This window comes from Pseudomonas sp. 22082 (assembly GCF_052046055.1).
GTDB classification, from domain to species: Bacteria; Pseudomonadota; Gammaproteobacteria; order Pseudomonadales; family Pseudomonadaceae; genus Aquipseudomonas; species Aquipseudomonas pharyngis.
The window spans coordinates 1-56179 of the sequence record NZ_JBQEQB010000029.1 but is presented as its reverse complement, the minus strand read 5'-3'; the positions used below and the strand labels follow the sequence as shown (position 1 = coordinate 56179).

Genomic DNA, 56179 nt, shown 5'->3' with positions numbered 1-56179 from the left:
CCTCGACAAGGACATCGCCGGGCGTATCCGTTTCTCGCGCAAGGGCGAAAAAAGCGGTTTCCTGCGCGACTACAGCAAGATGAAGATCATGGACTTGTCCGAAGTCCACGCCGGTGGCGCCGGTAACGCGCCGATTCTCGGCCAGTACCTGGCGAAGATCATCCTCAACAAGGACACCCAGCGTTTCTCCAGCCCTGACTGGAAAATGATCCACTCGTACCTGATCGACAGCTGCGGCATCAAGGCCAACCAGTCGCGCCTGTATTTCTCGATCTTCAGTGCCGGCGGTGGTACCGGTTCGGGCATGGCTTCGGAATTCGGCCTGGCCCAGCAGCACTCGTACATGAACAAGACGTTCGACACCAAGCCGATGGACGAGCATGACGGAAAGAGCGGTCACTCCTTCGTGTTCGAACCGATCTTCACCAGCGGCATCTGCGTGCTGCCGAACATTTCCGACCACCGCAGCGAAATGTCCGAGGCGCTGCACATCAACGCCGGCCGCCTGCTGTGCAAATACCTCTCGGAAGAATGGGATTTCTCGTACAACTTCGCCAACGAAGACAGCAGCGAAGCCAGCGTTATGGGCCGTATCCGCCCGTGGAACGCGATGATGCTGATCTCCAACGACATCATGCGTTACGCCGAAGAGAGCGATGACGGCAACATCCAGAACATTGATGTCAATGCGATGGAGAAGCACGCCAACCAATACATCTCGCAGCAGATCTTCAACATTCTGACGGCCCAGGCGGTCACGACCGACTACGACCAGAACTATTTCCGTCGCGCCGGCATCGACATCGGCGAGACCATTCGCCTGGACGCCAACGACCTGTTCATGAGTCTGGCCGGCCCGGTGGCGATTGCCTACGCCGAATCCGTGGTGCCGGAAACCCCGCCGCCGAGCAGCGACAAGTTCAAGGTGTTCGACAAAGAGCCGCAGCGCCTGAACATCGACGACCTGTTTTTCCGCTCGATCGACCTGCCGCACTTCAATAAAGTGACCCAGGCCATCGAAGGCATCAGCCTGCTGCCGATCGAGTCCAAGCGTTATCGCGCCTCGCTTGAGCAATACAAGAACTCCGGCTACGACGCGGCTGCGCTGCACGACCTGCACTTCTTCAAGAACTGCTCGTCGGTGGTCTCGATCGTTTCGCTGCCGAAAGACTACAAGCTGTCGTACATGGACCTGAACCGGTTGAAGACTCACCTCAACAGCCTGTTCCCCAACACCACGCTCAAGCGCTACGCGCTGGTGATCGGCGCCTCGGCCAACCTGTCGCTGACCACCCTGATCGCCAAGAGCCCGTGCCTGTCGGACGACTTCCTGACGCTGATCGTGGCATTCATCAAGCGTTGCTTTGCCAAGACGCCGTACCGTTTCGACGAGACCCTGGACAACTCGATCCTCGATTTCATCATTCAGGAAGAGTTCGACGAGGACCGCATCGACGACCTGCTCAACGAATTCGAGAACCCGGCGAAGATCCTCGATACCAACTGGTACGCGATCAAGCCGATGTACGAGAAGAAGTACCGCGAGTTGATCAACGACAAAGAGAAGTTTGTCTCGATCAATGACATTCGCCTGTCGCGCGATTGCGTGAAGAAGTCGATCAAGTACCTGCGCGAGATCTACCGTCACCGGATCGGCAAGACCAAGGTTATTTCCCTCAATAACCATACGGGCAAGACTTACTCGGTCTGACATCAGACCGAGGCGCCGCCATCGCGAGCAGGCTCGCTNCCTGCTCGCGATGGGGCGCTCAAATTCCCCGATTTATTCAGCCTTTCCAACATCCCGAAACAATTAAGCAGCCGTCAGGCTGCTCATTGAACTGTGCCCGTTACGTTTACGTCACCGTTATGCCACCCCCGCCTGTGGCATTTCTCTACGGCAATCGGCCATCACGCTACTCCGCTACACACTTTTTGCCGGTCAGCGCCCGCACCAATAGGGTGCAACCCGTCAGGTCGCTGCCCTTTCCTGGATCAGGATCCACGGCCGGACTACCACCGCCCACATCTCGGGATCACGCTCGAAAATATCCAGCGCCCGCGTTTCAGACAGCTTGGCGACCTTGTCTTCGGCCAGCCAGGCAGCGACTTTCTCGCCCTGATCCGATGCCACGGCCTCAGCGACCGCGATCAAATCCAGGCTGGCGTCGACCCACAATAGGGCACCCTGGGCATAGAAGCGCTCCAACTCTTTCCAGGTAATAGATGCGGTTTCACCAAGCAGCTTGGCATAGAGGGTGCTAGGTTCTTGATTCATGGGACGGTCCGGAAAAGAAATCGGCGCGAATGATAACGTCGGTGGTCCGGCAGAAAAACCCGGTTGCAAAAGGCCGTACCGAACGAAAAGAGCAGGAACGCCAAGGAATGCTGATGATTGGGGCATAAGCCCTCTGAACGTCCCGCCGCAATTCTGTCTTTTTCTTTCATTAAAGCGACACCCTCAGGTTTTGCCCCCTGGCGCCAGCTTCCCAGGCCAACAACCGGCGCTCTACACTGTACCGGTACAGTTGCCGGGGGCTTTTCCGGAGGGTATCGCCCAGATATCTGTCCCGGTTCTGCTGCTACGGCGTCAGGACTCTAAAAAATACAACAGTAAGAGTGGAGCACTATGACTAAGGCTACTAAGCAGATTTCCAAACTGTTTGCCGCTATGGTTCTGGCCGGGGTTGCCAGCCATTCGTTCGCAGCTGACACCATCAAGATCGGTATCGCCGGCCCTAAAACCGGTCCAGTAGCCCAGTACGGCGACATGCAGTTCAGTGGCGCGAAAATGGCCATCGAACAGATCAACGCCAAGGGCGGCGTCGACGGCAAGAAGCTCGAAGCCGTTGAATACGATGACGCCTGCGATCCCAAACAAGCGGTAGCGGTCGCGAACAAGGTCGTCAACGACGGCGTCAAGTTCGTGGTCGGTCACCTGTGCTCCAGCTCCACCCAGCCTGCTTCGGACATCTACGAAGACGAAGGCGTGATCATGATCACCCCGGCTGCCACCAGCCCGGACATCACCAACCGTGGTTACAAAATGGTCTTCCGCACCATCGGTCTGGACAGCGCCCAGGGCCCTGCCGCCGGTAACTACATTGCCGATCACGTGAAGCCGAAAATCGTCGGCGTGCTGCACGACAAGCAGCAGTACGGTGAAGGCATCGCCACCGCCGTCAAATCCACCCTCGAGAAGAAAGGCACCAAGGTTGCCGTGTTCGAAGGCGTCAACGCCGGCGACAAGGACTTCTCCGCGATCATCGCCAAGCTCAAGCAAGCCAACGTCGACTTCGTCTACTACGGCGGCTACCACCCGGAGCTGGGCCTGATCCTGCGTCAAGCCCAGGAAAAAGGCCTGAAAGCCAGGTTCATGGGTCCGGAAGGCGTGGGTAACGACTCGATCACCCAGATCGCCAAGGACGCGTCCGAAGGCCTGCTGGTGACCCTGCCGAAGTCCTTCGACCAGGATCCGGCCAACGTGGCCCTGGCCGATGCATTCAAGGCCAAGAAAGAAGACCCGAGCGGTCCGTTCGTGTTCCCGTCCTACTCGGCCGTTGAAGTGATTGCCGAAGGTATCAAGGCTGCCAAGTCCGAAGATGCTGCCAAGGTGGCTGAAGCCATCCACAAAGGCACCTTCAAGACACCTACCGGCGACCTGAGCTTCGACGACAAGGGCGACCTGAAGGACTTCAAATTCGTGGTTTACGAGTGGCACAACGGCAAACCTAAAACCGAAGTGTCGCCTCAGTAAGGCGCTGCCTGACTGACTGCCAATAAAGCCCACGGCGTGCCGTGGGCTTTGTTTTACGAATGTATTGGGCCGCGCTGGCGTGATCCGCCAGTCTCCCCACCTGAAAATCTCAAAACCGTCATCAGCGGTTCGCTGGCAAAACCCGGATTCGAAGTGGATATAGATCCACGGGACCGGGCGGGAAAATGACTCCACCAGTGAAATGCGTATCAGGTTTTTAGGAGCGCTGTAATGCCTGACATCTATCACTTCTTCCAACAGCTGGTTAACGGCTTGAACGTTGGCAGCATGTATGCCCTGATCGCCATCGGCTACACGATGGTCTACGGCATCATTGGAATGATCAACTTCGCCCACGGCGAGGTGTACATGATCGGTTCCTACGTGGCGTTCATCGCCATCGCCGGGCTGACCATGATGGGACTCGAAAGCGTCCCGCTGTTGATGACCGTGGCGTTCATCGCCAGCATCGTCGTCACCAGTTCCTACGGTTACAGCATCGAACGCATTGCCTACCGCCCGTTGCGCGGCAGCAACCGTCTGATCCCGCTGATTTCCGCGATCGGTATGTCGATCTTCCTGCAGAACACGGTTCTGCTGGCGCAAGACTCCAAGGACAAAGCAATCCCCAACCTGATTCCGGGCAACTTCGCCTTCGGCCCGGGTGGCGCACATGAAGTGCTGATTTCCTACATGCAAATCGTGGTGTTCGTGGTGACCCTGATCGCCATGCTCGGCCTCACGCTGTTCATCTCCCGCTCTCGCCTGGGCCGCGCGTGCCGCGCCTGTGCCGAAGATATCAAGATGGCCAACCTGCTGGGCATCAACACCAACAACATCATCGCCCTGACCTTCGTCATCGGTGCTGCGCTGGCGGCCGTCGCGGCCGTGCTGCTGAGCATGCAATACGGCGTGATCAACCCGAACGCCGGTTTCCTCGTCGGCCTCAAGGCCTTCACCGCAGCGGTACTGGGCGGGATCGGCAGCATCCCCGGCGCCATGCTCGGCGGGCTGGTGCTCGGGGTAGCGGAAGCCTTTGGCGCCGATATCTTCGGCGACCAGTACAAGGACGTCGTGGCTTTCGGCTTGTTGGTTCTGGTGCTGTTGTTCCGTCCGACCGGCATTCTGGGCCGTCCGGAGGTTGAGAAAGTATGACTAGGAATCTTAAACAGGCGCTGTTCAGCGCCTTGCTGGTCTGGGCCGTGGCCTATCCGGTACTGGGTCTGAAACTGACCATCGTCGGCATCAACCTGGAAGTGCACAACACCAGCCCGGCCATTCTGGCGACCATCGCCATCTGCTCGGTGCTGATGTTCCTGCGAGTGCTGTTCAACCAGCAGATCAGCAAGGCGTGGCGTTCGTCGCCGGGCATGCCGCTGATCCCGGCCAAGGCCAGCAACTTCCTGACCCTGCCTTCCACCCAGCGCTACTTCATCATCGCGCTGATCATCGGTGCGCTGGTGTGGCCGTTCTTCGGCTCCCGTGGCGCGGTGGACATCGCGACGCTGATCCTGATCTACGTGATGCTCGGCCTGGGCCTGAACATCGTGGTCGGTCTGGCCGGTCTGCTCGACCTGGGTTACGTCGGTTTCTACGCCGTCGGCGCCTACAGCTACGCGCTGCTGTCGCACTACTACGGCCTGAGCTTCTGGATCTGCCTGCCGATTGCCGGCCTGATGGCGGCGACGTTCGGCTTCCTGCTCGGCTTCCCGGTGTTGCGTCTGCGCGGCGACTACCTGGCGATCGTGACCCTCGGCTTCGGGGAAATCATCCGCCTGTTCCTGCGTAACCTGACCGACATCACCGGCGGCCCGAACGGCATCAGCAACATCGAGAAACCGACGTTCTTCGGCCTGACCTTCGAACGCAAGGCTGCGGAAGGCCTGCAAACCTTCCACGAGTATTTCGGCCTGCAATACAACTCGATCAACAAGGTGATCTTCCTCTACCTGGTCGCCCTGCTGCTGGCGCTGGCGGCGCTGTTCATCATCAACCGCCTGCTGCGCATGCCGATCGGCCGTGCGTGGGAAGCGCTGCGTGAAGATGAAATCGCCTGCCGTGCGCTGGGTCTCAACCCGACCGTGATCAAGCTGTCGGCGTTCACCCTGGGCGCGAGCTTCGCCGGTTTCGCCGGCAGCTTCTTCGCCGCCCGTCAGGGTCTGGTGACGCCGGAATCGTTCACCTTCATCGAGTCGGCGATCATCCTCGCCATCGTGGTGCTGGGTGGCATGGGCTCGCAGTTGGGCGTGATTCTCGCGGCCGTGGTGATGATCCTGCTGCCGGAAATGATGCGTGAGTTCAGTGAGTACCGCATGTTGATGTTCGGCGCCCTGATGGTGCTGATGATGATCTGGCGACCTCAAGGTCTGCTGCCCATGCAACGTCCTCACATGGAGCTGCGCAAATGAGCCGCGAGATCCTGAAAGTCGAAAATCTGAGCATGCGCTTCGGCGGCCTGCTGGCGGTCAACGGCGTGGCCCTGACCGTCAAAGAGAAACAGGTGGTGGCACTGATCGGGCCGAACGGCGCGGGCAAGACCACCGTGTTCAACTGCCTGACCGGTTTCTACCAGCCATCGGGCGGCAGCATCCTGCTGGACGGCGAGCCGATCCACGGCCTGCCGGGCCACAAGATCGCCCTCAAAGGCGTGGTACGGACCTTCCAGAACGTGCGCCTGTTCAAGGACATGACGGCGGTCGAGAACCTGTTGATCGCCCAGCACCGTCACCTGAACACCAACTTCCTGTCCGGCCTGTTCAAGACCCCGGCGTTTCGCAAGAGCGAGCGCGAAGCCATGGAATTCGCCGAATACTGGCTGGAAAAGGTCAACCTGAAAGAGTTCGCCAACCGCCCCGCCGGCACCCTGGCTTACGGTCAGCAACGTCGCCTGGAAATCGCCCGCTGCATGATGACCCGCCCGCGGATCCTCATGCTCGACGAACCGGCCGCCGGCCTGAACCCGAAGGAAACCGAAGACCTCAAGGCGCTGATCAGCGTGCTGCGTGAAGAGCACAACGTGACCGTGCTGCTGATCGAACACGACATGAAACTGGTCATGAGCATTTCCGACCACATCGTCGTGATCAACCAGGGCACGCCCCTGGCCGACGGCACGCCGGAGCAGATCCGTGACAATCCTGAAGTGATCAAAGCCTACCTGGGGGAAGCGTAAATGCTGCAGTTCGAAAACGTTTCCACCTTCTACGGCAAGATCCAGGCGCTGCACAGCGTCAACGTCGAAGTCCGCCAGGGCGAGATCGTGACCCTGATCGGCGCCAACGGTGCCGGCAAGTCCACCCTGCTGATGACGCTCTGCGGTTCGCCGCAGGCCCACAGCGGCAGCATCCGCTACATGGGTGAGGAACTGGTCGGCCAGGACTCGTCGCAGATCATGCGCAAGAGCATTGCCGTGGTGCCGGAAGGTCGTCGGGTGTTTGCCCGTCTGACCGTCGAAGAAAACCTGTCCATGGGCGGATTCTTCACCGACAAGGGCGACTATCAGGAACAGATGGACAAGGTTCTCGGACTTTTCCCACGCCTGAAAGAACGCTTCAACCAGCGCGGCGGCACCATGTCCGGCGGCGAACAGCAAATGCTCGCCATCGGCCGTGCGCTGATGAGCAAGCCGAAACTGCTGCTGCTCGACGAGCCGTCGCTGGGCCTGGCACCGATCATCATCCAGCAGATCTTCGACATCATCGAACAGCTGCGCAAGGACGGTGTGACGGTGTTCCTGGTCGAACAGAACGCCAACCAGGCGCTGAAAATCGCTGACCGTGCGTACGTTCTGGAGAACGGCCGGGTGGTGATGCAAGGCACCGGCGAAGCGCTGCTGACCGACCCGAAAGTGCGCGAGGCGTACCTCGGCGGTTGATGGATCGCGCGCGATAACGAACGGCCCTCCGGGGCCGTTTTTTTATGCCCTGAGAATGCCGGCACCTCTGCGGTACCGGCAGCTCAGTGCTGGACACTGCGACCGTCAATAGGGATTGCAATCCATCTTCAGGGCCGTGGCCTGATCGACGTATGGCCGGGCCGGCTCAAGGTTCCAGACCGGTTTGTCCCTCACGGCCTGGCCCTGATAGACATGCTGGAAATGACAAACCATCTGCCGACGCAGCGATCCGCCATTGACGCTGTACTCACGCCATTGCGCATCGTCCTTGTGCTTGTTGTACAGCTCGGCAAACATCCGGTCGGTCTGATCTTCCTTGATCGCCCGGCCGCAAGCGGTAGGCACGACCTGCAACGACCAGGTATTCGGCCCGAGCACAGGGTCGGGGCGCTGACTCCAGGAGCTCGATTCAATGTACTTTTCACAGAATTTCGGGGTCGGTTCGGGTGTGGCCGCTACGCAGGAAAAAGTCGCCTTGGCGGTCGGTGTTTTGGGGAAGTTGATCTTGATCACATTGCGCTCCTTGCCGGTCTTGGCCTTGTAGTCGCGCTGATTGGCCAAGGCATCATTCAAGCCGCGTTGATCGCTGTAGAAGAACGCCAGAATCGGCAATTCATCGGTTTTCGGATTACCCAGGCGCAACTCGGTCTGGGTCTGGAACTCACGAGAGTTGATCACTCGCCGCGCCTCCATGAAGTTGCGGAAGGCATCGACCCGTTCCTTGCTGCTCATGGGGTTGCGCATGTTGAAGCCACATTGCAACTGATCCTGCATCTTGTCGTTGTTGAATCTGGTGAAGTGGGCGACCCAGGCTTTGGCATTGGTTATCGGCGGAACCATAGCCTGGCACACCGCCTCGGTCTGGGCGGTGTTCTGGTTGTTGCCACACCCCCGGTCGTCTCGATAGTCGGTCCAGGCATCGTTGGGGAATGCGCAATAGACGTGCACCGGTGTCTCGGGATTACGCACCCGGTCCACTGGATTGATGATATAGCCGTTCTGAGTACTCATTCCCGGATCGGCGTAGCTGATGGTGTCGGCACGCATGTAGGAAGCAGCGAAAGTGCCCAGCTTCAGGGCGGTGGGACTGGGATTCCAGACATCCCATTGCTGCCCTTTCGCCGGATCGGCACGGTGAGTGCCGCGAATGATCAACCCTGAACAGTCCGACGCCGGGTCCGGCCCGCAACTGGCCACTGTGTTGTTGTACAACTCTTCAACCGTTTTCAGTGTCTCCGCGCACGATTCGGCATAGCTGCCAGTGCTCTGCAACAGCAACGCAAACATACATAACGGGACGAACCTGTTCAGACGTTTTCTCATGGCCTGTATCTCCTTGATACCGAGGGCACACTGAGCACACGCTGATCGGCGCGGCTCCCGTGACAATGGAACGCCGGTGGCACGTCGTTGGCTACTGTCAGAAATTACAGGTTGATGGGCATTTGCGACGAATGGTCGAGCGCGAGATGTGGGTGATGTTCTGGCGCACTGTCAATCCAAAAAAAATTGTCCGGGCTGTAACGCATCCCGAGGTCGTTTCTCTAGTGGGGCAAGCAAGCGCAATCGCTTGTTCAAACCCAAGTTCAAACCGGAGAAACATCATGACTGCTACCACCCGCACCCTGTCCGCCACCGCCCTGGTTCTGGCCCTCGGTTCCGCCCTGAGCATCGCTGCCGTCTCCACCGCCCACGCCGCTGACGACAACATGGAAAAATGCTTCGGCGTGGCCATGAAAGGCAAGAACGATTGCGCCGCAGGCGCAGGCACCACCTGTGCCGGCACCGCGAAAATGGATTATCAGGCCAACGCCTGGAAGCTGGTTCCGAAAGGCACCTGCGCCACCACCGAAAGCAAAACCTCGCCGACCGGTTTCGGTCAGCTCGAAGCGTTCAAAGCCAAGTCCTGATCCGGGAGCCGCCCGAGTGTCGATCATGATCACATCCCGCGACCATGCCTTGCGCCGCACTCGGGCAGCCCTCACCGGGCTCCCGTCCCGTGCCGGGCTGGGGCTCAAGAGCGAGCACTTCAGCGAAGTGCTCGATTCACGTCCGGACATCGGTTTCTTCGAAGTCCACGCCGAAAACTACATGGTGGCCGGCGGCCCGTTTCATCATTTTCTGGGATTGATTCGCGAGGCGTATCCGCTCTCGCTGCATGGCGTCGGGCTGTCCATCGGTGCCGAAGGCGCGCTGGATGTCCAGCACCTCAAACGCCTGGCGGCACTGATCGAGCGCTATCAACCCCACTCCTTTTCCGAACACCTGGCCTGGTCGAGCCATGGCCCGGTGTTCCTTAATGACCTGCTGCCCCTTGCTTACGACACGCCGACGCTGAACCGCGTCTGCGAACACATCGACCAGGTACAGAACACCCTCAAGCGTCCGATGCTGCTGGAGAACCCGGCGACCTATCTGGCGTTCCAGCGCTCGACCATCGACGAAGCCGATTTCATCCGTGGAGTCATCCGGCGCACTGGCTGCGGTCTGTTGCTGGACGTGAACAATGTCTACGTCTCGTGCATCAACCATCAGCGCGATCCCCTGACTTACCTCGATGCCCTGCCGCTGCATGCAGTGAGCGAAATTCATCTGGCGGGGTTCGCCGAAGATGCCGACAGCCTCGGTGATCGCTTGCTGATCGACGATCACGGCGCACCGATCGATCAAGCGGTCTGGTCGCTGTACCGGCTAGCGCTGGAACGTGTCGGCCCGGTGGCGACGCTGATCGAACGGGACAATCAGGTGCCGGCCTTCAAGGTGCTGTTGGCGGAAGCACAGCAGGCCGATGAGCTGTTGCTGTTCGCGGGAGGTCGGCCATGAGCACTCAAGCCGCATTCAGCGCAGCGTTGCTCGATATCGTTCTGCCCTGCCCCGACGGTTTGTGCAGTGCCAACGGCGCCGATCCAGCCAGCCGTTTCGCGGTGTACCGCAACAACGTGCAGGGTTCGCTGATCAACGCGTTGGCCGACAGCTATCCCGTGGTGAGGCAGTTGGTGGGTGACGAATTCTTTCGGGCCATGGCCGGAGTTTTTGTGCAAAGCCATCCGCCACACAGTCCGTTGATGAGCGACTACGGCCGTGAACTGGCGGACTTCATCAGTGAGTTCGAACCAGCCGCGTGCGTTCCCTATCTGGCCGATATCGCGAGGCTGGAACGCTTGCGCACGCAGGCCTACCACGCTGCCGATGTGTTACCCCTGAGTCAGGAGCGAATCGCCGCTGTATTCGCCGATGCCGATGCGCTCAACGAACTGCGCATCGGCCTGCACCCTTCGCTGCATCTGCTCGATTCAAACTTCGCCGTGGTGGACATCTGGGCCGCGCATCAGCACGACGCGACCCTGGCCGGGATCGATCTGCATCACGCTCAACACGCGCTGATCCTGCGCAACGGACTGGAAGTCGAGGTGTTCACCGTGGATCGCGGCGCCAGCCAGTTTATTCGCCAGCTCAAAGCTGGCCTGTCACTCACGCAAGCGCTGGAATCCGCCGAGGCCTTCGACCTCAGCCAGACCCTCGCCCTGCTCATCAGCCGCCACGTCATCACTCATTTCCACCCAAAGGTGTTGTCATGAACAGTCTCATTGCCCGCGCCATCGCGCTGCTGGAAAAAATCCCTCACAGCCGGATCGCCTTCATCGCGCGTTTTTCCATCGCGGCGGTGTTCTGGAAATCCGGGCAGACCAAGGTCGAAGGGCTGGCCGTCGACCTGATCGATGGCACCTTCGAGTTCGGCTGGCCACGTCTTGCCGACTCGACGATTCCGCTGTTCAAGAGCGAGTACCACGTGCCGCTGCTGTCGCCGGAAATCGCCGCGCACCTGGCAGCGTTCGCCGAACACTTTTTCCCGATCCTGATCCTCATCGGCTTCGCCACGCGCTTTTCGGCGCTGGCATTGCTGGGCATGACCCTGACCATTCAGCTGTTCGTGTATCCGGATGCGTACCCGACCCACGGCACCTGGATGGCGGTGTTGCTGTACCTGATGGCGACCGGGCCGGGCAAACTGTCGATCGATCACCTGATCGCCAGGCACTACAACCGGTCCAGCGCCTCGCCGCTGAGCTTGAACCAGCCGATCAGATAATCCGCCAGCACTTGGGTGCGTTTCGGTAATCCGCCCTGATACGGGTGCACCAGGTACATCGGCATGCGTCGAGTCTGAAAATCGCGCAGGAGCCAGCGCAATCGGCCGTCAGCCAATTCCGCCTGCAACAGGTAGGACGGCAGGCGAGCGATCCCGGCGCCGGCCAGTGCGGCTTTCTTCAACAGGTTGTAGTGATTGCTGGCGAACGGTCCCGACACCCGCACCCGCAGCAGTTCGTGCTGCTGGTGATACAGCCATTCCTCGCGACCGCTGTAATGACTGTTGAGCAGGCAACGGTGCTCGGCCAGCGCCTGCGGCGTCAGCGGTTCGCCAAAGCGCTCCAGATATTCAGGACTGGCGCAGGTCATTTCCTGCCAGGCCAGCAGCGGTCTGGCCACCAGTCGCTCGTCATTGGCGACTTCAGTGCGGATCGCCAGATCGAAGCCTTCGCGGGACAGGTCGCGGTAGCTGTTGTTCAGCTCCAGTTCGATCTGCACCTCGGGGTATTTCTGCGAGAAATCCAGCAACAGGCCGTCGAAGAAGGTTTCTCCCAGCGACACCGGAACCGTCATACGCACCGGACCGGCCATGTCGTCCTTCAATCGTGCCAACGCCTGACGCGCTCGCTCCACCTGGACGACAAGCGCCTGAGCCTGTGGCAACAATGCCGCACCGGCCGCCGTCAGGCTAAGACGACGCGTGGTGCGTTGCAGCAACACCACGGAAAACCGCGCCTCCAGCTGACTGATGCGCTTGGACAACTGTCCCTTGCTGCACCCCAATTGCTGCGCCGCCAGGGTAAAACTACCCGCCTCGATCAACACCGCGAACGCCGCCAGATCATCCATCTCGCTCATGGATTGTTTCCAATTGAAAACCAAAGGTTGCCCATTAGTGCGCTTATCCGCAGAAAAAACCACTCTAGACTGAAACCTCGTTCAATCACTTGAGGCAATCACGATGAAAATTCTGTTGATCGGCGCGGGCGGCACCATCGGTTCGGCCGTGGACAAAGAGCTGTCGCAGCGTCATGAAGTCATTCGTATCGGCCGCAGCAGCGGCGATTATCAGGTGGATATCAGCGACAGCGCATCGATTCGCAAGCTGTTCGAACAGACCGGCAAGTTCGACGCTCTAGTCTGCGCCGCCGGCAACGTGACCTTCGCCCCGCTGGGTGACATGACCGAAGACAGCTTCGCCCTCGGCCTCAAAGACAAGTTGATGGGCCAGGTCAATCTGCTGCTGATCGGCCGCGAATTCGCCAACGACGGCGCATCATTCACCTTCACCACCGGCGTGCTCAGCCACGATCCGATCCGCAGCGGCGCCTCGGCTGCACTGGTCAACGGCGCGCTGGACAGCTTCGTGAGGGCCGCCGCCATCGAAATGCCACGCGGTCTGCGCGTGAACTCGATCAGCCCGACCGTGCTGGTCGAAGCCATGGGCAGCTACGCCCCGTACTTCCGTGGCTACAAGCCGGTTCCTGCGGCGGATGTGGCATTGGCCTACGCCAAGAGTGTCGAAGGCTTGCAGACAGGTCAGACATTTCACGTGGGCTAAACCCTTGTGATGAACGGTCAGCCTGCGTAACGTGGCGGCACTTGTCTGGAGAGCCGAAGATGCGTGTTGCCCGTTCCCTGATCGTTGTTGCCCTGCTCCCGTTGTTTGCCGCGTGCCAGTTGTTCGATGGCGCGCGGGAAAGCGCCTCTCACGTCGGCCAGACGCGGATGCAGGGGCAACTGACCGCTGCCGACGGCAAACTGGTGTTCCAGGCCTGCAGCGAGCAGCGCCAATACGTAGTCAATGACATCGGCGGCACCAGCGTCCTGCAAGAGGCCGCCACCCTGGCCGATGAGCAAGGCAAGCTGTTCGCCGACGTGCGCGGGAAGATCGCCGGCGACCGCCTCGACCTGACTCAGCTTTATCGCGTCGAACGCTCCGGCACTGCCTGCGACGACCCCAACTTCAAACAGCTGATCCTGCGCGCCGCCGGCCATGGCCCGGAGTGGAACGTAAAAGTCAGCGGCAAGGGCCTGGTCATCGACCGCGAAGGCCAGCCACCGCTCGCCGTGCCTTACGTCGAAGAGCAGTTGGGCGACGGTCGTTTCAATCTCAGCAGCGAAGCCAACAACCAGCGCATCGAGCTGTGGGTGGCGCCGCAGCGCTGCGTCGACAGCAGCACCGGCAGCGTGCAGCACATGAGCGCCGAGTTGCGTATCGACGGCCAGGTACAGCGAGGTTGCGGGTATTTCGGCGGCTCGCGTAACGACTGATCGTTTTACCCTCACGGGATCCGGCCGATGCGGCTTATAATCGCCGCCTTCAAACGCCCTGGCGCAGTTGTGCGCCCCGCGAACCGGATCCTGTCATGTTACGAATCACCGAACTCAAGCTGCCGATCGACCATCCCGACGAAGACCTGCGCGCTGCCATCGTGCAACGCCTGGGCATTGCCAGCGATGACCTGCTCGATTTCACCTTGTTCAAGCGCAGCTACGATGCGCGCAAAAAGTCCTCCGAACTGTGCTTCATCTACACCATCGACCTCGAAGTGCGCGACGAGGCCAAAGTGCTGGGCAAGTTCGCCGACGACCGTAACGTCAACGTGGCGCCGGATGTCAGCTACAAATTCGTCGGCCAGGCGCCAAGCGATCTGAGCCAGCGCCCTATCGTAGTCGGTTTCGGTCCGTGCGGGATCTTCGCCGGCCTGCTGCTGGCGCAGATGGGCTTCAAGCCGATCATCCTCGAACGCGGCACCGAAGTGCGCCAGCGCACCAAGGACACCTGGGGCCTGTGGCGCAAAAGCGTGCTCAACCCCGAGTCCAACGTGCAGTTTGGAGAAGGCGGCGCGGGCACGTTCTCCGACGGCAAGCTGTACAGCCAGATCAAGGACCCGAAATTCCTCGGCCGTAAAGTCCTGCACGAGTTCGTCAAGGCCGGCGCGCCGGAAGAAATCCTCTACGTCAGCAAACCGCACATCGGTACGTTCCGTCTGACCGGCATGGTCGAGACCATGCGCGAGGAGATCCGCGCTCTGGGCGGTGAAGTACGCTTCCAGGAACGCGTCACCGACGTGCTGATCGAAGACGGCCAACTGGTCGGCGTCGAGCTGGCCAGCGGCGAAATCCTGCACTCCAGACACGTGGTCCTGGCCCTCGGCCACAGTGCCCGCGACACCTTCCGCATGCTCCACAGCCGTGGCGTGTTCATGGAGGCCAAGCCGTTCTCGGTGGGTTTCCGCATCGAGCACCCGCAATCGCTGATCGACCGTGCGCGCCTCGGCAAGTACGCCGGCCACCCCAAGTTGGGCGCCGCCGACTACAAACTGGTGCACCACGCCAAGAACGGCCGCTCGGTCTACAGCTTCTGCATGTGCCCGGGCGGCACCGTGGTGGCGGCGACTTCCGAGCCGAACCGCGTAGTCACCAACGGCATGAGCCAGTACTCGCGTAACGAGCGCAACGCCAACTCCGGCATCGTCGTCGGCATCACCCCGGAAGTCGACTATCCAGGCGGCCCGCTGGCCGGGATCGAGCTGCAGGAACGTCTGGAGTCCCACGCCTTCATCCTCGGCGGCAGCGACTACAAGGCGCCGGCGCAACTGGTCGGCGACTTCATCAACGACATTCCTTCGACCGAGCTGGGCGAAGTCGAACCCTCGTACAAACCGGGCGTGGCCCTGGGCGATCTGGCCCTGGCCCTGCCGGACTTCGCCATCGAAGCGATCCGCGAAGCACTGCCGGCGTTCGAGAAACAGATTCGCGGTTATTCGCTGCACGATGCGGTGCTGACCGGGATCGAGACCCGCACCTCGTCGCCGCTGCGCATTACGCGTAACGAGGCGCTGCAGAGCATGAACGTCAAAGGTCTGTTCCCGGCCGGTGAAGGCGCGGGTTATGCGGGCGGGATTCTGTCGGCGGGTGTGGACGGGATTCGCATCGCGGAAGCCGTGGCGCGTGACATTCTCGGTCTCGAGGCCTGACACCGGAAAATTGTGGGAGCGGGCTTGCTCCCACATCAGGTTCCGGGTGTATCAAATATTGGCGCGCAGAACCGAGGCCGGCAGCGCCTCACCCTTCTCGGCACTCGCCGCCACAGCCGCTATCAATCCCTCCAGCTCATAGCCCTGCGCCTTGAGCCACGCCTGATCGTAATAGGTGTCCGCGTAACGCTCGCCACCATCGCACAGGATCGCCACGATCGAGCCTGACTCCCCCGCTGCTTTCATCTGCTGGGCCGCCATCAGCGCGCCGATCAGGTTGGTGCCGCTCGACCCGCCCACATGGCGGCCCAGACGCTGCGCCAGGTAATGCATGGCCGCCAGAGACAAGGCATCCGGCACCTTGACCATCGCATCGATCACCTTCGGCAGGAACGACGCCTCCACCCGAGGCCGGCCGATGCCTTCGATCCGCGAACCGTGGTCCAGACGCAAACTCGCGTCGCCGGTCTGGTAAAAGTCGAAAAACACCGAACGCTCGGCATCCGCGCACAGCACACGGGTGCAGTGCTGGCGATAACGCACGTAACGCCCGAGGGTCGCGGTGGTGCCGCCGGTGCCGGGGCTGGAAATCAGCCAGGCCGGGCATGGGTGCTGTTCGTAGCGCATTTGCTGGAAGATCGATTCGGCGATGTTGTTGTTCGCCCGCCAGTCGGTGGCGCGTTCGGCGTAGGTGAACTGGTCGATGAAGTGCCCGTCGTGTTCGCGGGCCAGGCGTTCGGATTCGGCGTAGATTTGCGTCGGATCGTCCACCAGATGACTCTGGCCACCGTAGAACGCAATCTGCGCAATCTTCTCCTTGGAGGTGGTCGCCGGCATCACCGCAATAAATGGCAGGCCGAGCATCCGCGCGAAATACGCTTCGGAAATCGCCGTCGAACCGCTGGACGCCTCGATCACCGGTGCGCCGGGCTTGAGCCAGCCGTTACACAAGGCGTAGAGAAACAGCGAACGGGCCAGCCGGTGCTTGAGGCTGCCGGTCGGGTGGCTGGATTCATCCTTGAAATACAACTCGATGCCCGGAAACCCCGGCAGCGGCAAGGGGATCAGGTGGGTGTCGGCGCTGCGCTGGAAGTCCGCTTCGATAATCCGGATGGCTTCGCGGGCCCACTGTCGGTTGTCGCTCATGGATGTCGTTCTCGTTGAATCGGGCAGAAGTGCCTTTACAGGCTCAGCCCCCAAGCTTAGGAAAAAACCTACGGCACCGACAGATACAGCTGAACTTCAATCCCTTGGGCAACTGCTAGGCTCTCCTGCACGTGGGGGCCGATGCCTGTAACCATATATAACAAAAAAGAATATAACTTTTGTTTTAACAACTAACGGTACGGGTTAGGGTGTGCCACCTTTTGACTTTATCGATGGAGAGCGACCTTGCCTCTGCGTAGCACTTTCACGCGTTTCTTTCAGTTGGAAGCTGCCAGCGGTCTGTTACTGATCGCCGCGGCCATCCTGGCTCTGATCATCAACAACTCGCCGCTGTCGTGGTTGTACAACGGCCTGCTCGACACCCCGGTGGTGGCGCAGATCGGCGCATTGAAAATCGCCAAGCCTCTGCTGCTGTGGATCAACGACGGCCTGATGGCGCTGTTCTTCCTGCTGATCGGCCTGGAAGTGAAGCGCGAAGTCCTCGACGGTCAGTTGTCCAAGCCGTCGCAGATCGTCCTGCCCGGTGCGGCGGCGATCGGCGGCATGCTGGTGCCGGCACTGATCTACTGGTTCCTCAACCGCGACAACCCGGCCGCCCTCGATGGCTGGGCGATTCCGACCGCTACCGACATCGCCTTCGCCCTCGGCGTACTGGCCTTGCTCGGCAAGCGCGTGCCGGTGTCGCTGAAGCTGTTCCTGATGACCCTGGCGATCATCGATGACCTCGGTGCCATCGTGATCATTGCGATCTTCTACTCCGGTGAGTTGTCGACCCTGTCGCTGGGCCTGGCGGCGGCGTGCATCGCGGCGCTGGTGGCGATGAACCGGCTCGGGGTGGTCAAGCTCGGGCCGTACATGATCATTGGTTTGATTCTCTGGGTCTGCGTGCTCAAGAGCGGTGTCCACGCCACGCTGGCCGGCGTAACCCTGGCATTCTGCATCCCGCTGCGCACCAAAAACGCCGAGCCTTCGCCGCTATTGGCCCTCGAACACGCGCTGCACCCGTGGGTCGCCTACGGCATTCTGCCGCTGTTCGCCTTCGCCAACGCCGGCCTGTCGCTGACCGGCGTGACCGCCGAAAGCTTCACCCACCACGTCCCGATGGGCATCGCCGTCGGCCTGCTGCTGGGCAAGACTCTCGGCGTGTTCGGCCTGACCTGGCTCGCCGTAAAAATCGGCATCGCCGCCCTGCCCCACGGCGCCAACTGGGGCCAGGTGCTGGGCGTGGCGATCCTCTGCGGGATCGGCTTCACCATGAGCCTGTTTGTCGGCTCCCTCGCCTTCGTGCCGGGCGCCAGTGAATACGCCGGGATGGACCGAATGGGCATTCTCACCGGCTCGGTGTTTGCGGCATTGATCGGTTATGCGGTGACGTTGGCGGCGAGCAGAAAGAACACCGCGCTGCCTTCCTGAGACTCCGTGGATCGCTGTAGCGAACAATCCTCACGTCTTTAGAGACGCGTCCTACAGCCACGATTTTCCTGCTTCGTTAATGGCGCAACCCAACAAAAAACCCCGACCAGTCACCTGATCGGGGTTTTCTTTTGCCGCTCGTTTGCGCTTAGTGCGAAACGCGGCTGGTCCCGCCAACAGTCGAAATCCGTACCCGCTCACCCACGCGGAACACTTCATTCTCCTGCACTTGCTGCACATAGGCGCGCATGCTGCCGTCGTCTTCGCGCACGGTGATTTCAACACCTTGTGTGCGGGTCAGGCCTTCTTCAGTGGCCGAGCCGATCAGGCCACCAGCTACCGCACCGATAACGGCTGCAACGATGCTGCCTTTGCCGCCGCCGATCGCGCTGCCACCGACGCCGCCAACCACTGCACCGGCAGCGCCGCCGATCGGGGTCTTGGTGCCTTCGATTTTCACCGGACGCAGGGATTCGATGGTGCCCATGCGAATCGTCTGCACGCGACGCGCTTCGTCACGGGAGTAGGAGTCACCGGTCAGGCTCGACTGGCAGCCGGTCAGCAACATCGCCATCGTGGAAAAGGAAGCAACCAGCAGAACAGACTTACGCATAGCATCAACTCCAAAGGACAGGTATTCATTAAACTCCGCAGCTTGACGCCTGTCACGGCGTCGCCCGGATTAAGTTGCTTTCATTCAGGCCCGGTACAGGCGCCCGCGAACTCACCCAACAGTAGCGCCAAATTCCATTTCCTGCGCCGCCGACCCAAGGATTTCCATGGATTACTTCATCATTGTCGTCACCACCGCCGCCGGTCTGTACTTCCATTGGTGGCTGTATGTACGGATCAAACGCTGGATGGATCGCGATCTGGCATTGTCACTGGCCGGCAAGGATGAAGGCAAACGCGCGTTCATGCTCGAACGGCTGGAGCAGGCTCAGGCGCAGAAGATCAAGCGCCGGGACCTGCCGAAGTGGCTCGAAGCCGCTGCGCCAGGCTATCCCGCTCGGTAGACTGCTCAGGGTGCCAGACGTTCAAGAATCCAATCGGCGCCCTGCACACGGTAGTTGAGGCGATCGTGCAGACGGCTCGCGCGGCCCTGCCAGAACTCGATGCGCTCGGGGAGCAGGCGGTAACCGCCCCAGTGTTCCGGGCAGTGAGGCTGAGTGTCGGTGAAGCGTTGCTCGGTCGCCTTGAGCAAGTCTTCCAGTTCACCCCGGCCGTTGATCACCCGGCTCTGCGGTGAGGCCCAGGCGCCGAGTCGGCTGCCCAGCGGCCGCACCTGATAATACGCGTCGGACTCTTCAGGCGAGACCTTCAGCACCCGCCCTTCAATCCGCACCTGGCGCTCGAGGGTCGGCCAGAAGAACGTCATGGCAGCGAACGGGTTCGCCGCCAGATGCTGGCCCTTGGCGCTTTCGTAGTTGGTGAAGAAGGTGAAGCCCTGCTCGTCCAGTCCCTTGAGCAGCAGAATGCGGCAATGCGGACGGCCGTCCGCATCCACCGTGGCCAGGGTCATGGCGTTGGCTTCCACTGGCGCCTGTTCGGTTTTCACCGCTTCGGCAAACCACTGGTGAAACAACGCAAAGGGCTCCGCCGGGGCTTGCGCCTCGGTCAGGCCGTCCCGGGTGTAATCACGACGCATATCTGCCAGAGACTGAGTCACGGCGCATTCCTTTTCGTTAGCGGATCACTTTTTGGTGGTATCGGTCGCAGCGACTTTCTTGTCGGTTGCAGAGGCTTTGGCGGGTGCGGTCTTTTTCGCCGGAGCCTTGGCCGGGGCCTTCTTCGCTGGAGCCTTGGCAGCAGCTTTCTTGGCCGGAGCCTTTTTGGTGGCCGGTACAGCGGCTTTCTTCGCAGCTGGCGCCGGGGTCACCGGTTTGGCGGCAGGCTTGACGTCCTGGGCAGCGACCATGGTCACTGGCTTCGGTGCCGGCATGTTGTACTTGCTCAGCAGCGCGACCATGGTGTTCTGCGGGGTCACCAGCAGTTCGACACGACGGTTCAGGGCGCGACCTTCAACGCTGTCGTTGGCGGCACGCGGTGCTTCGGAACCCATGCCGCGCAGCATCAGGCGATCACGCTGCAGACCGCTGAGGCGGAAGATCGCCGCCACGGCCTGGGCGCGTTCCTGGCTCAGCTTGATGTTGGCCGGAGCGGCACCGGTCGTGTCACTGTGACCCAGCACCAGCACGGCGGTTTTCGGGTCGGCTTCAAGGATTTTCGCGACGCGAGTGAACGGGCCGAGAGTCACTGGCAGCAGCATGGCCGGGCGATCCGGGTTGAACGAGCCTTCCACCGGCGCGGTCACGACCAGCACGTTTTCACGGCGCTCGAGTTGCAGATTGCTGTCCTTGATCGCGGTGCGCAGGCGCGGTTCGTAGTCATCCAGCCAGGCTTGAGTGACTTTCGGATCGGGCATCGGCACGACTTTGGCCGTGTCCTGCTCCTTGCCGCCGAACGGCCACCACCATTTGCCGCCCTTGTCGGCTTCAGCCTTGGCGACTTCGACCGGTTTGGCCTCGGGTTTGGCTTCAGCTTTCACTTCAGGCTTGGCCGCCGAGTCGTCGGAGCCAAACGGCCAGTACCAGGGACTGCTGCTCTCGGCCTTGGCCACAGGCGCGGTGGCGGCCGGTTTCAACGGCGCAGGCGCCGGAGCCGGTTCCTTGGCTGCGACTTTGTCGGAAGAACCGAACGGCCACCAGCTGCCGCCATCGGCGTCGTTCTTCGGAGTCTGTGCACAACCGGTCATTGCGAAACACAGGGCCAGGGCGAGAGTTTGTTTGGACGACATTGGAAACCCACAAAAAGAATTAGTGAACAATCAGAGGACTTTCGCCCGGATAAACAGACGCTTTGAAACGAAATTCGCCATGAGGTTCCGGCCCTGGAACCTCGGACGACGCTTTACAGACAAGTGGCAAGTACCCGCGCCAGCTTCTGCGCGCGCGGATCCATCAGGACATACGGCCCAAGGGTATTTGTCACAAATCCGAAGGCCACATCGTGCTCCGGATCAGCAAAACCGATGGAACCACCCGCACCCGGATGCCCGAATGCACGCGGGCCGAGGCCGTAGGTGGCATTCGGCACGTCGGGTTGATCAAGCATGCAACCGAGACCGAAACGCGTGCGGGTCAGCAAGGTCTTGTCCTCGCCGAGGCTGTGTTCGCGGGTCAGTTCGTCAAGCATTTCGCTTTCCAGCAGGCTGCCGTCGAGCAGACCGGCGTAGAACCCGGCCAGACTGCGCGCATTGCCGTGGCCGTTGGCCGCCGGTTGCTGCATGCGGCGCCATTCCGGCTTGTTGGTGCTGGTGAGCACGGACGGCGGATTGGTGAAGGCCCGGGTGGTCATCGCCGTCGGCTCGCGCATGGTCACTTGCAGCAGGCGCTGGGCGGCGGCGTCGCCGGTGTTGCCCTTGCCACGGGCAATGTGCGCCACGCGATGGAATTCTTCGTCGGCCAGACCGACATGAAAATCCAGCCCCAGCGGTTTCGCGACCCGCGCTACGATCGATTCCCCCGGCCCACGACCGTCGGCGCGCCGCAGCAATTCGCCGATCAGCCAGCCGTAGGTGATCGCGGCATAACCGTGACCGGTGCCCGGCGTCCACCACGGTGCTTCGGCCGCGAGGGCGTCGACCATGGTCTGCCAGTCGTACAGTGCTTCCGGCGCGAGCAATTCGCGCAGGGCCGGCAGACCGGCCTGATGGCAAAGCAGTTGGCGCAGGGTGACGGATTCCTTGCCGGCGGCGGCGAATTCCGGCCAGTAACGGGCGACCGGCGCATCGAGCTGCAACTTGCCTTCGGCGACCAGTTGCAGCGCGGTGACGGCGGTGAAGGTCTTGGTGCAGGAGAACAGGTTGGCGATGGTGTCGCTGTGCCAGGCTTCGGCGCCGTCCTTGTCGGCGGTACCGGACCAGAGGTCGAGGACGGTTTCCCCGCCGACCCGGATGCACAACGCGGCGCCGCGTTCCTGGGGATCGTCGAACAGTGCAGCGAAGGCTTCGCGCACCGCTTCGAATTGAAGCTCGTAATGTCCCTGAATCTGCACCCGCAACTCCCCCGCGAAAACGCTCTACAAAGTGGCCCGCATTGTTCCAGCCCGTGAGGCTTTTGGGAACCGCTGCGGGCCGGGCGGTCTTCAGGTTTCGTAATGCTCAGTGACCGTTGCCGGAATGCCCGCCGGTGTGGCCTGCGCCCTGCCCCGGGCCTTTGCCGGCGTCAGCCTTGCGGCCGCCTTCGGCTTCGTGGCCGGCCTTGTCCGCTGCGGCAGCCGCCTTCTGCGCGTCTTTGCTCAACTGATCGACGGTGGCCAGGTTGCTCTTGCGCACGGCTTCGACAAAACCCTGGAACGGCAGATCGGTGACGCCAACCAGACCGAAGTGGCCGTTCTCACCATCGAGCAGGCGCCCGGTCACCGGTTGGTCCAGATACTGGAACCAGTGCACGCCGACAATCGACGGTTCGCTCAGCGCCTGTTTGAGGAAGTTGGCGTAGGCAGGGCCGCGATCGTCTTCCTTGCTCAACGGGGTCACGCCGCCCCAGAACGGGCCACGGTCGGTGGAGCCGAAGTTGAATTCGGTGATCAGCACCGGTTTGTCGAGGTTGCGCAGCGCGGCGAAGTCATAACCGTCCTGCGGTTGCAGGGTGTACATGTTGAAGCTCAGCACGTCGCAATACTGGGCGCAGGACGCCACGGCTTCCGGGGTGCTGGTGGCGAAACGGCCGCCGAGCAGCAACTGGTTCGGCGCGTGCCATTTCAGCGAGTCGGAAATGGTCTTGAAGTAGGTGTCGGCGAAGACCTTCTGGAAGTATTTGAAGTCGGCCTCGATTTCCGGATGCTCCGGGTTCGGCAGCGGCGCCTCGAAACCCGGGTCTTCCATCAATTCCCACGCCGGCAGATCAATCCCCCAGGCCTTCGACAGCCCCGCCTGATTGCGGTATTTGTCGCGCAACTGCTTGAGGAACGCGCGTTTGGCCGGAACGTCGGTGGTCATTTTCAAGGTGCCGTAGGCCAGCGCGTAACGGGATTTCGGATCATCGCCGGGGCCGGCCCAGGCCAGTTCGTTGTCGGCGAAGTAGCCGATCAGCCACGGATCATCGCGATGATCGCGGGCGGCAATCGCCACGGCGCGTTCGGTGGCCATGGCGAAACGTGGATCGAACGGGTCTGGCATGCCGCCCCACCAGTCGGTGCCGGTGCTGATGCTGGTGTAATCGCCGACGATCGACAGCGGCAAGGTGTAAGGCATGCGCTCGGCGTCGCCAAGGACAGGGGCGCTCCAGTTACCGACGGTGTTGAAGCCCCAGGCTTGCAGACGATCAAGCGTGTGGCTGGCCCACTTTTGTTCGTCGACCGTGTTTTTGCACGGTGTCGCGACACTTTGCCCGGTTGTCGCGGCCGACTCGGCAACCCCGGATTTCGGCTGTTCGGAGGCGGCTACCGGCGCACTGGCGTTGGTCGCCGCTTCTTCAGCGGCCCCGGCCTTGGCGGCTTCGGCCACTCCGGCCTTGTTGCCGCTGTCCGAAGTGCACGGCTCGCCATACAGGCGCTGAAGGTTGGCGCCGTAGAAGTCGTACCAACGCCCGAAGTTGTAGCCACGGCCCTGATCGGCGCCGTTGCCGCCACGGTTGTCGCCTTCGCCGAAATGGCTGGCCAGCGGCTCTCCCGGTTTTGGCAGGGATTCGAACATGTACTCGCGGCCGGCCACGTAGGTCTGGTTGACCTCCGGGCTGACGGTGTTCACGCCCAGGGAATAGAACGGATGGCCTTCTGGTGTCACCAGATACCAGCGGCCGTCACGCTTTTCGGTGCGGAAGAAACCGCTGGCCTTGAACGCCGGGCCTTTGCTCCAGCCGCCGAACTTGTCCAGCGAGGATTTTTCACGCTCGGCCAGCCAGGTGTTCAGTTGTTGCTGTTCTTTGGCGGCGGCGGATTTCAGTTGTTCGTCATTGGCGACTTTCTCCGGCCACTTGCCGCGAGTGGATTGGCCATAGGCATCCACCAGATTGCCGTAGGCGGATTTGATCACCTCGCCTTCGTCCTGCACGCCAAAGCGCTCGAGCAACAGACTTTGCGCGGCTTTCGGCTGGTCCATCGACAGGCTGACCGATACCACCTGGCTGCGATCCAGCTCACCGCTGCTGCTTGCCAGCAGGATGCGCTGCCCGTCGATCGTCATCGGCATCACCGGCCCGGCCTTCATCCCCTGGCTCAGTGGCGAGGTCGCGGTCAACGGCACCAGCAAGGTCTGCGCCGGGCCGGCCGACAGGTCGACGCGGCTGACCAGGGTCTTGCCGTCGTTGCTCTGGATTTGCACGTAGACGGTCACCGCCCAGTTCATCGCGCTCTGGATGCGCAGGCTCATCATGCCGGACTGCGACCAGTCCCAGGCACCGGTCTGCGGGGACAGACGCAAGGTCGGGCGGGCCGTCGGGTTGAACGTTACCCGGCGCAGCACTTCGCCTTCGGGAGTCTGCTCGGCGTTGGCCTGCGGCAGGTCGGCGTTTTCGGTCGCCACTTTCACCACATCGGCGGGGCGAACAAAGTTGAACAGGGTCTGCTGGCCGGCAGGTGCCGCGAATAAAGGCGCAGCGAAAACCAGGGCAAAAACGGCAGGCAACGAACGACGAATCATGAGAACGGAATTCTCCCTAACGACCCGCAAGGGCCAATGGAAAAGCAGTGACAGAGAGATAGACAGCGCGGCGGGCAAAACTGCCCACCGATGTCTCAGGATATTTCACGACGGAAAGGAGGCAACGCATTGAGGATCGCCTTGCCGTAGCGCTGGGTGACCAGCCGCCGATCCAGCAAGGTGATGGTGCCGCGGTCTTCTTCGGTACGCAGCAGTCGGCCGCAGGCCTGGACCAGCTTCAACGAGGCGTCGGGCACCGAGATTTCCATGAACGGATTACCGCCACGGGCTTCGATCCATTCCGACAGTGCGGCTTCGACCGGATCGTCCGGCACCGAGAACGGGATCTTGGCGATCACCACGTGTTCGCAGTAGGCCCCAGGCAAGTCCACGCCTTCGGCAAAACTGGCGAGGCCGAACAGCACGCTGGAATCGCCGCCATCGACCCGCGCCTTGTGCTTGTTCAGGGTTTCCTGTTTCGACAGGTTGCCTTGAATGAATACTTGCTTGCGCCAGTCACGGTCGAGGCCGTCGAACACGTCCTGCATCTGTTTGCGCGACGAGAACAGCACCAGACTGCCGCGCGAGCCTTCGACCAGTTCCGGCAGATCACGGATGATCGCGGCGGTGTGGGCGGCGGCATCGCGTGGGTCGGCCTTCAGGTCCGGCACCCGCAACACACCGGCATCGGCGTGATGGAACGGGCTCGGCACCACGGCGGTGACGGCTTTCTTCGGCAGGCCGGCGCGCATGCGGAAGCGGTCGAAAGTGCCAAGTGCGGTCAAGGTCGCCGAAGTCACCAGACAGCCGTAGGCCACGTTCCACAGGCTGCGGCGCAGGGTTTCGGCGGCGAGGATCGGGCTGGCGTTGACCTCGATGTCGAACAGCGAACCGCTTTCGGCCAGGGTCAGCCAGCGGGCCATCGGCGGATTGTCTTCCGGGTCTTCGGCGGTGAACGCGGTCCACAGCTCCCAGTTGCCGGAAGCACGGGACAACAGGCTACCGAACAGCGGATACCACTCTTCAGCCTGATTGCTGGCGATGCCGATGTTGACTTCGCCGTCCATGCCTTCCTTGAGCAGATCCGTCAGGCGGGTGAACAGGTCGTTGAGGCGGGCGAAGCCTTTTTTCAGCTCGATGCCCATCTCGCGCATGTGCTCGGGAATCACCCCGCCGATGAAGCGGTGACGCGGACGTTCGCGGCCTTCGACATCTTCACCGGGCTTGAAGTCGGCGATCTGTTCGCAGGCGGTGAACATGAACTGCTGCTGGGTCTTGATCTCCCGCGCCAGCTCCGGCACCTGCTCGATCAGCTTGCCGAGGTCGCCCGGCAACGGGTGCTGGGCCAGCAGCTTGGTGAGGTTTTTGGCGGTGGTTTCCAGCCAGTCGGCGGTGGAACGCAGGCGCGTGTAATGGGCAAAGTGGCCGATGGCCTTGTCCGGCAGGTGGTGGCCTTCGTCGAATACATAAATGGTGTCGCGCGGATCGGGCAACACGGCCCCGCCGCCCAGTGCGAGGTCGGCCAGCACCATATCGTGGTTGGTGACGATCACGTCGACCTTGCCCATGCCTTCGCGCGCCTTGTAGAAGGCGCACTGGCCGAAGTTCGGGCAATGACGGTTGGTGCACTGACTGTGATCGGTGGTCAGGCGCGCCCAGTCGGCGTCTTCCAGCGCGTTGGGCCAGCTGTCGCGGTCGCCGTCCCATTTATTGCCGGCGAGCTTCTCGATCATGCTGGTGAACAGCTTCTGGCTGGCCTCGTCGACCTCGATCTTGAAGCCTTCTTCCTCGAACAGCTGGGCGGTGGCGGTCTGTGCGTGGCCTTCCTGCAACAGCATGTCGAGCTTGGACAGGCACATGTAGCGGCCACGGCCCTTGGCCAGGGCGAAGCTGAAGTTCAGCCCGCTGTTGCGCATCAGGTCGGGCAAATCCTTGTAGACGATCTGCTCTTGCAGGGCGACGGTGGCGGTGGCGATCACCAGGCGCTTGCCAGCCAGTTTGGCGGTCGGGATCGCGGCCAGGCTGTAGGCGACGGTCTTGCCGGTACCGGTGCCGGCTTCCACCGCGACAATCGCGGGGTCGCCACTGCGCCGGCCTTCTTCGTCGGTGTCGATATCCCCGAGGACCTTGGCGACTTCAGCGATCATCAGGCGTTGGCCGTAACGCGGCTTGAGGCTCTTGGCCTCTAGAAAACGCGAGTAGGCGCCCTGGATCGTGGTTTTGAGTTCAGTGCTGATCATTGAGTGTCGGGCGCAAAAAACGCTGGATAAATTTTCAGTGGTTCGGATGGGGGGCTATCATACCCCGCGAATCAATCCTGCGCAGATCGGAGTACCCCAATGACACCTTTTAGCCTCGTTTACCCCATCCATGTACTGGCCGCGCTGGTGTGGGTCGGCGGTATGTTTTTCGCCTGGATGGTGCTGCGCCCTGCGGCGATGAAGGCCCTGGACGGTCCCGGGCGCCTGACGCTCTGGGTGGAAGTGTTTCAAGGTTTTTTTCGCTGGGTGTGGGGCGCGGTGATTCTGCTCCCGGTGACCGGGGTGGGCATGTTGCATCTGCAACACATCGCCTTCGACAACGCGCCGCGTTATGTGCAGGTGATGATGGGGTTGTATGTGGTGATGACCGCGCTGTTCATCCGGATTCAGGCCTTGATGCTGCCTGAATTGCGCACGGCGGTGCAGGCGAAGGACTGGCCGGCGGGCGCGGCGGTGCTGGGGCGGATTCGCAAGGTGGTGGGGTTCAACCTGCTGATCGGGGTGGTGCTGGTGGCCGTGGCTGCTGCGCGCCCCTCGTTCTGACTAGAGCACCGTTGATCGTTCCCACGTCGAGGCGTCGAACCGTCCGCGTGGGAATGCCTCAAGGGACGCTCCGCGTCCAGTGACGCAGAGCGTCACGAGCTGCATTCCCACGCAGAGCGTGGGAACGATCAAACAATCGATTACAGGCGCTGTACGGTCACAGCCCCCGCCGCACCCGCTGGCCCCGGCTGCCCGTCAGCCCCCGGCTTGCCGCTCTTGCCGCCGTCGGCGCGATACACCAGGCAGCCCTTGGACTTGCCACCCGCCCCCGGTTTGCCGCCAGGACCGGCCGGGCCACCGGCACCGCCGGCGACTTCGACCTTGATCAGCTCGGCCGGAAACTCGCGCGGTACTTCAAGTCGCACCAGCGCGCCCGGTGCACCCGGCTGACCATCGCTGCCGTTGCTGCCATCAAAACCGTGTCCCGCCTGACCCCAGGTGCAACCCGGCTCCTGACCGTTGGCGCCATCAAGCCCGACAAATCCCGGCGCACCGGTGCCACCACGGGCATCGACCACCAGTTTCGGCGCGTTCAACGCCTTGAACTGCAGATTCAGATTGCGCCCGGCGCGGGCAGCTTTTTCGTAGGTGCCCGGTGCGCCACGGGCGGTGATCTGGCTGCCTTCGGCGAGTTCGGCGCGGCTGACTTTCATCTCCAGCGCCTGTTCGCTCGGAACGATGGCGATACGCGCTTCGTGGCCCAGTTGCAGTTCACCGACACTCAGCTCGGTCACGTTCGAGGGAATCAGCAAGGTGCCGTAGTCGGCGACCACCAGTTTTTCCAACTGCAAAGTGCTGGCAGTGTTCGGCAGACGCATCAGCGAGTTGGTTTCGACGCTGACCACCTGGGCGCAGGCCAATGGACTGATGAATGCAGCGAGCAGGCAGAGTTTACGCATGGGAAGCCTCCGGAGCGGCCGGGGCCGGGATGGTTTGCAGGTGGAATACGCCGAACAGCAGGATGCGGCCACGATCCCGCCAGGGGTGCGGACGACCCTTCAGGCTGCGATTGCACAGCAGCACTTCGAGCACGTGGATCGCCAGCAGCAGAGCGCCGGCCAGATTGACCAGCAGGTGCAGCGGATGAACAAACGGCACCAGCTGATTGGCCAGCACCACGCAGCAGAACAGCAGGGTCAACAATCGCCCCAGCCCACAGAACACCTTCATACGCTCCCCCGTGTTGCGAATTATTCTTTGGGCGCACAGTAACGGCTTCTGCAGGGGATAAGCCAGAGGGAAAAATGAAAAAAACCGATCCACCGCCGGATGGCTGCCGGTTCGACGATGATCGTCGACCGACAGCTCTAGCCTGCGGACTACAGACACATGCTAGCGATTGATGTGCAGTTCCACCCGACGGTTCTGCGCACGCCCCTCGTCCGTGTTGTTATCGGCGACCGGTTCACTCTCGCCGCGCCCTTCACTGGTGAGTTTGTTCGGCGCCAGGCCCTGACTCAGCAAATACTCCGCCACGCTGCTGGCGCGACGTTCCGAAAGCGCCTGGTTGTAGGCATCCGAACCCTTGCTGTCGGTGTGGCCGATGACCTTGATGCTCACCACATCGGCATTGCGCAGTTTGTCCATCAACGTGTCGAGCTGGCTTTTTGCGGCCGGTTTCAAATCCGACTTGTCGAAGTCGAACAGCACGTTGCCGGCATCGTTGAGGGTGATGACTTCGGTTTGCGGGGCCGGTTCGGCCGGTTTCTCGGTGACCGGATATTGCGGCAGCGGACAGCCACGGTGGTCAACCGGCGTGTTGGCCGGGGTATCGGGGCAACGGTCGCGGCGATCGAACACGCCGTCGTCGTCTTCATCGCCATCCTGGGCGTAGCAGATCAATCCGCCGGTGAGGATCCCCAGCGCAGCGCCACCGCCGGCCCAACCGCTGCTTTCGAGCGCGCCGAGACCGCCGCCGACCAGTCCGCCAATAAGGCTGCAGATCGGCCAGGTACGTTGATTGAGGGGAGCGGTGCCATCGCTGTGGGTGGCGCAACCGGTCAACAGGCTGCCCAGCAGCAGAACCGGCAAGACGGACCTTGTAAGAACACTCATCGTTAAAGCTCCTGTGTCACCGGCCCATACCGGTTACACAGGAGTAAAGACCCGCATCCGCGACTGCACAAGCCGCGGACGCGAGGGGGCTAGCGTTTGATTTTGATTTCGGTACGACGGTTCAGCGCGCGACCGTCGGCAGTTTTGTTGTCTGCCACCGGCTGGCTTTCACCGGCACCGGTCACCGACACGAAGCTGCTTTGCGGTACGCCGCTTTCAACCAGGTACTTGACCACCGAGTGCGCGCGGCGATCCGACAGTTTCTGGTTGTAGGCATCGCTGCCGACGCTGTCGGTGTGACCGGTCACGGTCAGTTGTGCCGTGCTGGATTCCTGTTTCAGGCGCGAAGCGACCTTATCCAGGACCAGTTTGTCGGACGGGGTCAGCGTGGCCTTGTCGAACTGGAAGTGAACATCGCGGATGACAATGGTTTCTTCCTTGACCACCACAGCTTCTTCGACCACTGGTGCAGGGGCTGGTGGAGGGCAGCCGTCGGCATCGACCTGTACGCCTTTAGGCGTGCCCGGGCACTTGTCGCGACTGTCCGGCACACCATCGCCGTCTTCATCGCCGTCACCGTGAACCCAGCAATAGGCCGCTGCCGTACCGCCGACAAGTAACGCGCCATACCCCGCCCATGCGGAGCTTTCGGTCGCACCGAGCCCCGCACCGACGACACCACCGACTGCCGCACAGGTCGGCCAGTCGGTTTTCTGCAAACCTGCGCAACCAGTCAACACACTGGTTAGCAGAACCAAGGGTAATGCTGTCCGAACTATGCTCATCTAGTTTTCTCCTGAGGGATCGGCTTAGAACCGATTCAGGGAGTAAAGACCGGAGTTTTAATCTCCGCCAGCAATAGGCCATTGCTGTTTGTGCGCCTGTTCACGGGACTTCGACGAATTTGCCGCAAACCCTCAGGACAGAGATCTAGGCCTTGGCGCCCGGGCAGGCTAGTCTTGGCGCTCTGATTGAGGAGCTTCGATGAACGTCGCCATTTCTTCCCGCACGCCGCAGCAGGCATTGGCCGCCCTGCTCGACCGCTACGCCCCGGCACGTCTGCTGCTGATCGGCGCCAGCGAGTTCCCGGCGCTGGCTGCCTTCAAGGAAGCGCACCCGGACACCTGCGTCGCGCACGCCGCGCCCGGTGCGTTACCGGCGGAACTTGCGGCGCGGCGTTTCGACCTGGCGCTGGTGGTCGATTGCCTGGAACATTTGCCCAAGCGCGACGGCCTGAATCTGTTGGGCGGGATCCGCAACCTCAACGCCAGCCGCATCGCGGTGCTGGCGGATCTGCCGGCCAGCGGCTGGCAGGAAACCGACTTTTATTCCCTGGCCCTGCAAGCCAGCGAACGCTTCGCCCGCGACGAACAGGTGCTGACCCTGTTCACCTACGATCTGCTTGACTACAAACAAGTCCCCGACTGGCTCAACTCACGGTTCTGGGCCAATCCGGAAAACTTCGGGAAATACTGGTGGTAATGCAATGAGTACAGCCATTTGCCCTTGCGGCAGCGGCAACCTGCTGGATGCCTGCTGCGGTCACTATCACGCCGGCCACCCGGCCCCGTGCGCCGAAGCCCTGATGCGCTCGCGCTACAGCGCCTACGTGCTGGGCCTGATCGATTATCTGGTGGCCACCACCCTGCCCGCCCAGCAAGCGGGGCTGGATCGCCAGTCGATCAGCAACTGGAGCGCCCAGAGCACCTGGCTCGGTCTGGACGTGGAAAGTTCGGAAGTGCTCGGCGGCCAGCCGGAGCACGCGTTCGTCACCTTCACCGCGCGCTGGCATGACGGTCAGGGCGAACACAGCCACCGCGAGCGCTCGTCGTTCGTGCAGAACAGCGGGCGCTGGTACTTCATCGACCCGACCGTGCAACTGAAGCTGGGCCGCAACGACGCCTGCCCGTGCGCCAGTGGCCAGAAGTTCAAGAAATGCTGTGCGGGGTATTTCGGCAGCTGAGGCTAGACTGGGCAGCAAAGGGAGTTAAACCATGCTCGGTCATTGGCGCACATTCCAGGCTTTCTCACTGCTCGTGTTTCTGGGGCTCGGCGGCTGCGCGTCATGGTTTACCGACGACGCCCGCGACCCCGCCGTGCACCTGGTGAAAGTCGAAGTGGTGCGCGCCAAGTTGCTGGAACAGAAATTCATCCTGCACTTTCGCATCGACAACCCCAATGACAGCGACCTGACCGTGCGCGGCCTGGAATACCGCATACACCTGGCCGACATGCTGCTGGCCGAAGGCGAGCACGAACACTGGATCACGGTGAACCCCAAAAGCAGCGCGTTTTACAAGGTGCCGATCCGTACCAACCTATGGCCAAAGGTGAAAGAGGTGGTGAAAATGCTGAAAAACCCGAACCAGCAGATTCCCTATCGACTGGAGGGCGAGATGGAAACCGGTTTATTCATCGCTCACTACGTGCACCTGGCGCGCAATGGCGTGATAATCCCCGCCGATTTGATTACGGAGTGACCCCGATGACCCAGCAACCTCATGTCCATGGCCCTGACTGCAACCACGATCATGACCATCACCACCATGATCACGACCATGGCCATGTCCACGGCCCGAACTGCGGCCACGCCCACCAGGAACCGGTGCGCAACGCCCTGAAAGACGTTGGCCGCAACGACCCTTGCCCCTGCGGCAACGGCAAGAAATTCAAGAAGTGCCACGGCGCTTGATGTTTCAGGCAATTATCTTCTTCGCCTGAGATACCGACTTCGCGAGCAAGCCCGCTCCCACATTTGANGGTCGAATGGGGGAGCGGGCTTGCTCGCGAAGGGGCCGGCCCATTCACCGGAAGCTTTTCAGCCTGCCGCCAGAATGTGCCCGGTGCTGACCACCGTCGCATACTCCCCGTGCAGATTCCCCAGCGACATCGCATGCACCTCTTGCGCCGAACGCAAAGTGCCGAAATAGTCGGCCTTGTCGAAGGTAAAGCACGCATCCTCCGCCACCCACGCGTCAACCCCCAGATTGCCCGCCGTGCGCGCCGTGGATTCCACCGAGTTGTTCGTCGCCACGCCGACAATGATCAACTGCTCGACCCCCGCCTCACGCAACTTCGCCTCAAGCCCGGTCGCACAAAACGCATCCGGCACCTGCTTCTGGATCAGCCATTCGCCGTCCTGCGGCAGAAACCTTTCCTGAAAATCCACGCCTGACTGCTCGGGCCAGAACACCGAATCCGGCGAGCGCGACAGGTGCTGCACGTGGATCACCGGCCGTCCGCTGCGCCGCCAAAAACTCAGCAGCTCAAGAATCCGCTCCTCGGCCGACGGATTATTCCGCCGCCCCAGACGCGGCTGCAGAATGCCTTTTTGCTGGTCGATGATGATCAGTGCAGCGTTGGCCTTGAGCGCCATGGCAATTTTTCTCACGCGGGGTCATTGAATTTCCCGTACTTGAGCATCACCTCCTGGGATTAAGCAAGCTATCGAACGCACACAGGACAACCTGAAGCCGGCGTTTGCTGTCCGCACGTAAGCCATTTTCCTGATTTGGAGCTTTCCATGATCGACCTGTATTACTGGACCACGCCCAACGGCCACAAGATTTCCCTGTTCCTCGAAGAAGCGGGCCTGCGCTACGACGTGCATCCGATCAACATCAGCCAGGGCGAGCAGTTCCAGCCGCACTTTCTGAAAATCGCCCCGAACAACCGCATCCCGGCGATCGTCGATCATGAGCCGGCCGATGGCGGCGAGCCGTTGTCGCTGTTCGAGTCTGGAGCGATCCTGCTGTACCTCGCGGAAAAGACCGGCAAGTTCCTGCCCAAGGACCTGCGTGGCCGCCAGGTGGCCCTGCAATGGCTGTTCTGGCAAATGGGCGGGCTGGGGCCGATGGCCGGGCAGAACCATCATTTCAGCCAGTTCGCCCCGGAAAAAATCCCCTACGCGATCAAGCGCTACATCGATGAAACCGCCCGCCTGTACGGGGTGCTGGACAAGCAACTGGCCAACAACGAGTTCGTGGCCGGCAGTGAATACAGCATCGCCGACATGGCGATCTACCCGTGGATCGTCTCGCACAAATGGCAGAGCCAGAATCTGGAAGACTTCCCGAATGTGCAGCGCTGGTTCAACCACATCAAGGATCGCCCGGCGACCGTGAAGGCCTACGCGCTGGTGCAGAAGATCAATCCGCCGAAGGCTTGAGTCACCCGGCCTGATCGTTCCCGCGCGCGGGAACGATCAACGGGAAGAAATAACCGCTCGCCCCGCTTGCGCGGCCCCCTCCTGCTCACTAACGTAGCGGCTTTATTGCGCCCCCAGCCTCTACACCCCCGCAGGAGCTTTGCCATGGCCTCGCCAGCCCTTTCACATTTTCTTCCCCGGTTCGGCGTTGCCGCAGCAGTGGCCGGTGTTCTGAGCCTGACCGGTTGTCAGACCTGGAACGCCCAGGACACCCTCCCGCCGACCTCCGGTGTGCAGCCGCTCAAGGGCCTGGCGCAGAACGTTTCGGTACGCCGCAATGCCATGGGCATGCCGCTGATCGAAAGCAACAGCTTCCACGACGCACTGTTCGCCCTCGGCTACGTGCACGCCAGCGACCGGATCAATCAGATGGTCACCCTGCGCCTGCTGGCTCAGGGCCGTCTGGCGGAAATGTCCGGTTCGTCGATGCTCGACGCCGACCGCTACATGCGCGCCGTCAACCTGAAGAAAAGCGCCGGCGAGCTGTACAAGGCTTCGTCGCCACGGCTCAAGCGCTTCTTCGAAGTCTATGCCCGGGGCGTCAACGCCTACCTGTTCCGCTACGCCGACAAACTGCCGGGGGATCTGGCTTCCAGCGGCTACAAGCCTGAATACTGGAAACCCGAAGATTCGGCGCTGATCTTCTGCCTGCTGAACTTCAGCCAGTCGGCCAACCTGCCGGAAGAAATCGCTTCGCTGGTGCTGGCGCAGACCGTGACCAACGACAAACTGGCGTGGCTGACCCCGTCCGCTCCCGACGAAAACCTGCCGCTGGCCGAAGCCGACAAGCTGCAAGGCATCAAGCTCAACGGGCAGATTCCGGGGCTGACGGAGCTGAGCAACGCCAGCGAACAACTGGCCGCCCTCAACCTGCTGGGCACTCAGTCGTCGAACAACTGGGCCATCGCCCCGCAACGCAGCCGCAGCGGCAAGAGCCTGTTGGCCAGCGACAGCCATGGCCCGCTGGCCGCGCCGTCGCTGTGGAGTTTCGTGCAGATCCGCGCGCCGAAATACCAGGCCGCCGGCGTGACCGTGGCCGGTCTGCCGATGGTGCTCGGCGGTTTCAACGGCAAGGTGGCGTGGAGCCTGACCAGCGTGCTCGGCGATAACCAGGACTTGTTCCTGGAAAAAATCCGTCGTCAGGGCAGCACGTTGTCCTACGAGGTCAACGGCAAGTGGCAACCGGTCGCCGTGCGCAACGAAACCTATTTCGTCAAAGGCCAGCGGCCGATTCGTGAAGCGGTGTACGAAACCCGCCATGGCGCGCTGCTCAACAGCACCCAGGCCGCTGCTCAGGGCGCAGGCTTTGGCCTGGCCTTGCAGACCCCGAGCTTCACCGATGACAAATCCCTCGATGCGTTTTTCGATCTGAGCCGCGCCCAGAACGTGGAACGCGCTTCGGACGCCAGCCGGGAAATCCGCGCCATCGCGCTGAACCTGGTGTTTGCTGACGCCAGCAACATTGGCTGGCAAGTTACCGGGCGCTTCCCCAACCGCCGCGAAGGTGAAGGCCTGTTGCCGTCGCCGGGCTGGGAAGGTCGCTACGACTGGGACGGTTACGCCGACCCGATGCTCCACCCCTACGATCAGGATCCGGCCCAGGGCTGGCTCGGCACCGCCAACCAGCGGGTCATTCCTCACGGCTACGGCATGCAACTGTCGAATTCCTGGGCGGCGCCGGAACGTGGCGAGCGCCTGGCGGAACTGGCCGGCAGCGGCAAACATGACGGTCGCAGCGTGATCGCCATGCAGTACGACCAGACCACCACCTTCGCCGCCAAACTGAAGAAAATGTTCGAGGCACCGGGCATGGCGCAGCCGCTGAAACAGGCGATCGACGCACTGCCGGAAGCCGAGCGCAGCAAGGCGCGCGAAGCCTATACCCGCTTGATGGCGTTCGACGGCAAGCTCAGCCCGACTTCCGCCGATGCGGCGATCTACGAGCTGTTCCTGCAGGAAAGCATGAAGCAGATCTTCCTCGACGAACTCGGCCCGCAAGGCAGCCCGGCGTGGAAAGCCTTTGTCGCCAATGGCGATCTGTCCTACGCCGCCCAGGCCGATCACTTGCTGGGCCGCGAAGACAGTCCGTTCTGGGACGACGCCCGCACCCCGCAAAAAGAAGACAAACCGGCGATCCTCGCCCGCAGCCTGGCGGCAGCGATCAGCGCTGGCGACAGTCAGTTGGGCGGTGATCGCAGAGCCTGGCAGTGGGGCAAACTGCACCGCTACGAGTGGAAGAATGCCAGCGGCCAGACCGTTCGCGGCCCGATCGCGGGGGGCGGCGACCACACCACGCTCAACACCGCGGCGTTTGCCTGGGGCCAGGACTTCAACACCACCCGTGCGCCGTCGATGCGTTTCATCGTCGACTTCGGTCAGAGCGAGCCGTTGATGGGGCAGAACGGGACGGGGCAATCCGGGAATCCGGTCAGCCCGAACTACCTGAACGGAATCGATCCGTGGCTCAAAGGCCAGTACATTGGCTTGCCGATGCAGCCGCAGAACTTTGACCGGGTATATGGCAAGACGCGGTTGACCCTGACTCCCGGCAAGTAATCCCCCCCCACAGTCTCGATCGTTCCCACGCTCTGCGTGGGAATGCAGCCAGTGACGCTCCGCGTCACTGGACGCAGAGCGTCCCTTGAGGCATTCCACGCAGAGCGTGGGAACGATCATGCGACAGTTCAGAAAATCAATAGAACTTCTGACTTCGCGCCAACCTCATAGCTAACAAGTCCCTCCATTCCGGTAATGCCATGGACCTTGTTATCGCCCGCCCCGAAGGCCTCTACTGCCCTGCCGGGGATTTCTACATTGACCCGTGGCGGCCCGTCGAGCGTTCGGTAATCACCCATGCCCACGGCGACCACGCCCGTGGCGGCAATCAGCATTACCTGGCCGCCAGCGCCGGCGAAGGGATTTTGCGTGCGCGTCTGGGCGCGGACATCAACTTGCAAACCCTCGACTACGGCCAGCGCCTGACCCACCACGGCGTCACCCTGAGCTTTCATCCCGCCGGTCATGTGCTCGGCTCGGCCCAGGTGCGGCTGGAATACGGCGGCGAAGTCTGGGTCGCGTCAGGCGATTACAAGATCGAACCCGACGGCACCTGCGCGCCGTTCGAACCGGTGCGCTGCCACACCTTCATTACCGAATCGACCTTCGGCCTGCCGATCTACCGCTGGCAGCCGCAGGCGCAGGTGTTCGCCGAAATCAATCAGTGGTGGCAGGCCAACATCGAGGCCGGCAAGGCCAGCGTGCTGTTCTGCTATTCGTTCGGCAAAGCCCAGCGGATTCTCCACGGCATCGACGAAACCCTCGGGCCGATCCTCAGCCACGGGGCGGTGGAGCCGCTGAACCGCGTGTACCGCGAGGCAGGCGTCTACCTGCCGCCAACCATCTACGCCGGCGATGTGAAGAAGAACGACCCGATGATGCGCCAGGCGCTGGTCATCGCCCCGCCGTCGGCCGGCGGCAGCAGCTGGATGCGCCGGTTCGGCGATTACAGCGACAGCTTCGCCAGCGGCTGGATGCGCCTGCGCGGCACCCGTCGGCGGCGCGGCGTGGATCGCGGTTTCGTACTCTCGGATCACGCCGACTGGCCCGGCCTGTTGTGGGCCATCGAACAGACCGGCGCCGAGCGGGTGATGGTCACCCACGGCTCGATTGGCGTGCTGGTGCGGCATCTGCGTGAAAAAGGGCTGGACGCACAAGGTTTCAACACCGAATACGGTGACGATGAAGAAGAGCTTTCCAGCGCCACGCCTGCGATGGCCGAGGTGCAACCATGAAAGACTTCGCCGGGTTATACGCCGAACTCGACGCCACCACCTCGAGCAACGCCAAACTGGCGGCGATGCAAACCTACTTCGCCCAGGCGCAACCACAAGATGCCGCCTGGGCCGTGTACTTTTTGTCCGGCGGGCGGCCACGGCAACTGGTTCCGGTGAGAGTTCTGCGCGAACTCGCTGTTGAAACGTCGGGGCTTGAGCCATGGCTGTTCGAGGAGAGCTATCAAGCGGTCGGCGATCTGGCGGAAACCATTTCGCTGGTGCTGCCGGAACACCCGCACACGTCGCAGGCCGGGCTCGCCGAATGGATCGAAGACAAACTGCTGCCCCTGCGCGGTGAAACCCCGGAATACCTCGCCCACCAATTGCCCGCTCTGTGGGCGCAACTGGATCGGCCGAGCCTGATGCTGTGCATCAAACTGATCACCGGCAGCTTCCGGGTCGGCGTGTCCAAATTGCTGGTGACCCGCGCTCTGGCTTCCATGGCCGGGCTCGACAGCAAACGCGTGGCGCAACGGCTGGTGGGTTACACCGACCTGTCCAACCGGCCGAACGCCGCTGCTTACCTGAAACTGATCGCCCCCGAATCCAGCGACGAGCACGCCCAGCGCGGCGGCCAGCCCTACCCGTTCTTCCTCGCCCATGCGCTGGCGCAACCGGTTGAAACCTTCGAGGCCCTGCTCGGGCCGCCGAGCAACTGGCAGGTGGAATGGAAGTGGGACGGCATTCGCGCACAGGTGGTCAAGCGTGACGGGAAACTGTGGGTCTGGTCGCGCGGCGAGGAATTGGTCACCGAGCGTTTTCCCGAATTCGACACGCTGCTGCACGGTTTACCCGACGGCACGGTGATCGACGGCGAGATCGTAGTCTGGAAGAACAACCGCCCGGTCACCGAAGACGCGTTCGATCCGCAGTCGACAGAAGCCCCGGCGGTGCAACCCTTCGCACTGTTGCAACAACGGATCGGCCGCAAGTCACTGGACCGCAAAATCCTCGAAGACGCGCCGGTGGTGATACTCGCCTACGACCTGCTCGAATGGCAGGGCGAAGACTGGCGCAACCAGCCCCAGGTCAGGCGTCGCGAGCAACTGGAGCAGGTCATCGCCCGCTGCAAAAACCCGGTGCTGCTGCCGTCGCCGACCCTGACCGGTGACGACTGGTTCGATCTCGCCCGCCAGCGTGAAGCCTCCCGGCGCCTGGGGGTCGAAGGCATGATGCTCAAGGCCCGGGACGCGATGTACGGCGTCGGCCGCACCAAGGACATGGGCGTGTGGTGGAAATGGAAGGTCGACCCGTTCAGCGTCGACGCGGTGCTGATCTACGCCCAGCGCGGACACGGTCGCCGCGCCAGCCTTTACAGTGATTACACCTTTGCGGTGTGGGACGGCCCGCCTGGTTCCAGTGCCCGGGCGCTGGTGCCCTTCGCCAAGGCCTATTCCGGGCTGACCGACGCGGAAATGCGCGAAGTCGACAGCATCGTGCGCAAGACCACCGTGGAAAAATTCGGCCCGGTCAGCAGTGTGAAGCCGAGCCTGGTGTTCGAACTGGGTTTCGAAGGCATCGCCCTCTCCCGCCGACACAAGAGCGGCATCGCCGTGCGCTTCCCGCGCATGTTGCGCTGGCGCCAGGACAAAACCGTGGACGAGGCCGACAGCCTGGCGACCTTGCAAGACCTGTTGGTCTGATCCCTTCCCCCACGCCTCCCCGATCGTTCCCACGTCGAAGCGTCGAACCGTCCGCGTGGGAATGCAGCCGGGACGCTCCGCGTCCCATCCAGCGCCGGACGCAGAGCGTCCATTGAGGCATTCCCACGCAGAGCATGGGAACAATCACGCCCATAAACAGTGCAACTGATTCTCCGTGCCCGTTTTCGTGCACTGACCGGCCCCGGCATGCACTTGCTACACCTTTTAAAACACTTGTTCGGGACTCTGGTTCGGAAATTGCTACTTTCTATAAGTCGTAAGCGCTCCAGTAACAATCATTCCGCGCCACAAGCGCTCATATTGGTTCTTAGGGATTGAATAATGAAAAAAGCATTGCTGACCCTTTCTGCACTGGCGTTGTGCATGGCCGCCGGCTCCGCGCTGGCCAAGGAATACAAAGAACTGCGGTTTGGCGTTGACCCTTCCTACGCACCGTTCGAATCGAAAGCGGCAGACGGCAGCCTGGTTGGCTTCGACATCGATCTGGGCAACGCGATCTGCGCCGAGCTGAAGGTCAAGTGCAAATGGGTCGAAAGCGACTTCGACGGCATGATTCCGGGCCTCAAGGCCAATAAATTCGACGGCGTGATCTCGTCGATGACCGTTACCGAAGCCCGTGAAAAAGTCATCGACTTCTCCAGCGAGCTGTTCTCCGGCCCGACGGCCTACGTGTCGAAAAAAGGTTCGGGTATCACCGACGACGTCGCTTCCCTGAAAGGCAAAACCGTCGGCTACGAACAAGGCACCATCCAGGAAGCCTATGCCAAAGCCGTGCTGGACAAGGCCGGTGTGAAAACCCAGGCCTATCAGAACCAGGACCAGGTGTATTCCGACCTGACTTCCGGCCGTCTCGATGCGGGCATTCAGGACATGTTGCAGGCCGAACTGGGCTTTCTGAAGTCGCCGCAGGGCGCCGATTATGAAGTCAGCAAGCCGGTCGACAACCACTTGCTGCCAGCCAAGACCGCTGTCGGTATTAAGAAAGGTAACACCGAGCTGAAAGCGCTTTTGGATAAAGGTATCAAAGCGTTACACGATGATGGCAAATACGCCGAGATTCAAAAGAAACACTTTGGCGATCTGAATCTGTACAGCGGCAAATAATGCCCCGGCGCCCATCCTCGATGGGCGCCTTTTTCATTCAGTCAGGTTGCTGATTTATGTTCGAAAACCTCTTACAAAATCTGGGGCTCTCCGCCTTCAGCCTCAAGGGTTTTGGCCCTTTGCTGTTGGAGGGCACCTGGATGACCATCAAATTGTCGGCGTTGTCGCTGCTGGTGGCCGTGTTGCTCGGCCTGCTCGGCGCCAGCGCCAAGCTGTCAAAAGTCAAACTGCTGCGCCTGCCCGCCCAGCTCTACACCACGCTGATTCGCGGGGTGCCGGACCTGGTGCTGATGCTGCTGATCTTCTACAGCCTGCAAACCTGGCTGACGACGCTCACCGATTACCTGGAATGGGAATACATCGAGATCGACCCGTTCAGCGCCGGGGTCCTGACCCTGGGCTTCATTTACGGCGCGTACTTCACTGAAACCTTTCGCGGGGCGATTCTCGCCGTGCCGCGCGGGCAGGTCGAAGCCGCCACCGCCTATGGTCTCAAGCGCGGCCAGCGCTTTCGTTTCGTGGTGTTCCCGCAAATGATGCGCTTCGCCCTGCCGGGCATCGGCAACAACTGGATGGTGATGCTCAAGGCCACCGCGCTGGTTTCGATCATCGGCCTGGCCGATCTGGTCAAGGCCGCGCAGGACGCCGGCAAAAGCACCTATCAACTGTTTTACTTCCTGGTCCTCGCCGCGTTGATCTACCTGCTGATCACCAGTGCCTCGAACATCATCCTGCGCTGGCTCGAACGCCGTTACGCCGCCGGTGCCCGGGAGGCCGTACGATGATCGAACTCCTGCAGGAATACTGGAAAGCCTTCCTTTATACCGACGGCCAGAACATCACCGGGCTGGCGATGACGATGTGGCTGCTCAGCGCGTCGATCTTCTTCGGTTTCCTCGTGTCGATTCCGCTGTCGATCGCCCGGGTCTCGCCGCACTTCTACATTCGCTGGCCGGTGCAGTTCTACACCTACCTGTTCCGTGGCACGCCGCTCTATATCCAGCTGCTGATCTGCTACACCGGGATCTACAGCCTGGCCGCCGTGCGCGCGCAGCCGCTGCTCGACAGTTTCTTTCGCGATGCGATGAACTGCACGATCCTGGCCTTCGCCCTCAACACCTGCGCCTACACCACGGAGATTTTCGCCGGGGCGATCCGCAGCATGAACCACGGCGAAGTCGAAGCGGCCAAGGCCTACGGCCTGACCGGCTGGAAGCTGTATGCCTACGTGATCATGCCGTCGGCGCTGCGCCGTTCGTTGCCGTACTACAGCAACGAAGTGATCCTGATGCTGCATTCGACCACCGTGGCCTTCACCGCGACCATCCCCGACATCCTGAAAGTCGCGCGGGACGCCAACTCGGCGACCTTCCTGACCTTCCAGTCGTTCGGCATCGCCGCGCTGATCTACCTGACCATCACCTTTGCGCTGGTCGGCCTGTTCCGCCTTGCCGAACGCCGATGGCTGGCGTTCCTCGGCCCGACCCACTAGGACCCTTTAGAGATGCGTCATCAGATACACGACCTGCTGGCCCCGCTGCCGGGGACCGCTCGACAGATCCACAGCTTTCACTTCGGCCCGGACAAGGCCCAGGGCAAGATCTACATCCAGTCCTCGCTGCACGCCGACGAACTGCCCGGCATGCTCGTGGCCTGGCACCTCAAGCAGCGTCTGGCGGAGCTAGAAGCCGCCGGCCGCCTGCGCAGCGAAATCGTGCTGGTGCCGGTAGCCAACCCGGTCGGCCTCGAACAGGTGCTGATGGACGTGCCGCTGGGCCGCTACGAGCTGGAGAGCGGGCAGAACTTCAACCGCTGGTTCGTCGACCTCAGCGAAGAAATCGGCAACGAAATCGAAGCGCAACTGAGCGATGAGCCGCAGCGCAACCTCGAGCTGATCCGCGCCAGCCTGCGCAATGCCCTCGCCCGCCACACCGCCACGACCCAGCTGCAATCCCAGCGCCTGACCCTGCAACGGCTGGCCTGCGATGCGGACATGGTGCTCGACCTGCATTGCGATTTCGAATCCGTGGTTCATCTCTACACCACGCCCGAGGCCTGGCCGCAGGTCGAGCCGCTGGCGCGCTATATCGAATCCCAGGCGAGCCTGTTGGCCACCGACTCCGGCGGCCAGTCATTCGATGAGTGCTTCACCCTGCTGTGGTGGCAATTGAAGGAGCGCTTCGGCGACCACTTCGAGATACCGCTGGGCAGTTTCTCGGTCACCGTCGAGTTGCGCGGTCAGGGGGATGTCACCCATCCGCTGGCCAGTCACGATTGCCAGGCGCTGATCGATTACCTGATCCATTTCGGCGCCATCGTCGGCGACCCAAAAGCCTTGCCCGCCCTGCCACACCCCGCCACACCGCTGGCCGGCGTGGAACCGGTGGCCACCCCCGTCGGCGGCCTGCTGGTCTATACCGCCACGCCCGGCCAGTTTCTGGAAGCCGGGCAGAAAATCGCCGAAATCATCGACCCGATCAGTGACCGGGTCACGCCAGTCCATTGCACCGCTTCCGGTCTGCTCTATGCCCGTTCGCTGCGGCGCATGGCCACCGCCGGGATGGTGATCGCCCACGTCGCGGGCGCCGAAGCCTATCGCAGCGGCTATCTACTTTCGCCTTGAGGATGCCTGTCCCATGTACAAATTGACCGTTGAAGGCCTGCACAAAAGCTATGGCGACCATCAGGTGCTCAAAGGCGTCTCGCTCAAGGCCAGGACCGGCGATGTAATCAGCCTGATCGGCGCCAGCGGCTCGGGCAAAAGCACCTTTTTGCGCTGCATCAACTTTCTCGAACAACCCAACGACGGCGCGATGAGCCTCGACGGCCAGGCGATCCGCATGGTCACCGACCGCCACGGCATGCACGTCGCCGACGCCGATGAACTGCAACGCCTGCGCACCCGCCTGGCCATGGTGTTCCAGCATTTCAATCTGTGGAGCCACATGACCGTGCTGGAAAACATCACCATGGCCCCGCGCCGGGTGCTGGGCTGCAGCAAACAGGAAGCCGACGACCGCGCGCGGCGTTATCTGGAAAAGGTCGGTTTGCCGGCGCGGGTGGCGGATCAGTACCCGGCGTTCCTCTCCGGCGGCCAGCAGCAACGGGTGGCGATTGCCCGGGCTTTGGCGATGGAGCCGGAAGTCATGCTGTTCGACGAACCGACCTCGGCGCTCGATCCGGAGCTGGTCGGCGAAGTGCTCAAGGTGATTCAGGGCCTGGCCGAGGAAGGCCGGACCATGATCATGGTCACCCACGAAATGAGCTTTGCCCGCAAGGTGTCGAGCCAGGTACTGTTCCTGCATCAAGGGCTGGTGGAGGAAGAAGGCGCGCCGGAAGAAGTGCTGGGCAATCCGAAGAGCGAACGCCTGAAGCAATTTCTCAGCGGCAATCTCAAGTAAAACTATTGCCCGGTCGGCGCGGTCATTGAAGGAACATCTTCAGAGCACACGTCGCCGGCATGGGCACTTCCACCGACTTCGCCAAACACTGGTTCAGCGCCCGCGACTGGAAGCCGTTCGCCTTTCAGAAACAGGTGTGGGCCGCAGTCAAACGTGGCGAGTCCGGCCTGCTGCACGCCAGCACCGGCGCCGGTAAAACCTACGCGGTTTGGTTTGCCGCGCTCAATCGCTTTGCCCGCTCCGGGCCTGTTGCTGAAACCACCCGTAAACGCAAACCACCCGCCGAACCGTTGACCGTGTTGTGGATCACCCCGATGCGGGCGCTGGCCGCCGACACCGCGCGCGCCCTGCAAGCGCCGCTGGACGATCTGCAGATCCCCTGGAGCGTCGGCCTGCGCACCGGCGACACCGGCAGCAGCGAACGCGCCCGGCAGAACCGGCGCCTGCCCACCACGTTGATCACCACCCCGGAAAGCCTGACCCTGATGCTCGCCCGGGCGGACGCACAAACGGCGCTGTCGACGCTACGCATGGTCGTGGTGGATGAGTGGCACGAATTGCTCGGCAACAAGCGCGGCGTGCAATTGCAACTGGCCCTCGCCCGACTGCGCCGCTGGCAGCCGGGGCTGATCGTCTGGGGCGTTTCCGCAACGCTCGGCAATCAGTCCCACGCCGAACAGGTGCTGATCCCACAGGGCGGTGGCGTCAGTATTCAGGGGCAAAGCGAAAAGTCGCTCAAGGTCGACACGCTGCTCCCACCGGCGATCGAACGCTTTCCCTGGGCCGGGCACATCGGTCTGAAGATGTTGCCGCAGGTGGTCGCCGAACTGGACGTTTGCGCCAGCAGCCTGGTGTTCACCAACACCCGGGCGCAATCGGAAATCTGGTATCAGGCCTTGCTGGAAGCGCGGCCGGACTGGGCCGGATTGATCGCCCTGCACCACAGCTCGCTGTCCCGTGACACTCGCGACTGGGTGGAACAGGCGCTGAAGAACGGCCAACTCAAAGCCGTGGTCTGCACTTCCAGTCTGGATCTGGGGGTGGATTTCCTGCCCGTGGAGCGGGTGCTGCAGATTGGCTCCGCCAAAGGCGTGGCGCGGCTGATGCAGCGTGCCGGACGTTCGGGGCATGCGCCCGGTCGAACGTCGCGGGTCACCCTGGTGCCGACCCACAGCCTGGAGCTGATCGAAGCTGCGGCCGCTGGCGATGCCGTGGCACAGCGGCGGATCGAACCGCGACTGTCACCGCACAAACCGCTGGATGTGCTGGTGCAACATCTGGTCAGCATGGCCCTGGGCGGTGGCTTTGTTCCCGATGAGCTGTACGAAGAAGTCCGTGGTGCCTGGGCCTATCGTGACCTGACGCTCGCGGACTGGGCCTGGGCGCTGGCGTTCGTACGCCACGGCGGGATGTCGCTGACGGCGTATCCGGATTACCGCCGGGTCGAGCCGGATGAACACGGGATCTGGCGCGTCCCCGACGCCCGCCTGGCGCGCCGTCATCGGATGAGCATCGGCACCATCGTCAGCGATGCCAGCATTCATCTGAAGTTCTGGAGCAAGGGCGGTGGCGGCAAACAACTGGGCAGCGTTGAAGAAGGCTTTATCGCTCGCCTCAAACCTGGCGATGGGTTTCTGTTCGCCGGTCGCTTGCTGGAGCTGGTGCGGGTGGAAAACATGACCGCCTATGTCAAACGCAGCACGGCGAAAAAAGCCGCGGTGCCGCGCTGGAATGGCGGGCGCATGCCGCTCTCCAATGAATTGGCCGAAGCGGTGGTCAGCCGGTTCAGCGCGGCGGCACAAGGCGAGTTTGCCGGCCCGGAAATGCAGGCCTTGCGACCGCTGCTGGAAACCCAGATGCGCTGGTCAGGCCTGCCGACCGTCAACAATCTGCTGGCCGAAGTGTTGAAATCCCGCGAAGGCTGGCACCTTTTCCTCTATCCGTTTGCCGGACGTCAGGTGCACCTGGGGCTGGCCAGCCTGCTGGCGTGGCGGGTCAGTCAGCGCCTGCCTGTGACCTTCTCGATTGCGGTCAACGATTACGGACTGGAATTGCTCAGCGCCACGCCCGTTGACTGGTCTGTGCAACTGGATGGCGCCCTGCTCAGCCCTGAGGATTTATTGCGCGATGTACTTGCCAGCCTCAACGCGGGCGAACTGGCGCTGCGCAGATTTCGGGAAATTGCGCGGATTGCCGGACTGGTGTTCGCCGGTTACCCCGGCGCGCCGAAAAGTACCCGTCAGGTCCAGGCTTCCAGCGGGCTGTTCTTCGAGGTGTTCAAACAATACGACGCCGGCAACCTGCTGCTGGCCCAGGCTGGGGAAGAAGTCCTGCGGGAAGAACTGGATATTCGTCGGCTGGAGCAGACACTGGAGCGAATCAACCGGATGAAACTCGATATGCACTTGATCAAACGTCCGACACCGCTCGGCTTTCCATTGCTGGTGGAACGCATGCGCGAAAGCATGAGCTCGGAAAAACTCGCTGACCGCATCCGGCGTATGGTCGGCGATCTGGAGAACACCGCCGACAAGGGCCAATCCTGATGAACGCGCCTTACCCCGTGCGTCTGGCAGGCGAAGACCTCTGGTTGCTGCCGGAAAAGGCGCTGTACTGGCCGGCGCAGCAGACGCTGCTGATTGCCGATGTGCATTTCGGCAAAGCGGCCGCTTATCGTCGCCTGGGACAGCCGGTGCCGCAGGGCACTACGACCAGCAACATTGCCGTGATCGAGCAGTTGCTGGCGAAACTGCCATGTCGGCAATTGATCTTTCTTGGGGACTTTCTGCACGGGCCCGGCTCCCACGCCACGGGCACCTTGAACGAATTGGCTCGGTGGCGCGAACGGCATAAGGATCTGCCCATCACGCTGATTCGCGGCAATCATGACAAGCGGGCGGGCGATCCACCGCAGTCGCTGAATATCCGGGTGGTGCCGGAGCCCATGCTGCTGGGCCCCTTCTCGCTGCAGCACGAGCCGGATCCGCACCCTGAACGGCACGTCCTCGCCGGGCACGTACACCCGGTTTATCGATTGATCGGCAAGGGGCGCCAGCGTTTGCGGCTGGCGTGTTTCAGGCTGGGGGAACGCATCAGCCTGTTGCCGGCGTTCGGCGCCTTCACCGGCGGTTATCCGGTGGAGAAGGAAGACAGCTGTCGGATCTTCGTCATTGGCGACAACGAAATATGGCCCGTCGGCTGACGTCCTGTTCAGGATTCAGCCGACGGGCCATACGTTCAATCAGGCGACGGGCGCGGGGGGCGGTTTGTCCGGCAACGTAGGCTCGCCGGGCTCGGTCGGTTCTTCGTTGGGGGTATCGGGATCGGGCTGGTGAGGGATTCCGCCAGCCATTGCGATGGGCGGGTGTGCCAACAAGGACCAGGCCAATACGCCAACCTGATTGGGCTCGAGCCTTGCCAGTTCGGCAGTGATTTGCGGATCGATCTTCATGGAGCACTCCTCGGCGAAGGCCCGTCCCGCTGTTCGCGAAACGGGCAGTACACCTCATAGAGTGTCTACCCGCCGAAGAATTCCCGGTAACTGCCGGATGGACGGATCAGGTACGCGGCAGGGTCACGCCACGCTGGCCCTGATACTTGCCGGCACGGTCCTTGTAGGAGACTTCACATTCCTCATCGGACTCCAGGAACAGCATCTGCGCCACACCTTCGTTGGCGTAGATCTTCGCCGGCAGGTTGGTGGTGTTGGAGAACTCCAGGGTCACCTGACCTTCCCACTCCGGCTCGAGCGGGGTGACGTTGACGATGATGCCGCAACGGGCGTAGGTGCTTTTGCCCAGGCAGATGGTCAGGACGTTGCGTGGAATACGGAAGTACTCAACGGTCGTGGCCAGGGCGAAGGAGTTTGGCGGGATGATGCAGACGTCGCTGTGGACGTCGACGAAGCTGCCGGCGTCGAAATTCTTCGGATCGACGATGGCCGAATTGATGTTGGTGAACACCTTGAAATGATTGGTGCAGCGCACATCGTAGCCGTAGCTCGACACACCGTAGGAGATCACACGGCTGTCGTCGCTGCCGCGTACCTGGCGCTCGACGAATGGCTCGATCATGCCGTGTTCCTGCGCCATGCGGCGAATCCACTTGTCCGATTTGATGCTCATGGCGGGTGTCCTGAATAGCGAGGTGGAAAAAATCTGTCCGGCATCTTACCGGGCGCGCCGCCGGGTTCAAAGTGCGGGGTGCAATTCTCGCCGAACGTGCGGGATTTACGCGGCTTCGCGACGAACCGTCACACCGTCGATCCCTAAAACAGAGAAACCTTCGCAAGAAGCATTGGCACGTTCCGGAAAAAGGGTTAAGGTGGCGCCACTGTGCTGCTTGTGTCACTGAGAATCTCTACACGATATGTTGAATTTCGATCCAACCATCTACAAGAATTTTTCCTGCTCTTTGCACTCAGTCTCGGCCAGGGTTCTTCCTGAGTCGCAGTTATCTTTGTTCAAGGAGTTACACCATGTCTAATCGCCAAACCGGTACCGTTAAGTGGTTCAACGATGAAAAAGGCTTCGGCTTCATCACTCCACAATCCGGTGACGACCTGTTCGTTCACTTCAAAGCTATCCAATCCGACGGCTTCAAAAGCCTGAAAGAAGGCCAACAGGTTTCTTTCATCGCTACCCGCGGTCAGAAAGGCATGCAAGCTGAAGAAGTACAAGTTATCTAACTTGTAGCTTCTTTAGAAAAAGGCCCCGCCCTCAAAAGCGGGGCTTTTTTGTGGGCGTCTGTTTTTCCGGGCGCAAAAAAAGATCGCAGCCCGTGAAGGCTGCGATCTTTTGCGCTGCTTACCAGGCCACGCCGAAACCGGCGGTGTAGCGGGTCTTGCTCAGGTCCGCATCCTCGGTGCCGCTGATGATGTCGCGTTCGGCCTTGAGGTTGAGCGAGGCCCACTCGGTGACTTTGTAGCGCAGGCCCATTTCCGCATCCAGCGCATAATCGGCTACGCCGGAGAGTGGCTTGCCGACTTCGCCATTGGTGAAGAACTCGACCTTCTTGCCGATCAGGTAGCGGTTGTAGTCCCACTTCATGGCGACCGAATAGAAGTTGTCCTTGCTGCCATCGCGGTACTCGTAATCGGTTCGGTTGAGCAGCGAACCCAGGGAGAACGCTCCCAGCTCGTCATCCCAGAACTGGTAACCCGGGCCGGTACCCACCACGCGCTGGCGCGCCAGCTCTTCGATGTGATCGCGCTTGTAGTTCAACCGCCCCTGCCAGAACCATTGATCAGTGAGGAAGCGGTCGAGCGAGTACTCGGCGCGCCAGTTGTCGGTGGTGGTCACGTCGTCCTGCACTTCGCGGTTGTATTCGCCCTCGGCGATATGGCGCCAGCGGCCGTGACGAGCAGTGGTCTTGAAGCCGACATCGTAGTCGTCGGTATCTTTCTCGGCGCGCTGGTAGTCGAGCGCCAGATCGACGTTGCCCTTCCACACCAGATCCTCGACCACCGGCTTCGGCTTGAGAATCTGCTGAATGCTCGCCAGCTCCACGGTTTTCGGCGCCTCGCCGTTGGCCAATGTGACCTTGCCCTCTTCGGCAGCACTCAGGGACTTGGCCTTCTCGCCGTTATAGGCGTCCTGCTTGACCAGCAGTTCCTGATCGCTCTCCAGGGTCTTGACCTGCTTCCAGTCGATGGTAACGGCCCCGGCGTACTGGGTCTGGACCAGCAACTTGCCGCCGTCGAACAGCGTGATTTTACCGCTCAGCTTGTCACCGTTCTTCAACCAGACGGTGTCGGCAAGCAAAGGTGTGGACGCACTGAAGACAGCAAGGCACAGCAGGGTTCTGGACAACATAAGCGAATCGAAGACTCAAGTTTGCGAAAAAAGGGTCGGCATTATCCGTAGGAATAATCCCCTGACAAGGAGTGACCCGGCTAATTCTGTTGAGTTCATTTCTCAATTGCCCATCCACCGATTACGCTTAAGCACATAACGCGATCAAGTTCAGGAACCGCGCACGTGACAGACCCGATGCATGCCTGTGAAAACGATCCGCAAATCCGACGCACGGCACTCTATTCCACCCTCGCCCAAGTGCCTGAGGGCAAAGTCGTCAGCTATGGTCAGTTGGCCGAACTGGCGGGGTTGGGGCGCGCCGCCCGCTGGGTCGGTCGGACCCTGAGCCAATTGCCCGGCGACACCAAACTGCCATGGCACCGCGTGCTCGGCGCCGGCGGTCGGATCAGCCTGCCGGCGGGCAGCCCGTCCGGGGACGAACAGCGGGCGCGATTGCGTATGGAAGGCATCACCGTCCTGAACAATCGTGTGGATATTCGGCGCCATGGCTGGCGTCCGGTAGAGCACAGCGGTTAGAGTGCGCGCTTTGTTTTCGCAATCTTGAGGCAGACTTCAGCCCATGCCCCGTAAAACCTGGCGCGCCGCGCTCGCCGCCTATGCCAGTCCTTCGACGCTCGTGCTGTTGTTGCTGGGTTTCGCCGCCGGCCTGCCGTACATGCTGGTGTTCTCGACACTTTCGGTCTGGCTGCGTGAAGCCGGTGTGGCCCGCGAGACGATCGGCTACGCCAGCCTGATCGGTCTTGCCTACGCCTTCAAATGGGTCTGGTCGCCCCTGCTCGACCAATGGCGCCTGCCGTTGCTGGGCAAGCTGGGTCGCCGCCGTTCGTGGCTGGTGCTCTCACAGACGCTGGTAATCCTCGGCCTGATCGGTATGGGTTTTTGCGACCCGCAGAAACACCTGTCCTGGCTGATCGCCATCGCCGTGATCGTGGCGTTCGCTTCCGCCACCCAGGATATCGCGGTCGACGCCTATCGCCTGGAAATCGCCGAAGACAGCCGTCAGGCCGCGCTGGCCGCCAGCTATATGTCCGGCTATCGGATCGCCGCCCTGCTCGCGACCGCGGGTGCGCTGTTCTTCGCCGAGGGTTTCGGCTCTACAGGCTTCAAGTACCAGCATTCGGCCTGGACCGGCACCTACGTGCTGTTCGGTGCCCTGATGGTGCCTGCCCTGCTCACCACCCTGCTGATGCGCGAGCCGCCGGTGCCGTTGCGCACCCAGTTGCAGGCGGGGCGTTACACCTTCATGCATCAGTTGATGTCGGTGTTCGTGCTGATCATTTTGCTGGTCTCCGTGCCGGCCATGTTCACCCAGCTCTACAACACCGATTTCGCCAGCGTGCTGTTTGGCGACATGAGCCCGCTGGACCTGCTGCTGGAAGACCGGGCGTTCCTGCGCGCAATTCTCTACACCACGCTGACCTGCCTGTGCCTCTCGGCCATGGGACGTCGCGGTCTGGCGCCAGTGCTGACGCCGGTCAACGACTTCATCCTGCGCTACCGCTGGCAGGCGTTGCTGCTGCTTGGCCTGATCGCCACCTATCGGATGTCCGACACGGTGATGGGCGTGATGGCCAACGTGTTCTATATCGACCAGGGTTTCACCAAGGACCAGATCGCCAGCGTCAGCAAGATCTTCGGCCTGATCATGACCCTCGTCGGCGCCGGCATGGGCGGTCTGCTGATCGTGCGCTTCGGCATCCTGCCGATCCTGTTCATCGGCGGCGCCGCGTCGGCGGGCACCAATCTGCTGTTCCTGATGCTGGCCGACATGGGCCCGAACCTGCAGATGCTGGTGGTGACGATCTCCCTCGACAACTTCAGCTCCGGCCTGGCCACCTCAGCGTTCGTCGCCTACCTGTCGAGCTTGACCAACCTGAAGTTCTCCGCCACCCAGTACGCGCTGCTCAGCTCGATCATGCTCCTGCTGCCACGCCTGATCGGCGGCTACTCCGGGGTGATGGTGGAGAAGTTCGGTTATCACAACTTCTTCCTGATCACCGCGCTGCTCGGCGTTCCGACCCTGGTGCTGATCGCCCTGCACTGGTTCCAGGAAAGCCGCCGCGAAGGCCCGACGCCGACGCCGGAACCTGCACCGACCTCCGTCGTGGAAGAATCGTAAGACATCTCGCACCCGGCGAGAGGGTTTGCGCCGGGGCTGCACTTCTGTACGCCGGCGGATCTCGCCGTTACACTGCTCCGTCATTTCCAGTCATAGCAACCGACAACGGCCAACCATGCGCACCAGTCAATTTTTGCTCGCCACACAGAAAGAAACGCCTTCCGACGCGGTCGTGATCAGCCATCAGCTGATGCTGCGCGCCGGCATGATCCGCAAACTCGCCTCGGGCCTGTACACCTGGCTGCCGATGGGCTTGCGAGTGATGCGCAAGGTGGAAGCCATCGTTCGTGAAGAAATGGACGCCGCCGGCTCTCTGGAAGTGTTGATGCCGAGCACCCAACCGGCCGAGCTGTGGCAGGAATCGGGTCGCTGGGAAGAATACGGCCCGGAGCTGCTGCGCATCAAAGACCGCCACGGTCGTGATTTCTGCGCGGGCCCGACCCACGAAGAAGTGATCACCGATCTGATGCGCAACGAGTTGAGCAGCTACAAACAGCTGCCGATCAACCTGTACCAGATCCAGACCAAATTCCGTGACGAAATCCGTCCACGCTTCGGCCTGATGCGCGGTCGCGAATTCATCATGAAGGACTCCTACTCGTTCCATGCGGATCAGGCGTCGCTGCAGATCACCTATGACCGCATGCACGAAGCGTACTGCAACATCTTCACCCGCCTGGGCCTGAAATTCCGTCCGGTGGAAGCCGACAACGGTTCGATCGGTGGCGCCGGCTCCCACGAATTCCACGTGCTGGCCGAGTCCGGCGAAGACGATATCGTCTTCAGCAACGGTTCCGACTACGCAGCGAACATCGAGAAAGCCGAAGCCGTGCCGCGTGAAACCTCGCGCGCCGCGCCAAGCGAAGAGCTGCGTCTGGTCGATACGCCAGACACCAAGACCATCGCGGCCCTGGTGGAAAAATTCAATCTGCCGATTGAAAAGACCATCAAGACCCTGATCGTGCACGCCGAAGAAGAAGGCAAGCTGATCGCCCTGATCATTCGCGGCGACCACGAGCTGAACGAAATCAAGGCTGCCAACCAGCCAGGCGTTGCCAGCCCGCTGGTCATGGCCTCCGATGCCGAACTGCGTGACGCCATCGGCGCCGGCGCCGGCTCCCTCGGCCCGCTGAACCTGCCGCTGCCGATCATCATCGACCGTTCGGTGGAGCTGATGAGCGACTTCGCCATCGGTGCCAACATCGACGACAAGCACTACTTCGGCGTGAACTGGGAGCGTGATCTGCCGGTTCCGACCGTGGCCGACCTGCGCAACGTCGTGGCCGGCGACCCGAGCCCGGACGGCAAGGGCACCCTGGAAATCAAGCGCGGCATCGAAGTCGGGCACATCTTCCAGCTGGGCAACAAGTACAGCAAGGCGATGAAGTGCGAAGTGCTGGGCGAGAACGGCAAGCCGGTGACCCTGGAAATGGGTTGCTACGGTATCGGCGTGTCCCGCGTGGTGGCTGCCGCCATCGAGCAGAACAACGACGAGAACGGCATCATCTGGAGCGACGCCCTGGCACCGTTCCAGATCGCTCTGGTGCCACTGCGCTATGAAACCGAGCTGGTGCGTGAAGCCACCGACAAGCTGTACGCGGAACTGACCGCGGCCGGCTTCGAAGTGCTGCTGGACGACCGCGACAAGAAAACCAGCCCGGGCATCAAGTTCGCGGACATGGAGCTGATCGGCATTCCGCACCGGATCGTGGTCAGCGACCGCGGCCTCGCCGAAGGCAACCTGGAATACAAGAGCCGTACCGAAGGCCAGGCGCAAGCGCTGCCGGTTGCCGACGTGCTGTCCTTCCTTCAGGCCCGTATCCGCCGCTGAAACCAGATAGAGACGTCATGTTCAAGCGAAACACCTTAGGCCTCGGTGGTGCCGCCCTGTGCGGCACCCTGCTGGTCAGCGGCTGTGCCAATCACATGTCACAACGCAGCGAGCACGAGGAACGTGTCGAGCGCAAACTGCTCGATCACAGCCTGCAGATCGATGTCGGCGAGCCCAAGGTGCTTGAGCTGCCGCAACGGCGCGTGAAGATCAACGAACAGAAGACTTTCGAAGTCACCGAGTTCGAGGTCACCCGCCATTACGACCGTTACACGCCTTACCAGCCATGGCGGGAGATCTACGAGATTCCGCTGGGCGCGGTGGCGGTGGTCGGCGGCGTCGGCGCGAACGTGGTCAACGTGTTTGCCCTCGGCAATCTGCCCGACAGCGTGACACGGGACTGGCTCAGCTACGGTTTCGCCGGGCTCAACCCGTTCATGAACGTGCAATCCAATGGTCGCGCGCAACAGAACCTGGCCGGCATCGATGAAGTCCAGCGCGACAAGCGCACGGAATATTCGAGCCTGCCGTGGAGCGAGCGCCCGGTTCAGGTCAAGGCCGGCAAGCAGACCTTCGACATGACCACCGATCGCAACGGCGTGCTGCGTCTAAACCTGCTGGACAGCCCGTTCGCCGAAAACGACCTCAATCATGTAGGCAAACTGCAGATCAGCGTCGAAGACGGCAAGGATGACGTGCATTCCGACTCGTCTCTGGCGATCAGCAGTCATCTGCGTGGCAAGCTGCTGGAAGCTCACGGGCTGATCTACGACGATCTGGAAGACGACGAAGTGAGCCAATGGGTGCACCGGGTCAAGCGTCTGTCGGAACTGGGTCTGGAAGAAGAAGCCAGTGAACTGGAACAAAGCCTGATTGAACTGACCCGCAACGATCCTGAGTTGCAGGCCGAATTCCTCAAGTCCCTGACCCGGGATGCGGGGCGTCTGGTGGCGGATCCAGGGCCGAACTGACCCCCTGAAAAAATGCCCGAACCTGCTTCGGGCATTTTTTTGTCCGCCTATCGTTCGAACAACTCCATTTGTTCGAAACCGCCGCGTAAATCCTCCAGCCGCACACCCACCCCCAGCAATCGCACCGGTTTGCCTCCGCGGTTGAACGCCTGCGTCAGCATCAACTGGTAACTGCCCAGATCCCGCCCTGCCCCGGCCTGCTCCAGTGTGGTCTGGGTGAAATCGTGAAACTTCACTTTGACGAACGGCTTGCCCGGCCGGTAGCTGCTGTCGATCCGCGCCATGCGGGTTTTCAGGGTTTCCAACAGTTCCGGAAGCTTGTCGAGGCAACTGCGCAGATCCGGCAGATCGACGTCGTAGGTGTTTTCGACACTGATTGACTGACGACGACTGTCGTTGTGCACCAGCCGCTCATCGATCCCACGGGCCAGACTCCACAAACGCTCGCCGAAACTGCCGAATTCCCGCACCAGCGCCAGCTTGTCCCACTCGCGCAATTGCAGACAGTCACTGATACCGAGCTTGCTCAACTTGTCGGCCGTGACCTTGCCCACCCCGTGCAGCTTGCTCACCGGCAGGCCACTGACGAAGTCTTCGACCTGATCCGGGGTAATCACGAACAAGCCGTTGGGCTTTTTCCAGTCGCTGGCGATCTTGGCCAGAAACTTGTTCGGCGCCACGCCGGCGGAGACGGTGATGTGCAACTGATTGGAAACCCGGCGGCGAATGTCCTGGGCGATCCGCGTGGCGCTGCCGCCGAAGTGCGCGCTGTCCGAGACGTCGAGATAGGCTTCGTCCAGGGAAAGCGGCTCGATAAGGTCGGTGTAATCGCTGAAGATCGTATGAATTTCCTTCGACGCCTCGCGATAGGCATCCATGCGTGGCTTGACGATGGTCAGGTCCGGGCACAGCTTCAGGGCATGTCCGGACGACATCGCCGAGCGAACCCCATAAGCCCGCGCCTCATAGTTGCAGGTGGCGATCACTCCGCGCCGGTCTGCCGAGCCACCCACCGCCAACGGCTTGCCGGCGAGGCTCGGGTCATCCCGCATCTCGATGGCGGCGTAGAAACAGTCACAGTCGACGTGGATGATTTTTCGCTGAGTCATGACAGAAAAGGAAACATGGCGAGCCGGACCGGCAGTATCTCACTGACACCTGTATATAGCACCAGTGGTATGAATGTTCTTTTCAGTTTGTAGGAAACCGCCTTTGAATTTATTTTCTCAATCGAAAAGCAACCTCCAATAGAGCTGAAACCCTTGTGCTGCCTGACCTGCAGCCGGGAAAAAGACCGTCCGTCAGCGCTAACCAATTGAAGCTGAACAGGTTTTATCCGAATTGAAGGTTGACACTCCGGCGTTCCTCTGTAGAATGCCGCCACACAGACGCGGGATGGAGCAGTCTGGTAGCTCGTCGGGCTCATA

The 56179-nt window shown here is 61.6% G+C and carries 55 protein-coding genes (1 of these 55 cut by a window edge); 36 read left to right on the top strand and 19 right to left on the bottom strand.

Going from position 1 to position 56179, the window contains the following annotated elements; all coding sequences use genetic code 11:
- A protein-coding gene (locus tag ACTJK9_RS26505; RefSeq protein WP_085612374.1) for a hypothetical protein crosses the window boundary here: on the top strand, positions 1–1711 show its 3' portion. Its footprint begins 491 nt before the window's first position; only the last 1711 of its 2202 coding nucleotides appear in the window; its start codon lies off the left edge, out of view; it ends in the stop codon at positions 1709–1711.
- A gap of 261 nt (positions 1712–1972) precedes the next feature.
- Here the strand turns inward: ACTJK9_RS26505 and ACTJK9_RS26500 are convergent, their stop codons facing one another.
- Entirely contained in the window at positions 1973–2278 is a 306-nt protein-coding gene (locus tag ACTJK9_RS26500) for a DUF2288 domain-containing protein (protein ID WP_085612373.1), read from the bottom strand.
- Between the two features lie 351 nt (positions 2279–2629).
- Between ACTJK9_RS26500 and ACTJK9_RS26495 the strand changes: the two genes are divergently transcribed.
- The 5 genes from ACTJK9_RS26495 (at position 2630) to ACTJK9_RS26475 (ending at position 7631) form a co-directional block, all read left to right on the top strand.
- Positions 2630–3757: a branched-chain amino acid ABC transporter substrate-binding protein gene (locus tag ACTJK9_RS26495; protein WP_085612372.1), complete on the top strand. Its 1128-nt coding sequence runs from the start codon at positions 2630–2632 to the stop codon at positions 3755–3757.
- Positions 3758–3988: 231 nt separating this feature from the next.
- The gene (livH, locus tag ACTJK9_RS26490) at positions 3989–4912 is read left to right on the top strand and encodes a high-affinity branched-chain amino acid ABC transporter permease LivH (RefSeq protein ID WP_007959165.1); all 924 of its coding nucleotides are present in this window, start codon (positions 3989–3991) and stop codon (positions 4910–4912) included.
- Positions 4909–6165 carry a high-affinity branched-chain amino acid ABC transporter permease LivM gene (locus ACTJK9_RS26485; protein ID WP_039771392.1) on the top strand — a complete coding sequence of 419 codons (1257 nt, stop codon included), beginning with the start codon at positions 4909–4911 and terminating at the stop codon, positions 6163–6165. The genes livH and ACTJK9_RS26485 overlap by 4 nt, the downstream gene beginning before the upstream one ends.
- Positions 6162–6929 carry a high-affinity branched-chain amino acid ABC transporter ATP-binding protein LivG gene (livG, locus tag ACTJK9_RS26480; RefSeq protein ID WP_007959160.1) on the top strand — a complete coding sequence of 256 codons (768 nt, stop codon included), beginning with the start codon at positions 6162–6164 and terminating at the stop codon, positions 6927–6929. Before ACTJK9_RS26485 ends, livG begins: the two co-directional genes overlap by 4 nt.
- On the top strand, positions 6930–7631 hold the full coding sequence (locus ACTJK9_RS26475) for an ABC transporter ATP-binding protein (protein ID WP_003222380.1): 702 nt from the start codon (positions 6930–6932) through the stop codon (positions 7629–7631).
- 105 nt (positions 7632–7736) lie between these two features.
- Here the strand turns inward: ACTJK9_RS26475 and ACTJK9_RS26470 are convergent, their stop codons facing one another.
- A complete protein-coding gene (locus tag ACTJK9_RS26470; protein WP_440817282.1) occupies positions 7737–8975 on the bottom strand; it encodes a DUF2599 domain-containing protein in 1239 nt (412 codons plus the stop codon).
- A 281-nt stretch (positions 8976–9256) separates the two neighbouring features.
- On the opposite strand from ACTJK9_RS26470, the gene ACTJK9_RS26465 reads away from it, so the two are divergent.
- From ACTJK9_RS26465 to ACTJK9_RS26450, 4 genes are read left to right on the top strand one after another with little or no spacing between them, the layout of a single operon-like run.
- Complete coding sequence (locus ACTJK9_RS26465) at positions 9257–9562, top strand: BufA1 family periplasmic bufferin-type metallophore (RefSeq protein ID WP_085612369.1); 306 nt, start codon at positions 9257–9259, stop codon at positions 9560–9562.
- A 25-nt stretch (positions 9563–9587) separates the two neighbouring features.
- Positions 9588–10475: an MNIO family bufferin maturase gene (gene bufB / locus ACTJK9_RS26460; RefSeq protein WP_085612401.1), complete on the top strand. Its 888-nt coding sequence runs from the start codon at positions 9588–9590 to the stop codon at positions 10473–10475.
- Positions 10472–11230 (top strand): HvfC/BufC N-terminal domain-containing protein, encoded by a 759-nt coding sequence (locus tag ACTJK9_RS26455; protein ID WP_085612368.1) that lies wholly within the window; start codon positions 10472–10474, stop codon positions 11228–11230. Before bufB ends, ACTJK9_RS26455 begins: the two co-directional genes overlap by 4 nt.
- On the top strand, positions 11227–11742 hold the full coding sequence (locus tag ACTJK9_RS26450; protein ID WP_440817278.1) for a DoxX family protein: 516 nt from the start codon (positions 11227–11229) through the stop codon (positions 11740–11742). The genes ACTJK9_RS26455 and ACTJK9_RS26450 overlap by 4 nt, the downstream gene beginning before the upstream one ends.
- On the opposite strand, the gene ACTJK9_RS26445 is transcribed toward ACTJK9_RS26450, so the two are convergent.
- On the bottom strand, positions 11691–12599 hold the full coding sequence (locus ACTJK9_RS26445; protein ID WP_440817275.1) for a LysR family transcriptional regulator: 909 nt from the start codon (positions 12597–12599) through the stop codon (positions 11691–11693). The two genes, ACTJK9_RS26450 and ACTJK9_RS26445, sit on opposite strands and share 52 nt — an antisense overlap.
- Positions 12600–12702: 103 nt before the next feature.
- Between ACTJK9_RS26445 and ACTJK9_RS26440 the strand changes: the two genes are divergently transcribed.
- The 3 genes from ACTJK9_RS26440 to ACTJK9_RS26430 all read left to right on the top strand — a co-directional run bounded on the left by ACTJK9_RS26440 (position 12703) and on the right by ACTJK9_RS26430 (position 15724).
- The gene (locus ACTJK9_RS26440; protein ID WP_085612365.1) at positions 12703–13302 is read left to right on the top strand and encodes a short chain dehydrogenase; all 600 of its coding nucleotides are present in this window, start codon (positions 12703–12705) and stop codon (positions 13300–13302) included.
- A 59-nt stretch (positions 13303–13361) separates the two neighbouring features.
- Positions 13362–14015: a COG3650 family protein gene (locus ACTJK9_RS26435; protein WP_440817271.1), complete on the top strand. Its 654-nt coding sequence runs from the start codon at positions 13362–13364 to the stop codon at positions 14013–14015.
- A gap of 95 nt (positions 14016–14110) precedes the next feature.
- Positions 14111–15724: an NAD(P)/FAD-dependent oxidoreductase gene (locus tag ACTJK9_RS26430; RefSeq protein ID WP_085612363.1), complete on the top strand. Its 1614-nt coding sequence runs from the start codon at positions 14111–14113 to the stop codon at positions 15722–15724.
- A 51-nt stretch (positions 15725–15775) separates the two neighbouring features.
- On the opposite strand, the gene ACTJK9_RS26425 is transcribed toward ACTJK9_RS26430, so the two are convergent.
- The gene (locus tag ACTJK9_RS26425) at positions 15776–16870 is read right to left on the bottom strand and encodes a PLP-dependent cysteine synthase family protein (RefSeq protein WP_221398858.1); all 1095 of its coding nucleotides are present in this window, start codon (positions 16868–16870) and stop codon (positions 15776–15778) included.
- A 246-nt stretch (positions 16871–17116) separates the two neighbouring features.
- Here ACTJK9_RS26425 and nhaA point away from each other — a divergent pair, with 246 nt between their 5' ends.
- Positions 17117–18304, top strand: a complete 1188-nt coding sequence (nhaA, locus tag ACTJK9_RS26420) for a Na+/H+ antiporter NhaA (RefSeq protein WP_440817266.1) — start codon at positions 17117–17119, stop codon at positions 18302–18304.
- Positions 18305–18452: 148 nt separating this feature from the next.
- On the opposite strand, the gene ACTJK9_RS26415 is transcribed toward nhaA, so the two are convergent.
- Entirely contained in the window at positions 18453–18917 is a 465-nt protein-coding gene (locus ACTJK9_RS26415; RefSeq protein ID WP_007969461.1) for a glycine zipper 2TM domain-containing protein, read from the bottom strand.
- A 166-nt stretch (positions 18918–19083) separates the two neighbouring features.
- Between ACTJK9_RS26415 and ACTJK9_RS26410 the strand changes: the two genes are divergently transcribed.
- Positions 19084–19320: a hypothetical protein gene (locus tag ACTJK9_RS26410; RefSeq protein ID WP_440817263.1), complete on the top strand. Its 237-nt coding sequence runs from the start codon at positions 19084–19086 to the stop codon at positions 19318–19320.
- 5 nt (positions 19321–19325) lie between these two features.
- Here ACTJK9_RS26410 and pdxH read toward each other — a convergent pair whose 3' ends face one another.
- From pdxH to dinG, 5 genes are all read right to left on the bottom strand, one after another.
- Complete coding sequence (pdxH, locus tag ACTJK9_RS26405) at positions 19326–19973, bottom strand: pyridoxamine 5'-phosphate oxidase (protein WP_085647844.1); 648 nt, start codon at positions 19971–19973, stop codon at positions 19326–19328.
- 24 nt (positions 19974–19997) lie between these two features.
- Positions 19998–21101: an OmpA family protein gene (locus tag ACTJK9_RS26400; RefSeq protein ID WP_085612358.1), complete on the bottom strand. Its 1104-nt coding sequence runs from the start codon at positions 21099–21101 to the stop codon at positions 19998–20000.
- A 113-nt stretch (positions 21102–21214) separates the two neighbouring features.
- Entirely contained in the window at positions 21215–22360 is a 1146-nt protein-coding gene (locus tag ACTJK9_RS26395) for an EstA family serine hydrolase (protein WP_011332785.1), read from the bottom strand.
- A gap of 106 nt (positions 22361–22466) precedes the next feature.
- Positions 22467–24947, bottom strand: a complete 2481-nt coding sequence (locus ACTJK9_RS26390; protein WP_440817259.1) for a beta-agarase — start codon at positions 24945–24947, stop codon at positions 22467–22469.
- 95 nt (positions 24948–25042) lie between these two features.
- Positions 25043–27187, bottom strand: coding sequence for an ATP-dependent DNA helicase DinG (dinG, locus tag ACTJK9_RS26385; protein WP_440817257.1), 2145 nt, complete (start codon positions 27185–27187; stop codon positions 25043–25045).
- A 99-nt stretch (positions 27188–27286) separates the two neighbouring features.
- Here dinG and ACTJK9_RS26380 point away from each other — a divergent pair, with 99 nt between their 5' ends.
- Entirely contained in the window at positions 27287–27751 is a 465-nt protein-coding gene (locus ACTJK9_RS26380) for a CopD family protein (RefSeq protein WP_440817254.1), read from the top strand.
- A 140-nt stretch (positions 27752–27891) separates the two neighbouring features.
- Here the strand turns inward: ACTJK9_RS26380 and ACTJK9_RS26375 are convergent, their stop codons facing one another.
- From ACTJK9_RS26375 to ACTJK9_RS26360, 4 genes are all read right to left on the bottom strand, one after another.
- A complete protein-coding gene (locus ACTJK9_RS26375) occupies positions 27892–28650 on the bottom strand; it encodes a collagen-like protein (protein ID WP_221398853.1) in 759 nt (252 codons plus the stop codon).
- Positions 28643–28921, bottom strand: coding sequence for a DUF1145 domain-containing protein (locus ACTJK9_RS26370; protein ID WP_085612355.1), 279 nt, complete (start codon positions 28919–28921; stop codon positions 28643–28645). The genes ACTJK9_RS26375 and ACTJK9_RS26370 overlap by 8 nt, the downstream gene beginning before the upstream one ends.
- A gap of 162 nt (positions 28922–29083) precedes the next feature.
- Entirely contained in the window at positions 29084–29806 is a 723-nt protein-coding gene (locus ACTJK9_RS26365; RefSeq protein WP_039771352.1) for an OmpA family protein, read from the bottom strand.
- An 89-nt stretch (positions 29807–29895) separates the two neighbouring features.
- Entirely contained in the window at positions 29896–30591 is a 696-nt protein-coding gene (locus tag ACTJK9_RS26360) for an OmpA family protein (protein WP_085612354.1), read from the bottom strand.
- A 199-nt stretch (positions 30592–30790) separates the two neighbouring features.
- Here ACTJK9_RS26360 and ACTJK9_RS26355 point away from each other — a divergent pair, with 199 nt between their 5' ends.
- The 4 genes from ACTJK9_RS26355 to ACTJK9_RS26340 are packed head-to-tail and all read left to right on the top strand — an operon-like array spanning position 30791 to position 32498.
- A complete protein-coding gene (locus ACTJK9_RS26355; protein WP_011332778.1) occupies positions 30791–31288 on the top strand; it encodes a DUF6231 family protein in 498 nt (165 codons plus the stop codon).
- A gap of 4 nt (positions 31289–31292) precedes the next feature.
- On the top strand, positions 31293–31769 hold the full coding sequence (locus tag ACTJK9_RS26350; RefSeq protein ID WP_011332777.1) for a YchJ family protein: 477 nt from the start codon (positions 31293–31295) through the stop codon (positions 31767–31769).
- 31 nt (positions 31770–31800) lie between these two features.
- Positions 31801–32286, top strand: coding sequence for an LEA type 2 family protein (locus ACTJK9_RS26345; RefSeq protein WP_064593919.1), 486 nt, complete (start codon positions 31801–31803; stop codon positions 32284–32286).
- A gap of 5 nt (positions 32287–32291) precedes the next feature.
- The gene (locus tag ACTJK9_RS26340) at positions 32292–32498 is read left to right on the top strand and encodes an SEC-C metal-binding domain-containing protein (RefSeq protein WP_007955014.1); all 207 of its coding nucleotides are present in this window, start codon (positions 32292–32294) and stop codon (positions 32496–32498) included.
- 126 nt (positions 32499–32624) lie between these two features.
- Here ACTJK9_RS26340 and ACTJK9_RS26335 read toward each other — a convergent pair whose 3' ends face one another.
- Positions 32625–33182: a cysteine hydrolase family protein gene (locus ACTJK9_RS26335; RefSeq protein ID WP_440817249.1), complete on the bottom strand. Its 558-nt coding sequence runs from the start codon at positions 33180–33182 to the stop codon at positions 32625–32627.
- Positions 33183–33329: 147 nt separating this feature from the next.
- Here ACTJK9_RS26335 and ACTJK9_RS26330 point away from each other — a divergent pair, with 147 nt between their 5' ends.
- The 11 genes from ACTJK9_RS26330 to pdeM all read left to right on the top strand — a co-directional run bounded on the left by ACTJK9_RS26330 (position 33330) and on the right by pdeM (position 47217).
- Positions 33330–33974, top strand: coding sequence for a glutathione binding-like protein (locus ACTJK9_RS26330; RefSeq protein WP_064593916.1), 645 nt, complete (start codon positions 33330–33332; stop codon positions 33972–33974).
- Between the two features lie 144 nt (positions 33975–34118).
- Positions 34119–36569, top strand: a complete 2451-nt coding sequence (locus ACTJK9_RS26325) for a penicillin acylase family protein (RefSeq protein WP_085612352.1) — start codon at positions 34119–34121, stop codon at positions 36567–36569.
- A gap of 200 nt (positions 36570–36769) precedes the next feature.
- Positions 36770–37804: a ligase-associated DNA damage response exonuclease gene (locus tag ACTJK9_RS26320; protein ID WP_085612351.1), complete on the top strand. Its 1035-nt coding sequence runs from the start codon at positions 36770–36772 to the stop codon at positions 37802–37804.
- Positions 37801–39489, top strand: a complete 1689-nt coding sequence (locus ACTJK9_RS26315; protein ID WP_440817244.1) for an ATP-dependent DNA ligase — start codon at positions 37801–37803, stop codon at positions 39487–39489. Before ACTJK9_RS26320 ends, ACTJK9_RS26315 begins: the two co-directional genes overlap by 4 nt.
- Positions 39490–39831: 342 nt before the next feature.
- On the top strand, positions 39832–40614 hold the full coding sequence (locus tag ACTJK9_RS26310) for a transporter substrate-binding domain-containing protein (RefSeq protein WP_011332769.1): 783 nt from the start codon (positions 39832–39834) through the stop codon (positions 40612–40614).
- Positions 40615–40670: 56 nt separating this feature from the next.
- Positions 40671–41399, top strand: a complete 729-nt coding sequence (locus ACTJK9_RS26305; protein ID WP_007955000.1) for an ABC transporter permease — start codon at positions 40671–40673, stop codon at positions 41397–41399.
- Positions 41396–42106, top strand: a complete 711-nt coding sequence (locus ACTJK9_RS26300) for an ABC transporter permease (RefSeq protein WP_039771337.1) — start codon at positions 41396–41398, stop codon at positions 42104–42106. Before ACTJK9_RS26305 ends, ACTJK9_RS26300 begins: the two co-directional genes overlap by 4 nt.
- A gap of 12 nt (positions 42107–42118) precedes the next feature.
- A complete protein-coding gene (locus tag ACTJK9_RS26295) occupies positions 42119–43237 on the top strand; it encodes a succinylglutamate desuccinylase/aspartoacylase family protein (RefSeq protein WP_440817240.1) in 1119 nt (372 codons plus the stop codon).
- Positions 43238–43250: 13 nt separating this feature from the next.
- Positions 43251–44015, top strand: a complete 765-nt coding sequence (locus ACTJK9_RS26290; RefSeq protein WP_039771333.1) for an ABC transporter ATP-binding protein — start codon at positions 43251–43253, stop codon at positions 44013–44015.
- A gap of 59 nt (positions 44016–44074) precedes the next feature.
- Positions 44075–46561 (top strand): ligase-associated DNA damage response DEXH box helicase, encoded by a 2487-nt coding sequence (locus ACTJK9_RS26285; RefSeq protein WP_440817236.1) that lies wholly within the window; start codon positions 44075–44077, stop codon positions 46559–46561.
- A complete protein-coding gene (pdeM, locus tag ACTJK9_RS26280) occupies positions 46561–47217 on the top strand; it encodes a ligase-associated DNA damage response endonuclease PdeM (RefSeq protein ID WP_085647834.1) in 657 nt (218 codons plus the stop codon). Before ACTJK9_RS26285 ends, pdeM begins: the two co-directional genes overlap by 1 nt.
- Positions 47218–47256: 39 nt before the next feature.
- On the opposite strand, the gene ACTJK9_RS26275 is transcribed toward pdeM, so the two are convergent.
- A complete protein-coding gene (locus ACTJK9_RS26275; RefSeq protein ID WP_085697404.1) occupies positions 47257–47466 on the bottom strand; it encodes a hypothetical protein in 210 nt (69 codons plus the stop codon).
- A 106-nt stretch (positions 47467–47572) separates the two neighbouring features.
- Entirely contained in the window at positions 47573–48139 is a 567-nt protein-coding gene (dcd, locus tag ACTJK9_RS26270) for a dCTP deaminase (RefSeq protein WP_007954988.1), read from the bottom strand.
- Between the two features lie 353 nt (positions 48140–48492).
- On the opposite strand from dcd, the gene ACTJK9_RS26265 reads away from it, so the two are divergent.
- Positions 48493–48702 (top strand): cold-shock protein, encoded by a 210-nt coding sequence (locus ACTJK9_RS26265; protein WP_002554837.1) that lies wholly within the window; start codon positions 48493–48495, stop codon positions 48700–48702.
- A 118-nt stretch (positions 48703–48820) separates the two neighbouring features.
- Here the strand turns inward: ACTJK9_RS26265 and ACTJK9_RS26260 are convergent, their stop codons facing one another.
- Complete coding sequence (locus tag ACTJK9_RS26260; protein ID WP_074691375.1) at positions 48821–49828, bottom strand: DUF481 domain-containing protein; 1008 nt, start codon at positions 49826–49828, stop codon at positions 48821–48823.
- A 177-nt stretch (positions 49829–50005) separates the two neighbouring features.
- Here ACTJK9_RS26260 and ACTJK9_RS26255 point away from each other — a divergent pair, with 177 nt between their 5' ends.
- From ACTJK9_RS26255 to ACTJK9_RS26240, 4 genes are all read left to right on the top strand, one after another.
- Complete coding sequence (locus tag ACTJK9_RS26255; protein WP_011332761.1) at positions 50006–50347, top strand: MGMT family protein; 342 nt, start codon at positions 50006–50008, stop codon at positions 50345–50347.
- A 43-nt stretch (positions 50348–50390) separates the two neighbouring features.
- Entirely contained in the window at positions 50391–51950 is a 1560-nt protein-coding gene (locus tag ACTJK9_RS26250; RefSeq protein ID WP_440817230.1) for an AmpG family muropeptide MFS transporter, read from the top strand.
- A gap of 115 nt (positions 51951–52065) precedes the next feature.
- Positions 52066–53781, top strand: a complete 1716-nt coding sequence (locus ACTJK9_RS26245) for a proline--tRNA ligase (RefSeq protein WP_039771325.1) — start codon at positions 52066–52068, stop codon at positions 53779–53781.
- Positions 53782–53798: 17 nt separating this feature from the next.
- Positions 53799–54752, top strand: coding sequence for a hypothetical protein (locus tag ACTJK9_RS26240; protein ID WP_039771323.1), 954 nt, complete (start codon positions 53799–53801; stop codon positions 54750–54752).
- A 47-nt stretch (positions 54753–54799) separates the two neighbouring features.
- On the opposite strand, the gene dinB is transcribed toward ACTJK9_RS26240, so the two are convergent.
- A complete protein-coding gene (gene dinB, locus ACTJK9_RS26235; RefSeq protein WP_207985213.1) occupies positions 54800–55861 on the bottom strand; it encodes a DNA polymerase IV in 1062 nt (353 codons plus the stop codon).
- Between the last annotated feature and the right edge of the window lie 318 nt (positions 55862–56179).

Bases quoted from the DNA above. Each gene is read 5' to 3' on its own strand.
- ACTJK9_RS26500 (WP_085612373.1), bottom strand. From the start codon at position 2,278: ATGAATCAAGAACCTAGCACCCTCTATGCCAAGCTGCTTGGTGAAACC.
- ACTJK9_RS26495 (WP_085612372.1), top strand. From the start codon at position 2,630: ATGACTAAGGCTACTAAGCAGATTTCCAAACTGTTTGCCGCTATGGTT.
- livH (WP_007959165.1), top strand. From the start codon at position 3,989: ATGCCTGACATCTATCACTTCTTCCAACAGCTGGTTAACGGCTTGAAC.
- ACTJK9_RS26485 (WP_039771392.1), top strand. From the start codon at position 4,909: ATGACTAGGAATCTTAAACAGGCGCTGTTCAGCGCCTTGCTGGTCTGG.
- livG (WP_007959160.1), top strand. From the start codon at position 6,162: ATGAGCCGCGAGATCCTGAAAGTCGAAAATCTGAGCATGCGCTTCGGC.
- ACTJK9_RS26475 (WP_003222380.1), top strand. From the start codon at position 6,930: ATGCTGCAGTTCGAAAACGTTTCCACCTTCTACGGCAAGATCCAGGCG.
- ACTJK9_RS26470 (WP_440817282.1), bottom strand. From the start codon at position 8,975: ATGAGAAAACGTCTGAACAGGTTCGTCCCGTTATGTATGTTTGCGTTG.
- ACTJK9_RS26465 (WP_085612369.1), top strand. From the start codon at position 9,257: ATGACTGCTACCACCCGCACCCTGTCCGCCACCGCCCTGGTTCTGGCC.
- bufB (WP_085612401.1), top strand. From the start codon at position 9,588: ATGATCACATCCCGCGACCATGCCTTGCGCCGCACTCGGGCAGCCCTC.
- ACTJK9_RS26455 (WP_085612368.1), top strand. From the start codon at position 10,472: ATGAGCACTCAAGCCGCATTCAGCGCAGCGTTGCTCGATATCGTTCTG.
- ACTJK9_RS26450 (WP_440817278.1), top strand. From the start codon at position 11,227: ATGAACAGTCTCATTGCCCGCGCCATCGCGCTGCTGGAAAAAATCCCT.
- ACTJK9_RS26445 (WP_440817275.1), bottom strand. From the start codon at position 12,599: ATGAGCGAGATGGATGATCTGGCGGCGTTCGCGGTGTTGATCGAGGCG.
- ACTJK9_RS26440 (WP_085612365.1), top strand. From the start codon at position 12,703: ATGAAAATTCTGTTGATCGGCGCGGGCGGCACCATCGGTTCGGCCGTG.
- ACTJK9_RS26435 (WP_440817271.1), top strand. From the start codon at position 13,362: ATGCGTGTTGCCCGTTCCCTGATCGTTGTTGCCCTGCTCCCGTTGTTT.
- ACTJK9_RS26430 (WP_085612363.1), top strand. From the start codon at position 14,111: ATGTTACGAATCACCGAACTCAAGCTGCCGATCGACCATCCCGACGAA.
- ACTJK9_RS26425 (WP_221398858.1), bottom strand. From the start codon at position 16,870: ATGAGCGACAACCGACAGTGGGCCCGCGAAGCCATCCGGATTATCGAA.
- ACTJK9_RS26415 (WP_007969461.1), bottom strand. From the start codon at position 18,917: ATGCGTAAGTCTGTTCTGCTGGTTGCTTCCTTTTCCACGATGGCGATG.
- ACTJK9_RS26410 (WP_440817263.1), top strand. From the start codon at position 19,084: ATGGATTACTTCATCATTGTCGTCACCACCGCCGCCGGTCTGTACTTC.
- ACTJK9_RS26400 (WP_085612358.1), bottom strand. From the start codon at position 21,101: ATGTCGTCCAAACAAACTCTCGCCCTGGCCCTGTGTTTCGCAATGACC.
- ACTJK9_RS26390 (WP_440817259.1), bottom strand. From the start codon at position 24,947: ATGATTCGTCGTTCGTTGCCTGCCGTTTTTGCCCTGGTTTTCGCTGCG.
- dinG (WP_440817257.1), bottom strand. From the start codon at position 27,187: ATGATCAGCACTGAACTCAAAACCACGATCCAGGGCGCCTACTCGCGT.
- ACTJK9_RS26380 (WP_440817254.1), top strand. From the start codon at position 27,287: ATGACACCTTTTAGCCTCGTTTACCCCATCCATGTACTGGCCGCGCTG.
- ACTJK9_RS26375 (WP_221398853.1), bottom strand. From the start codon at position 28,650: ATGCGTAAACTCTGCCTGCTCGCTGCATTCATCAGTCCATTGGCCTGC.
- ACTJK9_RS26370 (WP_085612355.1), bottom strand. From the start codon at position 28,921: ATGAAGGTGTTCTGTGGGCTGGGGCGATTGTTGACCCTGCTGTTCTGC.
- ACTJK9_RS26365 (WP_039771352.1), bottom strand. From the start codon at position 29,806: ATGAGTGTTCTTACAAGGTCCGTCTTGCCGGTTCTGCTGCTGGGCAGC.
- ACTJK9_RS26360 (WP_085612354.1), bottom strand. From the start codon at position 30,591: ATGAGCATAGTTCGGACAGCATTACCCTTGGTTCTGCTAACCAGTGTG.
- ACTJK9_RS26355 (WP_011332778.1), top strand. From the start codon at position 30,791: ATGAACGTCGCCATTTCTTCCCGCACGCCGCAGCAGGCATTGGCCGCC.
- ACTJK9_RS26350 (WP_011332777.1), top strand. From the start codon at position 31,293: ATGAGTACAGCCATTTGCCCTTGCGGCAGCGGCAACCTGCTGGATGCC.
- ACTJK9_RS26345 (WP_064593919.1), top strand. From the start codon at position 31,801: ATGCTCGGTCATTGGCGCACATTCCAGGCTTTCTCACTGCTCGTGTTT.
- ACTJK9_RS26340 (WP_007955014.1), top strand. From the start codon at position 32,292: ATGACCCAGCAACCTCATGTCCATGGCCCTGACTGCAACCACGATCAT.
- ACTJK9_RS26335 (WP_440817249.1), bottom strand. From the start codon at position 33,182: ATGGCGCTCAAGGCCAACGCTGCACTGATCATCATCGACCAGCAAAAA.
- ACTJK9_RS26330 (WP_064593916.1), top strand. From the start codon at position 33,330: ATGATCGACCTGTATTACTGGACCACGCCCAACGGCCACAAGATTTCC.
- ACTJK9_RS26325 (WP_085612352.1), top strand. From the start codon at position 34,119: ATGGCCTCGCCAGCCCTTTCACATTTTCTTCCCCGGTTCGGCGTTGCC.
- ACTJK9_RS26320 (WP_085612351.1), top strand. From the start codon at position 36,770: ATGGACCTTGTTATCGCCCGCCCCGAAGGCCTCTACTGCCCTGCCGGG.
- ACTJK9_RS26315 (WP_440817244.1), top strand. From the start codon at position 37,801: ATGAAAGACTTCGCCGGGTTATACGCCGAACTCGACGCCACCACCTCG.
- ACTJK9_RS26310 (WP_011332769.1), top strand. From the start codon at position 39,832: ATGAAAAAAGCATTGCTGACCCTTTCTGCACTGGCGTTGTGCATGGCC.
- ACTJK9_RS26305 (WP_007955000.1), top strand. From the start codon at position 40,671: ATGTTCGAAAACCTCTTACAAAATCTGGGGCTCTCCGCCTTCAGCCTC.
- ACTJK9_RS26300 (WP_039771337.1), top strand. From the start codon at position 41,396: ATGATCGAACTCCTGCAGGAATACTGGAAAGCCTTCCTTTATACCGAC.
- ACTJK9_RS26295 (WP_440817240.1), top strand. From the start codon at position 42,119: ATGCGTCATCAGATACACGACCTGCTGGCCCCGCTGCCGGGGACCGCT.
- ACTJK9_RS26290 (WP_039771333.1), top strand. From the start codon at position 43,251: ATGTACAAATTGACCGTTGAAGGCCTGCACAAAAGCTATGGCGACCAT.
- ACTJK9_RS26285 (WP_440817236.1), top strand. From the start codon at position 44,075: ATGGGCACTTCCACCGACTTCGCCAAACACTGGTTCAGCGCCCGCGAC.
- pdeM (WP_085647834.1), top strand. From the start codon at position 46,561: ATGAACGCGCCTTACCCCGTGCGTCTGGCAGGCGAAGACCTCTGGTTG.
- ACTJK9_RS26275 (WP_085697404.1), bottom strand. From the start codon at position 47,466: ATGAAGATCGATCCGCAAATCACTGCCGAACTGGCAAGGCTCGAGCCC.
- dcd (WP_007954988.1), bottom strand. From the start codon at position 48,139: ATGAGCATCAAATCGGACAAGTGGATTCGCCGCATGGCGCAGGAACAC.
- ACTJK9_RS26265 (WP_002554837.1), top strand. From the start codon at position 48,493: ATGTCTAATCGCCAAACCGGTACCGTTAAGTGGTTCAACGATGAAAAA.
- ACTJK9_RS26260 (WP_074691375.1), bottom strand. From the start codon at position 49,828: ATGTTGTCCAGAACCCTGCTGTGCCTTGCTGTCTTCAGTGCGTCCACA.
- ACTJK9_RS26255 (WP_011332761.1), top strand. From the start codon at position 50,006: ATGCATGCCTGTGAAAACGATCCGCAAATCCGACGCACGGCACTCTAT.
- ACTJK9_RS26250 (WP_440817230.1), top strand. From the start codon at position 50,391: ATGCCCCGTAAAACCTGGCGCGCCGCGCTCGCCGCCTATGCCAGTCCT.
- ACTJK9_RS26245 (WP_039771325.1), top strand. From the start codon at position 52,066: ATGCGCACCAGTCAATTTTTGCTCGCCACACAGAAAGAAACGCCTTCC.
- ACTJK9_RS26240 (WP_039771323.1), top strand. From the start codon at position 53,799: ATGTTCAAGCGAAACACCTTAGGCCTCGGTGGTGCCGCCCTGTGCGGC.
- dinB (WP_207985213.1), bottom strand. From the start codon at position 55,861: ATGACTCAGCGAAAAATCATCCACGTCGACTGTGACTGTTTCTACGCC.